At 60.2% G+C, this 47,827-nt stretch carries 41 protein-coding genes; 11 read left to right on the forward strand and 30 right to left on the reverse strand.

The window, feature by feature from the left end; translation table 11 throughout:
• Window positions 1-234: 234 nt before the first annotated feature.
• From EPN93_05615 to EPN93_05625, 3 genes are all read right to left on the reverse strand, one after another.
• Window positions 235-2,994, reverse strand: coding sequence for a response regulator (locus EPN93_05615; GenBank protein ID TAL37468.1), 2,760 nt, complete (start codon window positions 2,992-2,994; stop codon window positions 235-237).
• 6 nt (window positions 2,995-3,000) lie between these two features.
• The gene (locus EPN93_05620; protein ID TAL37469.1) at window positions 3,001-4,086 is read right to left on the reverse strand and encodes a hypothetical protein; all 1,086 of its coding nucleotides are present in this window, start codon (window positions 4,084-4,086) and stop codon (window positions 3,001-3,003) included.
• A 133-nt stretch (window positions 4,087-4,219) separates the two neighbouring features.
• The gene (locus EPN93_05625; protein TAL37470.1) at window positions 4,220-5,005 is read right to left on the reverse strand and encodes a TatD family deoxyribonuclease; all 786 of its coding nucleotides are present in this window, start codon (window positions 5,003-5,005) and stop codon (window positions 4,220-4,222) included.
• Window positions 5,006-5,100: 95 nt separating this feature from the next.
• Here EPN93_05625 and EPN93_05630 point away from each other — a divergent pair, with 95 nt between their 5' ends.
• Window positions 5,101-5,775, forward strand: coding sequence for a hypothetical protein (locus EPN93_05630; protein ID TAL37471.1), 675 nt, complete (start codon window positions 5,101-5,103; stop codon window positions 5,773-5,775).
• Here EPN93_05630 and EPN93_05635 read toward each other — a convergent pair.
• On the reverse strand, window positions 5,764-6,183 hold the full coding sequence (locus EPN93_05635; protein TAL37506.1) for a DUF1499 domain-containing protein: 420 nt from the start codon (window positions 6,181-6,183) through the stop codon (window positions 5,764-5,766). The two genes, EPN93_05630 and EPN93_05635, sit on opposite strands and share 12 nt — an antisense overlap.
• A 220-nt stretch (window positions 6,184-6,403) precedes the next feature.
• Entirely contained in the window at window positions 6,404-10,546 is a 4,143-nt protein-coding gene (locus tag EPN93_05640; GenBank protein ID TAL37472.1) for a PAS domain S-box protein, read from the reverse strand.
• A gap of 373 nt (window positions 10,547-10,919) precedes the next feature.
• Here EPN93_05640 and EPN93_05645 point away from each other — a divergent pair, with 373 nt between their 5' ends.
• On the forward strand, window positions 10,920-13,613 hold the full coding sequence (locus EPN93_05645) for a PAS domain S-box protein (GenBank protein TAL37473.1): 2,694 nt from the start codon (window positions 10,920-10,922) through the stop codon (window positions 13,611-13,613).
• Between the two features lie 12 nt (window positions 13,614-13,625).
• Here the strand turns inward: EPN93_05645 and blaOXA are convergent, their stop codons facing one another.
• The 8 genes from blaOXA to EPN93_05685 form a co-directional block, all read right to left on the reverse strand.
• Window positions 13,626-14,402, reverse strand: coding sequence for a class D beta-lactamase (gene blaOXA, locus EPN93_05650; GenBank protein TAL37474.1), 777 nt, complete (start codon window positions 14,400-14,402; stop codon window positions 13,626-13,628).
• A 67-nt stretch (window positions 14,403-14,469) separates the two neighbouring features.
• Window positions 14,470-15,099: a LysE family translocator gene (locus tag EPN93_05655; GenBank protein TAL37475.1), complete on the reverse strand. Its 630-nt coding sequence runs from the start codon at window positions 15,097-15,099 to the stop codon at window positions 14,470-14,472.
• A gap of 39 nt (window positions 15,100-15,138) precedes the next feature.
• Entirely contained in the window at window positions 15,139-15,741 is a 603-nt protein-coding gene (locus tag EPN93_05660; protein ID TAL37507.1) for a YiiX family permuted papain-like enzyme, read from the reverse strand.
• A gap of 200 nt (window positions 15,742-15,941) precedes the next feature.
• Window positions 15,942-16,373 (reverse strand): PIN domain-containing protein, encoded by a 432-nt coding sequence (locus tag EPN93_05665; protein TAL37476.1) that lies wholly within the window; start codon window positions 16,371-16,373, stop codon window positions 15,942-15,944.
• Window positions 16,370-16,594: a type II toxin-antitoxin system prevent-host-death family antitoxin gene (locus tag EPN93_05670; GenBank protein TAL37477.1), complete on the reverse strand. Its 225-nt coding sequence runs from the start codon at window positions 16,592-16,594 to the stop codon at window positions 16,370-16,372. The genes EPN93_05665 and EPN93_05670 overlap by 4 nt, the downstream gene beginning before the upstream one ends.
• A gap of 105 nt (window positions 16,595-16,699) precedes the next feature.
• Window positions 16,700-17,146 carry a hypothetical protein gene (locus EPN93_05675; GenBank protein TAL37478.1) on the reverse strand — a complete coding sequence of 149 codons (447 nt, stop codon included), beginning with the start codon at window positions 17,144-17,146 and terminating at the stop codon, window positions 16,700-16,702.
• 668 nt (window positions 17,147-17,814) lie between these two features.
• Window positions 17,815-18,564 carry an SDR family NAD(P)-dependent oxidoreductase gene (locus tag EPN93_05680; GenBank protein ID TAL37479.1) on the reverse strand — a complete coding sequence of 250 codons (750 nt, stop codon included), beginning with the start codon at window positions 18,562-18,564 and terminating at the stop codon, window positions 17,815-17,817.
• A 526-nt stretch (window positions 18,565-19,090) separates the two neighbouring features.
• Window positions 19,091-20,119: a HEAT repeat domain-containing protein gene (locus EPN93_05685; protein TAL37480.1), complete on the reverse strand. Its 1,029-nt coding sequence runs from the start codon at window positions 20,117-20,119 to the stop codon at window positions 19,091-19,093.
• Window positions 20,120-20,562: 443 nt separating this feature from the next.
• Here EPN93_05685 and EPN93_05690 point away from each other — a divergent pair, with 443 nt between their 5' ends.
• The 5 genes from EPN93_05690 (at window position 20,563) to EPN93_05710 (ending at window position 27,099) form a co-directional block, all read left to right on the forward strand.
• A complete protein-coding gene (locus EPN93_05690; GenBank protein ID TAL37481.1) occupies window positions 20,563-23,247 on the forward strand; it encodes a methyl-accepting chemotaxis protein in 2,685 nt (894 codons plus the stop codon).
• A gap of 129 nt (window positions 23,248-23,376) precedes the next feature.
• Complete coding sequence (locus EPN93_05695; protein ID TAL37482.1) at window positions 23,377-23,970, forward strand: TetR/AcrR family transcriptional regulator; 594 nt, start codon at window positions 23,377-23,379, stop codon at window positions 23,968-23,970.
• Between the two features lie 49 nt (window positions 23,971-24,019).
• Complete coding sequence (locus EPN93_05700) at window positions 24,020-24,490, forward strand: thioesterase (protein TAL37483.1); 471 nt, start codon at window positions 24,020-24,022, stop codon at window positions 24,488-24,490.
• Window positions 24,491-24,692: 202 nt separating this feature from the next.
• Window positions 24,693-25,991, forward strand: a complete 1,299-nt coding sequence (locus EPN93_05705; GenBank protein ID TAL37484.1) for an MFS transporter — start codon at window positions 24,693-24,695, stop codon at window positions 25,989-25,991.
• A gap of 1 nt (window position 25,992) precedes the next feature.
• Entirely contained in the window at window positions 25,993-27,099 is a 1,107-nt protein-coding gene (locus EPN93_05710; protein TAL37485.1) for a hypothetical protein, read from the forward strand.
• On the opposite strand, the gene EPN93_05715 is transcribed toward EPN93_05710, so the two are convergent.
• From EPN93_05715 to recA, 4 genes are all read right to left on the reverse strand, one after another.
• Window positions 27,092-27,625: a GNAT family N-acetyltransferase gene (locus EPN93_05715; GenBank protein ID TAL37486.1), complete on the reverse strand. Its 534-nt coding sequence runs from the start codon at window positions 27,623-27,625 to the stop codon at window positions 27,092-27,094. The genes EPN93_05710 and EPN93_05715 overlap by 8 nt on opposite strands.
• Before the next feature lie 105 nt (window positions 27,626-27,730).
• A complete protein-coding gene (locus tag EPN93_05720) occupies window positions 27,731-28,414 on the reverse strand; it encodes a hypothetical protein (protein ID TAL37487.1) in 684 nt (227 codons plus the stop codon).
• A 174-nt stretch (window positions 28,415-28,588) separates the two neighbouring features.
• Entirely contained in the window at window positions 28,589-29,341 is a 753-nt protein-coding gene (map, locus tag EPN93_05725; protein TAL37488.1) for a type I methionyl aminopeptidase, read from the reverse strand.
• A gap of 32 nt (window positions 29,342-29,373) precedes the next feature.
• Complete coding sequence (recA, locus tag EPN93_05730) at window positions 29,374-30,420, reverse strand: recombinase RecA (GenBank protein TAL37508.1); 1,047 nt, start codon at window positions 30,418-30,420, stop codon at window positions 29,374-29,376.
• 335 nt (window positions 30,421-30,755) lie between these two features.
• Between recA and EPN93_05735 the strand changes: the two genes are divergently transcribed.
• Window positions 30,756-31,235: a hypothetical protein gene (locus EPN93_05735; GenBank protein TAL37489.1), complete on the forward strand. Its 480-nt coding sequence runs from the start codon at window positions 30,756-30,758 to the stop codon at window positions 31,233-31,235.
• Between the two features lie 177 nt (window positions 31,236-31,412).
• Complete coding sequence (locus EPN93_05740; protein TAL37490.1) at window positions 31,413-31,811, forward strand: transcriptional repressor; 399 nt, start codon at window positions 31,413-31,415, stop codon at window positions 31,809-31,811.
• A 239-nt stretch (window positions 31,812-32,050) separates the two neighbouring features.
• Here the strand turns inward: EPN93_05740 and EPN93_05745 are convergent, their stop codons facing one another.
• From EPN93_05745 to EPN93_05760, 4 genes are all read right to left on the reverse strand, one after another.
• Window positions 32,051-32,383, reverse strand: coding sequence for a type II toxin-antitoxin system RelE/ParE family toxin (locus EPN93_05745; protein ID TAL37491.1), 333 nt, complete (start codon window positions 32,381-32,383; stop codon window positions 32,051-32,053).
• A gap of 2 nt (window positions 32,384-32,385) precedes the next feature.
• Entirely contained in the window at window positions 32,386-32,658 is a 273-nt protein-coding gene (locus tag EPN93_05750; GenBank protein ID TAL37492.1) for a type II toxin-antitoxin system Phd/YefM family antitoxin, read from the reverse strand.
• A 177-nt stretch (window positions 32,659-32,835) separates the two neighbouring features.
• Window positions 32,836-33,477 (reverse strand): hypothetical protein, encoded by a 642-nt coding sequence (locus EPN93_05755; protein ID TAL37493.1) that lies wholly within the window; start codon window positions 33,475-33,477, stop codon window positions 32,836-32,838.
• A 34-nt stretch (window positions 33,478-33,511) separates the two neighbouring features.
• The gene (locus EPN93_05760) at window positions 33,512-35,539 is read right to left on the reverse strand and encodes a serine protease (protein TAL37494.1); all 2,028 of its coding nucleotides are present in this window, start codon (window positions 35,537-35,539) and stop codon (window positions 33,512-33,514) included.
• Window positions 35,540-35,716: 177 nt separating this feature from the next.
• Here EPN93_05760 and rlmD point away from each other — a divergent pair, with 177 nt between their 5' ends.
• On the forward strand, window positions 35,717-36,856 hold the full coding sequence (gene rlmD / locus EPN93_05765) for a 23S rRNA (uracil(1939)-C(5))-methyltransferase RlmD (GenBank protein TAL37495.1): 1,140 nt from the start codon (window positions 35,717-35,719) through the stop codon (window positions 36,854-36,856).
• A gap of 32 nt (window positions 36,857-36,888) precedes the next feature.
• Here rlmD and EPN93_05770 read toward each other — a convergent pair whose 3' ends face one another.
• Window positions 36,889-37,410, reverse strand: a complete 522-nt coding sequence (locus EPN93_05770) for a hypothetical protein (protein TAL37496.1) — start codon at window positions 37,408-37,410, stop codon at window positions 36,889-36,891.
• 253 nt (window positions 37,411-37,663) lie between these two features.
• On the opposite strand from EPN93_05770, the gene EPN93_05775 reads away from it, so the two are divergent.
• Window positions 37,664-38,326: a hypothetical protein gene (locus EPN93_05775; protein TAL37497.1), complete on the forward strand. Its 663-nt coding sequence runs from the start codon at window positions 37,664-37,666 to the stop codon at window positions 38,324-38,326.
• 12 nt (window positions 38,327-38,338) lie between these two features.
• Here EPN93_05775 and EPN93_05780 read toward each other — a convergent pair whose 3' ends face one another.
• The 8 genes from EPN93_05780 to EPN93_05815 form a co-directional block, all read right to left on the reverse strand.
• A complete protein-coding gene (locus EPN93_05780; protein ID TAL37498.1) occupies window positions 38,339-39,376 on the reverse strand; it encodes a M48 family metallopeptidase in 1,038 nt (345 codons plus the stop codon).
• Window positions 39,377-39,666: 290 nt separating this feature from the next.
• Window positions 39,667-40,485, reverse strand: a complete 819-nt coding sequence (locus tag EPN93_05785; protein ID TAL37499.1) for a ferridoxin — start codon at window positions 40,483-40,485, stop codon at window positions 39,667-39,669.
• Window positions 40,486-40,488: 3 nt separating this feature from the next.
• Window positions 40,489-41,169: a TVP38/TMEM64 family protein gene (locus tag EPN93_05790; GenBank protein TAL37500.1), complete on the reverse strand. Its 681-nt coding sequence runs from the start codon at window positions 41,167-41,169 to the stop codon at window positions 40,489-40,491.
• 4 nt (window positions 41,170-41,173) lie between these two features.
• On the reverse strand, window positions 41,174-42,619 hold the full coding sequence (locus EPN93_05795; protein ID TAL37501.1) for an NAD(P)/FAD-dependent oxidoreductase: 1,446 nt from the start codon (window positions 42,617-42,619) through the stop codon (window positions 41,174-41,176).
• An 18-nt stretch (window positions 42,620-42,637) separates the two neighbouring features.
• Complete coding sequence (locus EPN93_05800) at window positions 42,638-43,414, reverse strand: sterol desaturase family protein (protein TAL37502.1); 777 nt, start codon at window positions 43,412-43,414, stop codon at window positions 42,638-42,640.
• Window positions 43,411-44,148, reverse strand: coding sequence for a glycosyltransferase (locus EPN93_05805; GenBank protein ID TAL37503.1), 738 nt, complete (start codon window positions 44,146-44,148; stop codon window positions 43,411-43,413). The genes EPN93_05800 and EPN93_05805 overlap by 4 nt, the downstream gene beginning before the upstream one ends.
• A 207-nt stretch (window positions 44,149-44,355) precedes the next feature.
• Window positions 44,356-45,078, reverse strand: a complete 723-nt coding sequence (locus tag EPN93_05810) for a glycosyltransferase (protein TAL37504.1) — start codon at window positions 45,076-45,078, stop codon at window positions 44,356-44,358.
• 370 nt (window positions 45,079-45,448) lie between these two features.
• A complete protein-coding gene (locus EPN93_05815; protein TAL37505.1) occupies window positions 45,449-47,206 on the reverse strand; it encodes a DUF4070 domain-containing protein in 1,758 nt (585 codons plus the stop codon).
• Window positions 47,207-47,827 lie beyond the last annotated feature (621 nt).

Here is a 47,827-nt window from a genome sequence, read left to right on the forward strand (position 1 = left end):
CTGGTGGCGATCGCCACGGACCGATATCTGGACGAAATATTGCAAGGCAAGAAAAACAGGCATAACTATGCAAAGTTTTCTCACTATGCCATCGGCCAGAGGATCGAAAATGGCATCATTTGTTGGGAATTGTACTGGGGAGACCCCGGCGACACGCCGAAGGAGAAAATACACCGCTGTACATAATGCTCATTTTTTCCCAAAAATTAATCCTCGCATCGGCCCCCGCCCCGCTTACTCGTTGCCCGAGATGTCGATGACGACGAGCGTAACGTCGTCCTGCATCCAGTCCTCCTCGGCCGTTGCTGCCCAGGCGCGAACCCTCGCGAGCAGGAAGTCGGCGACCCCGTCCGCGTCCATGCCGGCGCTCGCGCGCAGCGCCTCATGGAAGCGGTCTTCCCCGAACATGGGCCGCCCGGGCCCCGGGGCCCGGGTCTCGATAATCCCGTCCGTATAGAAGACGATCCGGTCGCCCGGGAGAATATCGGCCTCCAGGGTCTCGTATGCCTGCTCCTGCCGCCAGCCGATGGGTATGCTCTCGACGGTTTCGACGACGACAAGGTCCGGCTCGCGACGCCAGATCACGAATGGCCAGTGCCCGGCGCTCGCATAGCGGATCTTCATGGACGCGAGATCGATCTCGGCGTGACAGGCGGTGATAAACTGGCGCCCCATGTAGTCCTTCATGCTCCCGTTCACGAGGCCCAGCATGTCCCCCGGCGAGCCGGCGTGCGCGCGGGAGAAGGCATAGACCACCTTGAGCATGGCGCTCAGGAACGCCGCGGCGACCCCGTGCCCCGATACGTCCGCGATGAGGACGGCGATTCCCCGCGCACCCTCCGCGCGCACCTCGTAGAAATCTCCACCGAGCTCCTTCATGGGCCTGTAGCGGACGGCGATGGATGCCCCCGGCACGCGCGGCAGCTCGTGGTAGAGGACCCCGTGCTGTATCTCGTGTGCGATGTTCAGGTCGCGTTTGAGCAGGGAGAGCTCGTTCGAGGAGCGGACCGCGTTCTTGAGGGAAATGAGACCGTGCACGCGCGCGAGGAGCTCGGCGCGGTCCACGGGCTTGGCGATGTAATCGTTGGCGCCCGCCTCGAACCCGGTCACGATGTCGCCCGGCCTGTTGCGCGCCGTGAGCATGATCACCGGAAGCTCGTGCGCCGAGTGCCGCGCGCGGATAGACCGGCATACCTCGTAACCGGAAATGCGGGGAAGCATCACGTCGAGGAGGACCAGGTCGAACGGCCCCTCGCGCTCGAGCGTTTCGAGAGCGCCCGTACCGTGCGCGGCGGTCCGCACCCGGTAGCCCTGGGTGGCAAGCTGCCGTTCCAGCACCTGGAGGTTCACCGGTTCGTCGTCAATGACAAGGACGCTCCCGGGGGATTTGCCGTTATGCGGTTTTATTTCCGCCGGCCGGTACGATTCGCGGACGGGCAGGAGCGCCGCGGGGGCTTCCGGCGGCACCCGCGACTCCTTTCTTTCCACGCGCCCCGGCTCCGCTTCCCCCGCCCAGAGCGGAAGGGTGAATCGGAACACGGAGCCTTCCCCCTCGCGCGATTCCGCGCCGATCGTTCCGCCGTGCAGCTCGACCAGCCTCTTCGTCACGGCAAGCCCCAGGCCCGTTCCGCCGAAGCGCCGGGAGATCGAGGGGTCGGCCTGTTCGAAGGATTCGAATATCCTGCCGATCCGATCCCGGGGAATGCCGATTCCCGTATCGCTCACGGAGACCGCGACCATTCCCGGACCCTCCGGCGAATCGGCGACCGCGATGGAGATAACGCCCGCCTCCGTGAACTTGACCGCATTCCCCAGCAGGTTCAGGAATACCTGCTGCAGGCGATTCTCGTCACCCCGGACGAACGCGCTCTCGGGCGGAATTTCGTTGCGGACCTCGATCGATTTGCTTTCGATGAGGTACTGCATGAGCGAGATCGCGACCGCCGCCACCGCGTGCAGGTCGACACGGGAAATCTGGAGATTGATGTCACGGTGCTTGAGCCGGGAAAAATCCAGGATATCATTGACCATGTGCGAAAGCCGCGTCCCGCTGCTGCTGATGAGGGACAGGACCCCCACGGTCTCCTCTCTCAGAACGGCCGCGGGATCCTGGATGAGCGAATCGGCGAGCCCGATTATTCCGTAAAGCGGCGTCCGCAGTTCGTGCGAAACGGTGGCTATGAACTCGTCCTTGATGCCGTCCAGACGCCGGAGATCCTCGTTGGCGCCCCTGAGCGCCTCGATCTCCAGCTTGATGACCTCGGCGAGATGGTTAAAGGTGACTGCAAGCCGCGCGATCTCATCGTGCCCCCGCACCGCGACGCGCATACCGAAATCCCCGCCCCCCAGGCGCTCCACGCCGTCGATGAGCTCGTCGATGGGCCGCGACACGAGCCTGCCGAGATACAACCCGATCAGGGTGACCGCGGCGAGCGCGGCCGCCATCGCGGAGTAGACGAGCCTGCGGAGCTTGCGGACCGGTTCGAGGGCGGCAGCCTTCGAGAAGACGAGCCTTCCCACGCAGCGTATCGCACCTCCCGGGAGTTCCTCGCGCCCGGTGAACTGCAGGTACGATTCCCCGTCGCCGGTGATATCTCCCGGGGATTCGAGCATGCGCAGCAGGTCACGCGTAACGCGACCGCCGGAACGCTCCGGGCCCGCCTCGCCCTCGTAGCGCGCGAGCTCCTGCCCGTTTAAACGCTCCTGGGTCGAGAGGAGCACGGTATCGGCATACACCAGCCCCGCGGCCTCGAGCGGGCGCAGCACCTTCAGCATCTCGCGCGCGTCGACCCGCGCGTTCGCCAGGTCTCCCCCGTTCTGAAGCAGAATGTTGAGCGCGTAACGGGCGATGATCGCGCTTTGCATTTCGCCGTTGCGCGCGAGCTGGTCCGTGATTTCGGATTCCTGCTTATTCAGGATGAAAAGGGTAAGGGGAAGCGAAGATGCGATGATGAGGAGCGCGAAGATGAGGATGAGCTTGTATTTAAGCCTCATATGCGGTCATCTGAGCTTCTGAAGCCCCTCGTAACGCTTCTGGGCGCGCGGCAGGTAAATCACCATCACGCGGTTATCGGGGTCTACCGCCTGGATTTTCTTCATGATAGCGATGCACAGCTCGTACTCGCCGCGCTCGTACGCCGCGACGCCCATCTGTTCGAGCGCGGGAATCTCCGCGGCGAGGCGCTCGCGGGCGTTCTTCAGCAATGTGCGCGCTTCGCCGCTGTATTTCGCCGCCTCGGACAGGGGCGTTATGGCCTCGTAATACCGCGCCTCGTCCAGGAAGCGCTTCCCCTGGGCGAGCGACGATTCGGCCGCGGCGATGAGCGCGAGGAACCGGTCGGCGTCGCGGTAATGCGCGGCCTGACGGTCAAGCCCGGTGAAACCCTCCTTCGCGGCGGCGATATCCCCCTCCTCAAAACGCTTCACCGAATCCGCGTAAAGCGACTCGATCGCGGCCGCGCGCGGATCGTCCCTTCGCGCGGCGATCCCCTCCTCGGTGACCGCGCGCTCGAAGGCGTTGTAATTGAATGATGCTCCCGCGACGAAGTTTATCCCGGTGAAGGCCTTCCCCGAGAGCGGCGCGGAGGTGAGCTCGGCGCCAACGCGCAGGCCCAGGCTCTGCCGGACCGGGATGAAGACGCCCGCCTTGAGCATGCCCCCCGGCTTGAAGGCGTAATCCCGCTTCCCGTATGTATCGCTGTCGAAGGCGAAGAATACCCCCTGGAGCGAGAGCCCGGCGTACAACCGGGCCCACGGTGCGAGCGGGTAATGCCAGAGCGGCCCCGCGGCGAACGCCAGCGAATGGATTTTCGAGGTACCGCTGTTTTCGAGCGGGTAGGACGCGTAGGAGATGTCGGTTTCGGCCATCACGCGGTCGCGGATGAGGAAATCCTGGTAAAGTCCAAAGTACGGCGCATCGGTGAGCTCCCGCTGCCAGTAGCCGGAGAGGTGCGAATACCCAGCGCGCGCGCCCCACACGACATCCCCGCTTTTCAGCTCCTGCGCCCCCGCGCTCCCGGGGAAGGCCGGCAGGAGGAACGCCGCGCAAAGCGCGAGGAGTACGGCCGGGATCTGCGGGATTTTCATGGAGCCGTGCCTGTAATGATCTATTCGGTGATCGTCGCGTGTTCCGCGCGATGGCGACGAGCACGCCCGTCAAATATAGCGAAATTTTCGGTGAGGATCGAACGCAATGCAAGAAAAAAATTTTCCCCGCGGTCTATCGCCCAAGGAGCGAGAAAAAATTCGCCTCCACGGATTCCGCGATCATTTCCACGGGTTCTCCGCGCAGGGAGGCGAAGTACGCGTAGGTGTGGGCGACATGCTCCGGGCGGTTCTTCCTGCCGCGCAGGGGTACGGGGGTGAGAAAGGGCGCGTCCGTTTCGAGGAGAACGCGGTCGAGCGGGACGAAACACGCGGCATCTTGAAGGTCGAGCGCGGCTTTGTAGGTTAGGTTGCCCGCGAAGGATATCATGAAGCCCAGGTCCAGCACGCGGCGCGCGGCGCGGGAGTCCCCGGAAAAACAATGCATGACCCCCTTCGCGGGCCGCACCCGCGCGAGGAGTGCCAGCGTGTCATCGAGCGCGTCGCGCGAGTGTACTATGAGCGGGAGCCCCAGCCGGGTGGCGAGCGCGGCCTGGAATTCGAAGGCGCGCGCCTGTTCCTCCCGGGGCCTGCGCAACCGGTAATAATCGAGTCCCGCCTCCCCTATGCCGAAGAGCAGGGGGGCATCGTCCGACCCCATGACCGATACCACCTCTCCCTCGAGCATGCCCAGCGCCCCTTCGTCCGCAGCGGTCGAAGGATGGATGCCCAGCGTGAAGTACGCACCCCGCTCCCTGTTGCGCCGCGCGAACTCGCGCGAGAACGCGAAACCCGCGGGGTCGATCGAGACCTGTACCGCATAACGCACCCCGGCCGCCTCCATGCCGGAAAGGAGCGCGTCCTCGGGCATCCCCTCCTCGACGCAGAGATCGAAGTGCGCGTGTGAATCGATGCAGGTCATGGCGTCCCCCGATAATGGTTTGACTTTTTCTTACGCGCGCCCACCATACGGGGCTGTGGCCGTTTGTCAATTGCGATTGCCGCCGGGAGGGCCCCATGAAGATACTGCTGCTCGCCGACATACACGGCGCCGCGGACATGCTCCGCCGCGCGGAGGAACCGGCGCGCGCCGCCGACGTCGTAGTGCTCGCGGGGGATATCACGAAGGGCGGTTCGGCGGACGAGGCGCGCGCGCTCCTCGATATCATGCAACCCTTCGCGGCGAAGCTTCTCGCGGTCCACGGGAACTGGGACTCGGAGGACGTGCGCGCGCTCTTCGAGGAGAGGGGCATATCGCTGCACGCGGACGCGCGCGTCATGGGAGACACGGGGTTCTTCGGCGTGGGGGGGTCCACCACCACCCCGATGCACACGAGGGTCGAATACGCGGAGGAGGAGATCGCGGGCTTCCTCGCCCACGGGTACGCTAAGCTTGCGGGGGTCCGGCACATCGTACTGGTCTCGCACACGCCCCCCCACCGGACGCGCGACCGCACCTTCCTGGGCATACGCGCGGGAAGCCGCGCGGTACGCGCCTTCATCGAACAGAACCGTGTGGACCTCTGCCTGTGCGGGCACATCCACGAGGCGGGGGGCGTCGAATCCCTGGGGACCGCGACGATCGCGAATCCCGGCAGCTTCAAAAAGGGAAAATATATCTACGCGGAAACCGGCAGTGACGTGCGGGTTTCAAGGGGCCGTATAAGGATGGGGTTCCGATTATTCAGGTAGGCGAATCGGCGCCTGTTCCCCGAACCGCGTGCGCACCTCTTTCATGCGCTTCCTGTTGACCCCCATGTCCCCATTCCCCAGCCGCGAGGCCGAGCGGAAGTGAATGATCTTCCGCGCGTCGTCGAACAGGAACTCGACGTCGTCCACGAAGCGGAACAGCGCCGAGGTGAACTCCACGTGCAGGTATGCGTCCTCCGCCGTCACGATCCTGGTCCTCTTCATGGAACCGATCACGCCGATGAGCTTTTCACGCGCCGCTTTCAGCTCTCCATCATATGAAATCGGTTTCATTCTGTGACGCGGGTCCTCGCTTATCGTCGATACGCAGTTGGGCTTGTCCGGGCAGGGTGAGAGCCTGCCGTCGTGCACCCCCAGGTTGTGCGGCGGAGTCCCCGAGCATCCGAACATGATGATCACCCCCAGCGTCCCCAGGCCGCGTGCCGCCCGGGACTGCGCAATTTTAATCATGCTTCATCTCCCCTATCCGTCATGGCCGCCCCGCCGACCAAAAGAGGCACGAAAAGCGCAGGGCGCGCCGCTCATGCATTAATACTACAAAAAGCAGGCGGGCGCGACGAGTTTCGGCGTCTATTATCCGTGAATTCCCGACCGCAGCGGTCCCCGCCCCTTACTCCACGCAGCCCGGGATGTGCACCGTACACACGGTCTTCTCGCCGCGCGCGAAGGTGAAGGTGCCGCCCAGTTGTTCCGCGAGCATGCTGACGAGATGGAGGCCGGAACCCATGGGCGGTTTCACGTCGAATCCCGATGGCGGGCCCGCGCCGTCGTCTTCAACGACCAGGTCCATCCCGTCGCCGGCGCAGTATAGGCGTATGCTTAGCGTCCCCTTCCTGTCCCCGGGAAACGCGTACTTGATCGCATTGGTGACGAGCTCGTTCAGGATAAGGCCCACGGGCGCGGCCTGCTTGACGTCCAGGTATATCGGGTCGCACTCGATGCTGAGCGCGACCTTGTTCATGCGGGTGATGTAAGTTTCCGAGAGCGAATGCGCGACCCTGGCCACGTATTCGTCCAGCCTCAGGGTGCGTAGCGCGCCGCTCTGGTAGAGGAGCTCGTACAGCTTCGCGATGGAGTCCACCCTGTTCCGGAGGCTCATCAACACGGAACGCGCCCCCTGGTCCTCGATCCGGCCCGCCTCGATCCCGATAAGGCCCGCAATCATGACCAGGCTGTTTTTCACGCGGTGCTGCAATTCGCGCAGGAGCGCGTTTTTTTCCTCGAGGGATTTTTCGAGGGCTTCTTCGCTCCGCTTGAGCGCGTCGGCCGCGCGCTTGCGTCCGGTGATATCGTGGGAAACGCCGTACATTCCGGATATGGCGCCCGTCTCATCCCGCATCGACTTCACGCTGTTTTCCATCCACACCGTGGAGCCGTCCTTGCGGTAATATTCGACCTCGATTACGGTCACCCTGTCCGGATCCGCACCGGGCTCGCGGTCGCGCGCGAGTTCCGCGGCCACCTTGGCCGTGCAGCGCGCGAGCGAATCGGGCGTCATTATCTGCTCCAGCGGCTGCGTTTTCCTTTCCTCGGGGGTGAATCCCAGAATCTGCTCCACGGACGGGCTCACGTAGGTCGTGTGCATTTCCAGGTCCAGTATCCAGATGATGTCGGTGATGTTACGGGCCAGGAATTCGAATACCTCTTCCCGTTCCCGAAGCGAGGCCTCCATGCGTTTTTTCTCGGTAATGTCGCGTCCCACGGCCAGGAAGCCGGACGGCGCGCCCCGTTCGTCGCGCAGCAGGGTCACCACCGATTCGGTCCATTTTGTGCCGCCATCCTTGTGGATAAATTCAAGTTCCGCCGTGATGGTGATTTCCCGGACAGGGTCCGCAAGCGTTTCCGAGGTGAGGTACCGCCCCATGAGGGATTTAATGCGCTCCAGCGAAGCGGGTGTCATGTGCCGCTCCAGGGGCATCGCGATCAGCTCCTCCATCGTGAATCCGCGCGACTTCACCACGGACGGCGATAGCCATGTGATCTGTAGGTTCATATCCATGAGCCAGATGGTATCCCGCATGTTTTCCGTAATGAGACGAAGCTCCTCTTCACTTTTGCGCAGGGCCTCCACTACCTCGCGCATGCGCGATTCAGCTTCTTTCCGGCGCGTGATGTCGGTCATGACGCCGGTGATTCCGGAGGCTACGCCGTCCTTAACGATGAGCCTGCTGGACGTTCGAATATGGTGCACCGTCCCGTCCTTGTCGAATATGCGATACTCGTACGGGTCGAACCCCCCGCTCATCGTTTTTTCATAGCTGGACAGCAGCCCCGGCAGGTCCTCCGGATGAATGAAGTCCGTGAAGTTTTTCCCGATGATTTCTTCGCTTTTAAACCCGCTCAGCCGCTCCACCACCGGGCTCACGTAGGTGAAGTAGCCCTCCCTGTCAAGCGTGTAGATCACCTCGTTGACGTTTTCCACGAGCGCGCGGTACTTTTCCTCGCTTTCGGCGAGTTGGGCGAGGGCGCGCTCACGCTCCTCCTCTGCGCGTTTCATGGGGGTTACATCGCGCGAAACGCCCAGGATTCCGGACGGGCGGCCCTCCGTATCGCGAAGGAACGTGAGGGTGTTGTCGAGCCAGTGGAGCGTGCCGTCCTTGTGGTATTCCTCAAGGACGAGCCTGTGGAATCGCCCGGGGGGCGCCGCACCGGTCTGTTCGAGCTCCAGCTCCTGGGCGAGCACCTGCATCGCCTTCTCCGCGGAATGCGGCGGCATCACCTGGTCTATGGTATGCGCCATCGCCTCCTCCACGGTGAAGCCGCGCACGTTGATGATCGACGGGCTCACGTAGGTGAAGCGCAAATCCATGTCCATGATCCAGATATTGTCACCCGTGTTGTCGGTGATCAGGCGAGAAAGCCGTTCGTTTTCCCGAAGCCTTTCCAGCGCGGATTCACGCTCTTCCTCCGCCCGCTTGCGCTCCGTGATAACATCGAACACCGCGACGAAGTATTCGCGCGCGGGAGAATAGACCGATACGGAAAACCACATTTTAAGCGCTTCGACCCAGGTTTCGAAATACTCGGGCGTTCCCGTGAGCGCGACCCTGCCGTATATTTCGAAGATCCCCGGGTCGGACTCGCGTATTCCGGGGATGACCTCGGAAACCTTCTTCCCCTCGACATCGGACAGGCCCGTTTGTTTCGCAAAAGCCTTGTTGACCGCGAGGTAGGTGAAATCGACGGGCCGGCCGTCCAGGAATTCCATTTTGCAATAGGCGAAGCCGTTCAGCATGTTCTCGAAGAGCGAGCGGAAGCGCTCCTCGCTTTCCCGCACGGCGGTATCCGCGCGCGCCCGGGCCAGCGCGACGGCGAGATACCCGGCCAGGCGCGTCCACATGCCGATAAGCTCGGACGTGAAACGCCCCTTCCTCCGGTCATTGAGCTGCAGGAGGCCCAGGCGATCCTCTCCGGCCTTAAGCGGAATGAGCGCCACCGATTCGTAGCCCTCGCCGTTGCACCGGTTGCGCGTGCGCGTCTGGCGGTCCTTGTCGGTGGTGGTGGCGAGAAGGTCGGTCGTGCAATTGCTCCAGAAGCTCCCGTCCGTGGTGAAGAATGACTTGGACGGATCGGTACGGCCGCAGATTATATTGCCGCACATGCATTCGATAACGGGATTGCCAATCTCGTCGCGCAGCATCTGCCCTTTCAGGTCGCGGGCGCACAGGCTGTTTTCCGCGCGCAGGAATTCCGCGGGAAAGCCCCGGGCCTCGTAATAGGGGAAATCCTCCCCCCGGCGCAAACGGATCCCCACCGCCTCGCAGCCGGACTGTTCCTGGAAAAAGCTCACGGAATTGCGGACCAGGTCATCTATCCCCGCGCTCCCATTGATGAGGCCAAGGAAGCGCACCGCGATCTCGCGCTCCCTTCCCGCGATCCTGCGTTCCGTGATATCGCGGTTGGAGGCGCGCACCCCCAGGTACTCGCCGTCCCCGGCAAAAATGGGCCGGCACACGTGCGCGATCCAGCGCTCTGAGCCGCCGCGCGTGACGATGCGAAAATCCATTTGGAAGATGTTTCCATTTGTCCCGGGGCGCGTGGTGATTTCAAAATGCCGCGCCATCATGTCGCGATCGTCCGGGTGCACGATGGCGATGAATAAACCGGGGTCCCGTATGAAGTCGGCGGCGGGATAGCCGGTGATGCGCTCGCAGGAGGGCGAAATGTACACGACCGTGCCGTCGGGGGCGATCCAGTACTCCCAATCATAGGTATAATCGGCGACCGTTTGAAAACGGCGCTCGCTCAGCATTATCTCCGATTGCGCGGCGATAAGCTCCTCGTTGGCCGCCTCGAGCGCCTCGATCGTGGCCGAGAGCTCCTCGTTGGCCGCGGTGAGCTCGTTTTCATTGTTCTGGACGATACGTTTGGCCTCGTGGAGCTTGAAGGCCATTTTTATGGAGGCGATGAGGACCGTCTCGCCGGTGTTTTTTACGACATAGCCGTAGTTGGTGATCTCTTCGGTCTTCTCGACGACCTCGCGCTCGGTGTGGCTCGAGAGGAAGACGAGCGGCACGTCGCGCATCGAAAGGACGATCCGGGCCGCCCGGGTCCCGTCCATGCCGCTTCCCAGGTTTATGTCCATGAGCACGAGGTCGACCGCGGCCCCGCCCCGGACCAGCGCGACCGCCTTCTCCCCGGTTGACGCGGTAATGACGTCGAACCCGTAATCGCGGAGCGTCATGGATTCGGCCATGGCGAGTATTGCCTCGTCCTCGACGAGAAGGACTGTTTTGCGCGTAGTGTCCGGCATCGTTTAAAATCCCGCCGCGTGTGCGGCCGCCCGTGCTTGAAATATAGCCCGCCCGATATAAATTCACAAGTTAATTATTGAGGGGGGGGGCGCCGGCCCCTCGGGCGGTCCGCCGGCCTGTCAAATCGCCGCCAACCGCCCGGGTCCGCGTACGAGGATTTGATTTCTGGCGATCACGCGCATATATTCAGATACGGCAATCAGGCGCCGGCTGGAATTGCCGCGAATCCCGACGTTCGATGCGAGGGCAGGGTCGGGTCCGATGCGTTTGAATTTTACAGCGCAGCCCTTTGTACCATAGGGGCGGCGGACGTGTTGCTTTCTTCCGTGCGTGGAAACCTGCGAATCTTACAATCGGGACACCGCATGAAGAATGCGGCCTGAGTACAGGGGGTATGACATGGAATACTCCGCGTTGTCAAAAGCCGAGCTTATCCGGAAGGTGGAGCGCCTGGAGCGCATACTCGCCGGGCAAAAACGCGAAACGGGCGGTTCGACCGGGAAGAAACGTAACTATATCCCTCAGCTTGAGGTTTTCCGGGATACCGTCGACAGCATCCCCTACCCGATTTTCTCGGTCGATTCTAAATATCGCTATACCGGTTTCAACGCCGCCCATAAAGCCGCCATGAAGGCCCTTTACGGGACCGATATCGCCCCGGGCATGAGCCTGCTCGAGTGCCAGACGGTCGACGCCGATCGCGAGGCGGCGCGGAGAAACCTGGACCGGGCGCTCAAGGGCGAAACCGTGATCAAGGAGGAGTATTCGGGACATAGCGATCTTTCTCGGCGTTATTTCGAGATATCCCATACGCCGATACGCGACCCCGGGGGCGCGATCACGGGCGTATCGGTTCTGGCGCGCGACATTACCGTCGAAAAGCACGCAGGGGATGCGCGGCGCCGGAGCGCGGAACAGTACCGGTACCTTTTCAACAACATGCTGAACGGCATGGCCTACTGCAAGATGATCTTCGAAGACGGCGCGCCGGCGGATTTCATCTACCTGGAGGTGAACGCCGCCTTCGAATCGCTCACGGGGCTCAAAGACGCGGCCGGGAAAAAGGTGTCCCAGGTGATCCCGGGATTTCGCGAATCGGACCCCGGGCTCTTCGAAATTTACGATCGGGTCGCGCGTACGGGCATCCCCGAGGTTTTCGAAATGCACGTAAAGTCCCTCGACATGTGGTTCGCCATATCGGTGTACAGCCCGGAAAGGGAATTTTTCGTCGCCGTCTTCGACGTGATTACCCTGCGCAAGCAGATCGAGGCCGCCCGGGAAAGGGCGCTCGAGGCGCTGCGCGAAAGCGAATACCGATACGGCCTCCTGGTGCGGTCCCTGCCCGGCATGTCCCTCCACCTGTTCGACAGGGACCACCGGTTCCTCATCGCCGACGGCGAGGAGATACGGAAAGCCGGCTTCACGCGCGAGTCGATCGAGGGGCATACCCTGGAAGAGGCGTACCCGCCGGACGTGGCGCGGCTGTTCGCGCCGCTCTACGACAAGGCACTCCAGGGAGAATCGACCGAGCTCGAGATGGAGTTTGGCGGCATGCATTACCGGCAGAACGTCGTTCCGGTGCGCGACAGCAGGGGCAGGGTCTATGCGGGTATGGTTATCTCGCAGAACGTCACCGAGCTGGCACAGGCGGAGGCGCAAAGAATAGCGGTCCAGGAGGCCCTGCGCGACAGCGAGGAGCGCTTCAGGAGGGCGTTCGAGATGGCGTCCATTGGGGCGCTTCTTGCCTCGCCGGATAAAATGTTCAAGAATATCAACGACGCGTTCTGCGCAATGATGGGATATTCGCGGGAGGAGCTCATGCAAAAAAACTTCCTCGAGGTGACGCATCCCGACGACATGGCGGCAACCCTGGAATGTTCCAGGGCGTTGCTCTCCGGCGAAGTACGCAGTTGCCGTATTGAAAAGCGCTACATCCGGAAAGACGGCGGATTGCTCTGGGCGGACGTAAACGCAATGCTGTTCCGTGAAAAGGACGGAACGCCGCTTCATTTTCTCGCCTATATCATCGACATCACGGCGCGCAAAAAGGCCGAGGAAATGCTCGGGATGACGTATGCGCGCCTGGAGCGGATCGCCTCGTCGAACGTGGTGGGGGTCGTCCTGGGCGATGCGCGGGGCGGGATTCACGAGGCGAACGACTACTACCTGAACCTGCTGGGACGCACCAGGGATGAATTAGACGCCGGACTGGTTCGGTGGGACGAGATGACACCCCCCGATCACCTGCCCTCCGACGCCCGGGCACTCACGGAGCTCCGCGAACGCGGCATATGCACCCCCTACGAAAAGGAATATATCAGGAAGGACGGCTCCCGGGTATGGGTGCTTATCGCGGACGCGCTGGTACCGGGGCCGGAGGAGAGAATTCTCGCCATCGTCGTGGATATCGACGACCGCAAGCGCGCCGAGGCGAGGATCCACGAGGCGCTCGACGAAAAGGTGATGCTTCTGAAAGAGATTCACCACCGCGTGAAGAACAACCTGCAGGTGATAACGAGCCTCGTGAGCCTGGAGCTCCTGGGGATATCGGACGCGCACGCGATCGCGGCCTTCCAGGACATCCAGAACAGGATCAAGGCCATGGCAATCCTTCACGAGAGGCTTTACCGGTCGGATAATGTCGCGAACATCCTGCTGCGCGACTACGTGGAAGAAATGGCCGAAAACCTCATACGGTCCCTGGCCGTCGATCACGCGAAAATTTCCCTGCGCTGCGAGATGGGGGATCTCAGGCTGGGGCTGGACCAGGCGGTCCCCCTGGGGCTGATACTCAACGAGCTGATCACCAACGCATTGAAGCATGCCTTCCCGGACGGCACGCACGGCGCGATCGTAATCTCCATGACGCGCGACGGCGGGGGAACGAATCGCCTTTCGATAAGGGACGATGGGGCGGGCATGCCGGAGACAGTGGACCCGGAAACCGCCAATTCGCTGGGATTAAGGCTGGTCCGCATGATCACCCAGCAGATTCACGGCACGCTGAAAATCGTCAGGGACGGGGGCACGGAGATCGTGATCCGGTTTAAAAACGGCGAGGCCTGAGGGGGACACACGCTATCGCCGAATCGCCCCCAGCGTCCGCAGCGCCTCGTACACTGACTCCTTTCGGTACGAGGCGTCGTCCCCGGTTTTTATCTCGAGATTGCACGCGAACAGCCATGTGTCGTCGGGCGTTTCCGCGTACCCGACGTACCAGCCCACCGGGGGACGCGCATCGGTCGCGAGCCCGGTCTTGGCGTAGATGCGGCACTCCCCGGCTTTTTCCACGAACATCGCTTCTTTCAGGATCGCGTAATTCTTTTTATCGAACGGGAACTTCTGTGCGATGACGCCCTTCATGAATTCCACCTGCCCGCGCGCCGAAATCCGGAGCGCCCCGTCCAGCCAGAAGCCGTCCGCGGCTCCTCCCGCATCCCCGTTCCCGTAATCCAGGAGCGCGAGGTAGCGGGTGAATTTCTCCCTTCCCACCCGGCGCACGAGCTCCCTGTAGCACCACACGCAGCTCGACCGAAACGCGCTCATGACGGTATGATCGCGGTTCCATTCCGGGCGCCCGCGGTCGGTGCCGTCCCAGCGGAGCACCTCGTTCCCGTCGCGAAGCGCGCCCTCTTCGAGCGAAATGAGCATGTTGGGGATTTTAAAGGTCGATGCGGGAAGAAAGCCCGTGCGCGCGCGTTCCTCGTTATACGTGTATTCCCTCCCGGTGCCCAGCGACTGCACGACAATCGTCGCGTTCAGCCCGCGCTCCTGGAAATATTTTTCCATGAATCCGCCGCGGGCGCAGGCGGTAAGCAGCGAAAGGCACAGAACACACGCATACACAATTTTCATTCCAGTCCTCCTTTACTATGCCGATCCCGGGCAGAACGGTGCGGCCGCGCACGAAGGCGTATCGGCCCTAATCCCTTTCCGTGAGAATGAGTTTCACCGCGAGCGAGACGAATACCGCGCCCGCGATACGATTCAGGATTTTTTCGCCGCGCCCGGAACGCGCGATCCATCGGCCCGCCGTGCCCGCGAGCATGGACAGGAACCCGAACACGACGAGCGTCACGGCGATGAATACCGCGCCCAGCGCGACCAGCTGCAGCGTGATGGACCCGCCGGCCGGGCCCGCGAACTGCGGGAGGAACGCGAGGAAGAATATCGAGACCTTGGGGTTGGTCACGTTCATGATGATCCCGCGCCGATACAGCTTCCACCCGGAGAGGCGCTCCTGTCCGCCCGTATCGATCCCGCCCGCGGAGGCGCGGAAAGACTTCCACGCGAGAAAGAGCAGGTAGGCGGCGCCCGCGTACTTGAGCGCGTTGAACGCGATCACCGATGTCCTGAAAATCGCGGCGACGCCCAGCGCGACCACCGCGGTGTGTACGAGAAGCCCGGTGCACAGTCCCAGGGTGACCCTGAGCCCCGCGCCCCTTCCGTACACCATCGACTGGGCAACCACGAAGATGTTGTCGGGACCCGGCGCGAACGCGAGGAGCGTGGAGGCGGTGACGAACATGGCGAGCGCGTCGGCTTCTATCATGGGAGGCTCCTTGCCGAATTCTGAATTTTCCTCATTGCCTCATCGTTCATACACCGTCTCGAGAAGCGGGGAATCGAAAATATCGCCGGGTGAAACCGCGGGCTCGTCCAGCGGGACCGCGTTCCCATAACGCTCGAAGAGCGTCCCCTTCACTACGGGATGTGACAGGTCGAAGTCACGGATTCTCCTGAGCGGGCAGAGCTCGATTCCCGGCCCGTACCGGTACACCTTCCATACGAGCTCCGAGCAATAGAGCCGGTCGTCGGCCCAGCCGAAATAAATGTCATAGGGCCTGCCAATATAGCCTGCCCCGGCCTCGCGCATTTTCACGAGCGCCGCGTCCGTGAGTGTTCCCGCGGCGCCCCTGAGCCGCTTCACCGTGTAATGCCCGCCCGCGCCGCGCGCCGCCCAGGATTCGAGCGGCGTCATGGTGACGGGCTGGATCGCCTCGAACACGAACCACGCGCCGTTCACGCGGAACACCATGCCCATGTGGCTGAAGCGCGAATGGGTCGCGCGCTGGATCGCCTCCGTCTGGGGAGATCGCGCCTCCTGGAACACGATGTCCCCGTCAAGAAGCGCGAAGGGCGCGGCCCCCGCGGCCGGTATTGCGATCGAGAGTACGAGCGCCGCTCTTGCGATAGTTGAAATTATTGTGCGTGCCAAAATTTTCTCCCTGGAATTCCGCCCGCGATGAACCCATCCAGGCTCATGGCTATAAACAAAACAATATGGTTGGCCGTTGTCCACCCCCGTAGAATTTCACGCGCGCCCACCGTCACTTGGTTAGAAGGGCGCTCGGCAGTGGAACGTACTGTGCATCCCCCGCCGATCTTCGCAATTTACATTCTTTTAAGCGGGTTGAGAACTTTCAGGTTTTCCCTTTCACCGCTTTTCAACAGTCTGTCGTTGCATGAGACGAAGTAATCGATTTCACCGTTGACATATACCGCGGTTCCCAATTGTAGCGAATCCAGGCTTTTTAGCTGGTATTTTTCAATCAATTCAATCGCATGCTTTTTTATCTGGTCGTCGATATCGATCACATTGAAATAACGCATATCGGACTGGATTTCGGATTTCAGGTACCTGAAATCCTCGTCATTGATAACGGAATCCTTAACGAGCCTTCTCAATGTGGAGAGCGCTTCGATTTCCGCGATTGTCGAGACATATATCGCCTGGGCATCTTCGAAAAGCCGGTCTACGTTCCCGGAACCTTTTTCATCTATATATTTTTTAATCATGGCGGAGGTATCGAAATAGAGGTTCATCCCTCATCGCGCTCCCGCTTGATGTATTCCAGGGTGTCCGCGTTTTTCCTCAGCCTGATTTTTTTAATTTCCCTTTTCCAACCCGTCGTTTTTTCGGCAAAAGGAACTATTCGTGCAATCGGCTTTCCCTTTCGTATGATAATATAGGTGCTGCCCTTTTCCACATTATCGAAGTATTCTTTCGAGTGATTTCTGAAATCCGTGAATTTAAGGTAATCCATCACGCCCCCAAAGTGCCATTATAATGACATAATAATATCATGTCCGTACCTCGTCAACTATTTCATGCCGTCGTTTCGCCGGGATCGAAGAGGCCGGGCGCGCCGTTACCTGGAAAAATATTTCCTCATGGGCTTGAAGTAAAACTCGGTCCACCCCTTCCGGTAATCCTCGCCCTGGCCGTCGGGAATGCCGGAATGGTTCAGGACCAGCCGGGTTCCCTTCCCCGATTTCTCGAAGCGGATCTCGAGGAGCGAGTATCTCGCGCGTTCGGGAAACTCGGTCGTCTTCCATCTCTGCACGATTCGTTTCCCCGGTTCGAGCGCGACCGTGGTCCCGAAAATGTATCCGTCCCACGCGGTGAATTTCCCGTTCGCGCGCGCGGATATCCGCGCCCCGCTTCCAGTCATCGCGGAATGCGTCGCGCCGTCCATCCACGCGTCATACAGCGTGCGCGGCGCCACGGGAAAAAATTCGCTCATTTCGAACGATTCCATGGACATCCTCCCGGAGCCCTTTCCGGCGGGGCGACGTCCGCCCGCCGTTTCGTGCATGAAATTTAGGGCATGTGCGTATTAGTTTCAATTAATATTTATAGCTCCGCCGGCATATTCGGGTGCGGGCTGGCCCCGGGCGGAACTCCAAGATTACTGCCGGGATGGATCAATGGAATCGGGAATTCCAATACCGTGCAGACTAACGAGCCCGGGTCCCCGTTGAAGGGTCCGCAGGCGGAAGCGTGATCATGGGGGTTCCGGCATTCTTCCAACTGGCGATCCGAACGTCTTTATGCGCGTTCGTAACGCGCAAAGCCGGGAAAGGCAGATTGCGGATCAGACAGCACTATTCCAGAAACCGGCGGTCGGTCCTGCTAGCGCGGCGGCACCATCTGGTCGTGCTTCGTCTGTTTTTCCTGGTTTTTCTTTGTTGCCTGGTGCTTGGCTTCTTTCTTGTCGTGCATCTGCCGGTCGTGCTTCGCCTTGTCTCTCTTGCCCTTGTCTCCCATACCGTCTGCCCCTCGCCTTGAATTATTTAAACATCCGCGACTCCCGGGGGTGCCGCAACTTCCAGTTTCTCGAGGGGTTTCCCGGACGCATTATCCCCCCTGTGACCATTATAGTACACGTTAAAAGGGGAGATTGCAAATGCAGGACGTAAATAAGACGATGCAGCGGCGGAAATACAGGCTATTTATGGCTTTAATTGCGCGAAACCGGACGGGTCAGCCGTTCATTCCCTTGAAAACACGGTCCGGATCGGACCGTGAACCGGCCACGAGGTTTTTCGCGATGCCCACCGCGCATTCGAATTCGTCGTTCGCAAGGGCCGCGATCGCGGCCGCCGCAACCTCTTCCGGGGAAATTCCCCTGTCCGCCAGGCCCCGGCGCTCCCTGGTGCCGCGGTGAAGGTCCGTATCGACGATGGGCGGGATGATCTCGAAAACCTTTATGGCGGTGTCCCTGAGCTGGCGCCGCATCGACAGCGAGAACGAGTGGACGGCCGCCTTCGTCGCGCAGTATACGGGAACCGCCGCGAGCGGGACGAACGCGAGCCCGGAGGAAACATTGACGATCGCCGCCGCGCCGCGCTTCATGAACCGCGGGATGAAATACGCGGAGAGGCCCACCACCGCCGAGAAATTTATTTCTATCTCGCTCTCCTTTCCCGCGATATCCCGGCCGCCCTTTTTCAGATCGACCGTCTTCTGAATCCCCGCGTTGTTGACGAGCATGTTAATTTTCGGATACTTCGCCACGACCCATTCGCACAGGCGCTCCCGGTCGGCGGGATCGGCGATGTCGCAGGTCTTCACGTCGACGCCCGGCAGCTTTTTTCGCGCCGCGTCCAGCTTCGATTTTCTGCGGCCGCAGAGAATCACCTCGTTGCCCGAGTGGACCATGGCCTTCGCCAGCGCGAACCCGATTCCCGTTGCCCCGCCCGTGATGAGCACCGTGTTGCCGGAAGTTTTCATATGGTTTCTCCTTGAGCGGGGCGCGCACCGCCGCGTGTGCCGATTCCTGCGTATCGATGCGCATTACGCGTCCGGGGATCGTCTGCGAAATTCCATGCCCATCCCGCGCGGCGATCTCGCCCTGGAAGCGGGATGTATCGGACCTCTCCGGATTTCCGGCGCTGTGCGCTGAACGATACCATTACTTCACGGGGGTCCGATATTCTTCCCGGTGCATCGCTCCCCGCGATTCCATCGATCCGGATCCCGCGTCATGCGCTCCCGGGGTGTGCGCCCGGCCGCATCATCGTCTGCTTCAACACGCATCGTGCACTCGGGATCCCGCGGGTTCCGATTCTCCTTCCAGCGCGGGGACAGCCTGTTTGCGCATCGGCCCCCCTGCCCCCGCCGCGAAAACAGGGTACGACAAAAATCGCGCGACTGCAAGAACTATTCGTTCCCCTTCGCGCGCGGGAGCGTGGAGCGGGCCGCCCGGCCCGTGTCCGCCGGACGGGCGGACATGCGGAAACGGGGCCTTTGCCGCGGATCAGGCGATGTACTTCGACCGCACGGCGATTCTCGATTTCAGGTCGTTCGCCGCGGCGATGGCCTCCGCCCTCACGAACCGGTTCCTGTCCCGGGACGCCTTCTCCAGGCCGTCAAGCGCGTTATGGTCGTAAATCAGCCTGAGCGCGCGCACCGCCTCCAGGCGCACGTCGTAGAACTTGTCATCGAGCAGCTTCACGAGCGCTTCTATCCCTCCCCGCTCCCGAAGCTGGCCCAGGGATTTCGCGGCCGCCAGGCGCACCTCCTTATACCGGTCCGATGCGGCCTTCACCACGAGCTGCAGCCCCTCGGCGAGGCGCAGCGCGCCCACCTGCTCCGCGGCCTCCCGGCGAATACGCTCGCCGCCGTCCATTTTTTTCAAGAGCACCGAGTAGCGCGAATCCTCCAGGGCCTTCCTTTCAGCGGCACCCCCCTTGCGCGCGAGCGCCTCCCGCGCGGCCGCGCGTATTTCCGAATCGTTGTCCATGAGCGCGCGGAAGAGCGGTTCGAGCGTGCTGTCGTCGTCGATCATGCCCAGCGCGCGAATCGCCTCGAGGCGGATATGAATGTGCTCGCTGTCGACAAAGCGTCCCAGCCTCTCCACCGCGTGGGGGTCCCCCAGCTTTCCCGCGGCCCTGATCGCCGCCCTGCGCACCGAGAAATTCCTGTCGTCCATCGCCGCGAACGCGATCGCCTCGAGATCAAGGTCGCCCGCGCCGCGTTCCGCGAGCAGGTCGAGCGCCTCGATCCTGTCCCGCGGGGAGCCCGACCGGATGACCTGTCCCAGGTTCGCGACCGTGTCCTCCCTGCGCACACCGCCAAACCGGAGCGCCGCGACCGTCCGCACGCGCGGGTCCGGGTCTTTCAGGAGCGACTTCATCCGCTCGACCGCCGAGTCGGCCGTGCTCTTCGAGAGCGCGAGGAACGCGCTCATCCGCGTGTCCGCGTTCCTGTCGTCCAGAAGCGACACGAGACGATGTATGTCATGCCTCGCGGCAAGTTTCCTGATATTCGGCCTGAAAAGTCCCATTGTTTCCCCCTCCTTAAAATTAGTACAAAGCCCGTTGTAGTATCGCCCTATCCCTTCCCCCGCGGCCGGGTTTCGGCATAAAAACCCCCGGGGAAACGAAAGTGCAATGGAGTAATGTAATAAAGGATTGGGAGGGAATCAAGGGGCGGGTGCCCGGGTTGGCAGATGCATCAAAAGTCAGGCGGCGTCTGCTTTTAACCGTCGATCGCCCGAGCCGGCTGAGATTTTCGGGCAGCGTCATACCGCTTTGATCCCGGATGCACGGCAATTCGGCGGCCCCCTGAAAATGAATTGCAAAAGTGCTGCTGCCGGAACATACTATTAATCAATAGAGGTAAAAATAAATTAGATTTAATCCCAAATCCTGATAATTGTATAGTATGGGCGAATCGGTGGGACGGGAAAAGATGAATTAAATCGTTAACGCGGAGAACTGAAAGAACATGGATATACTATATCTGAATTCATTTAGCATCGGTTCACTCATCGGTGTCGTGTTTTTCGCGGTTATCGCGACTTTCCTCTTAACGGTCAAGAACAAGTCGAAGGCGACGCTGCACCTGGGGATAGGCTATGCGGCGATGTCGGTTTTCAACTTCGGGTATGTCATCGCTTCGAGCATATACCATCCCGTTGCGGCGTACCACCGATGGATCACGGTTCTCACCATTCTGATCGGGCTCAGCCATATCAATATATTTTACTTCTATTTTCCTACCGAGCGAAACCCGCGCGCCGCCAGAATATTCATACGGGCCATTTACGCGGTTACTATTTTCGTCACCCTTGCCTTCGTAATCGTATCCGCGGGCACGGAAAGGCTTTATTTATTTCGCGGGCACTATTGGGATTTCGATGCCGACGCCGTCAGCAAGCGTGTCGCCCTGGTGATCGTGCTCTATACTCTCATAAACATCGTTCTGTGCGCCTGGCGCGTTTTCACGGGAGAGAAAAAGGATCGAAGGCTGCTGTTGTTGATGCTGCTCACATTCCTGTTCGCCTCGCTGGTTCCCACGATCACCAATACGCTGAGCCGGGAGGGGACGATAAGCCGCGAAACCTTTCACAACACGTGGGTTATTTTCAATGTCTTCGGATTTTTCCTGTACGCGATCGTCTATCTCAACAATACGCGCGAGACCATATCCTTCATGGGGAAGCTTATCGGCATAAGCGGGGTCACCATGCTCGTACTCCTTCAGTTCGAGAGCTTTTATTTCCTCCGTGAGCGGGACGCATCCTACGACGAACTGCACTACAGGATCGCCGAGCTTACCGTGCTGGACGGAAGCCTTCATGGCGAAGCCGTCTACTGTGCCGCCTACGATCAAGCCGCCGGTTCAATCAAACTGAAAGCGGGCGAAAAGCTGGTGGATTTCAGCACCCTCAAGGATACGTATATAAACGGCCTGGTGCGCGCGCGCCTGCGCGAAGTCGAAGCCGGGGATTTCCGCACCGGCCTTGCCAGGATACTTCGCGACTCCCCCGCCGGGTTTACCGGCTATGCGAGAGCCGTGGCGCGTTTCGCCGAAACCCTCGCCCCGGGCGAGCCCGACCCTTCGGGCAAGATCATCGCATACCTGGATTCACTCCATGAGCCAGTTTTAATTCTGGCGAACATGTTGCGCCGGATTCCCGGCGAGAATTTCCGGGAATCCGCGCTGAATTACCTCGCGAAAACGGACGAGAAGCTGGAGCCTTTCCTCGATTTGATGCGTACACGCTTGAAGAATGAAACTGACAGGTCCCGGGACTTGAAGAAAGAGCTTCTTGGGTATCTTGCCCCGGTTGAAAAACCGGGAACAAGGCTTTACCGCCAAAATGCCGACGGTACGGGACATATAGTCGCGTTTCTGGTTTACAACGCGGGAACGGGGCTCCTCAATGAAGTCGGATTCCCCTATACGAATTACCGCGCATATATGCACCCTTCCGTATTGCGCATGGTGATCATGCTGGGCGTGATCATGCTCGTCGTGCGCTTTGGATTCCTGTTCTTCTTCTCGGGCATTCTCATCAATCCCCTGCGCGCGCTTTCCCGCGGGGTTCGCGAGGTGAATAAGGGCAACCTGAACGTGGAGGTGCCGGTCAAGATCGAAGACGAGATCGGCTATATCACCCGCACCTTCAATCACATGGTGGCGTCGATCCGCGGAATGGTTGAAAATATCTCGGCCAATTCCAGCGAGGTAAAAACCCTGAGCGGCGACCTGAACGACTCCTCGTCGCAGCTTTCGGAAATCGCGCAGGAGCTGGCGTCCATCGTCGAGGAAGCGGCCGCCGCTTATGAGGAAATGTCGGCGTCGTTTGAATCGAGCCTCACCGATATCAAGGCCCAGATGGACGGATCGGAGCTCATCAAGGACGGCATCGCGAAGATCAATGCCAGCAGCGGACAGCTGTCCCAGCGAATCGGCAGGCTCACCGACAGCATACAGGGCGCCGTGGGACTCGTCGAGACGGGTGAAAAGACCATGACTAAATCCGTGAAGGCCATAGGCGAAATGGCCGATTACCTGCGTGAACTCGAAGGCACCATTAACCTAATCGACGAGGTCGCCGACAAGATCAATCTGCTCGCCCTCAACGCGGCCATCGAGGCATCGCGCGCCGGCGATGCCGGCAAGGGGTTTTCGGTGGTAGCGGACGAAGTGAACAAGCTCGCGGACCAGACTGCCGACCTGGTGAAGGGGATACGGACCACCATAACACAGCATACCAAACGCATCACCACGGAGCTGAGCTTTATAAGCGATACCGCGAGCATCTTTAGCGAGGTGCGCGAGAAAATCAGGGAGACGAGCGGCGTGCTCGCGGGCACCATGGAATTCACCGGCGAGCTCGGCGCGATGAACAGCGACATCAAGGCGAAGATCGACCAGCTCAGCAAAATTTCGGCGGGGGTGTTTTCGTTTTCCATTGAACAGAAAAAGACCGTCGAGGAGCTTACGAAAACCATAAATTCCGTAAACGAGATTTCGCAAAAAACGCTGGCAAGTTCCGAGCTGGTGCGCGGTTACGCGAAGATAATCGGCCTGAGCTCGCAAAGCCTTTCCGGGAATCTTGAGACATTCACGCTGAAAGGCGATGCAGAAACAGAAGACGATTCCGGGAAAGGGCGGGGGTGAAGGGAGCTCCTGTTTAAAGCCTGGGTTTGACCAGTATTGTTTATGCGGGAGCCTAAAAAAATGCATAAATCCGAAACTTATTCTTGACAAATATATACCATACGGTATATTTTATCAGGGAAGCACACCATGGGAAAAGCTGAGCTGACACGCAAGAATATCATCGAGGAATCGGCGCCCATATTCAACAGGAAGGGATACGCGGGCACCTCGATTTCCGATTTGACTGAGGTGCTGGGTCTTACCAAGGGCGCCCTCTACGGGAATTTCGCGAACAAGGACGAGATCGCCGTCGAGGCCCTGGCATTCAATTTCAGCCGGATTAGAAAGGGCATCGAGGAGGCGCTGGCGCCGATAGACGGCAGTTGCGACAAGCTCATCGCCTTCGCACGGTACTACACGGAACACTACCGGGAGCTTGCCGCCGGCGGAGGCTGCCCCGTGCTGAACGCGTCCATCGACTCCGACGACGGGAACCCGATCATCCGGAAAAAGGTGCGCGCCTACATCGAATACTGGAGGCAGAACCTCGAGCGCATTGTCGCGCGTGGTGTGAGAAGGGGGGAGATGCGGGAAGGGGTTGCGCCGGCGGAATTCGCGTCGCTCTTCATCACCCTGATCGAGGGCGGTATCATGCTCTCGAAAATTACCGGCGACCGCGCGCACCTGGACGCGGCGGCGCGCCACATCGAGGAACACGTCAACGGCGCGCTGCGTGCGTGACATTTTTTTCTATATAAATATACCGTTCGGTATAAACTAGGAGGGGGAAATGGGAAACGAGTACAATGCGACATTCCAGGCCCGCTGGGCCGATATGGACTTCAACGGGCACATGAAAAACACGTCGTACCTGGACTATGCCGCCGACACGCGGATGCTGTTCTTCAAATCCCACGGCTTCGATATTGCCGAATTCAAGAGGCTGAACATAGGCCCGGTGGTGTTCGCGGACAACTTGAGCTACCACACCGAGCTCTTCATGTACCAGGATTTCACGGTGTCCCTTGTATTAAAGGGCCTGAGCCCGGACGGTGCGCGGTTCTGCTTCGTGAATGAGTTCCGCCGCACGGACGGCAGGCTCGTCGCCCGGCTGCAAAGCGACGCCTGCTGGCTGGATCTCGCTAAAAGGAAAATCACCCCTCCCCCGGGGGAAATAATGTCCATACTCGAAAACCTTAAGAGAACCCCCGATTTCACGTGCATCGGCTCCGCATGCGAGGAAAAAACAGCGGTGGCCTGAGGGATTATCGGACTTTTCCAACCCGGCCCCATTTTTGCCCGGCCGCCCTCCCCCATTAAACGGCCGGCTGCGGGGTGCGCTTGATGGACCGCGGGTTAATTCACGGAAAATTCATCCGGGGGCTCGCTGAAAACCTTGACGCGCGGCTGTTCATCCGGGAGAATCAGCGCCACGCCTGATAATTTATCGGGAGGGTTCGCATATGGACGACCGCCCCATGGCATCGAATCGAAACGCGTCGCTGCGCTCGTGGCAGCTTCGCATATTCTGGCTCCTGTGGGCGGGGTACGCGTCCTATTATTTATGCCGCGTGAATTTCGCCGTGGCCCAGCCCCTGATCCTGAAAGAATTTCCCGACTGGACGGCGGCGCAGGTGGGCATGATACCGTCGGTGTACGCCATGTTCTACGCGGTGGGCCAGATTATCAACGGCACCCTGGGCGCCCGCCTGGGCACGCGGCGCATGATGACCATGGCGATCTCCTTCGCCGCGGTGACGAACGTGCTTTTTTCGATGACCCACTCGTTCACGGGGATGCTCGTGCTCTGGGCGATCAACGGCTTCGCGCAGTCCGCGGGCTGGTCGCTTCTCATCCAGACGATCTCCAACTGGAACACCTCGAAGCGCCGCGGCGTACTTATCGGCCTCATCTCTACCTGCTACCAGGTGGGCAACGTCGTCTCGTGGATACTGGCCGGCTACCTGTGCGACTCGCTCGGGTGGCGCGCGGCCTTCATGGTGCCCGGCCTCATCCTGGTGCCCATGGCGATCGTCTTCGCCGCCGGCCTCCGGAACACGCCCGAGGACGCAGGCTTCGCACCGGTGCGGGACGATATCGGGCACGGCGAGGCACACGGTGCGCACGAGCAGGGGGCGCATCTGTCCATCTCGAAAATTCTTTCCATAACGCTCGCGAATAAAACGCTGTGGGTCCTGGGCATAGGCTATTTCTGCATGAACTCGGTGCGCTACACCTTCATGAACTGGACGGTGCAATACATGGCCGACTTCCAGGGACGGAGCATCAAGGGAAGCGCCTTCACCGCGATCGCGATACCGCTCATAGGCTCGGCCGGGGCGATCGCGGCGGGATGGGCGTCCGATAAAATTTTCGGCCACCGGAGGGCGCCGGTGTGCGCCATCATGCTCTTCGGGCTCGCGGCGGTGTGCGCATCGTTCGCGGAGATACCGGCGGGGTCCTGGGTGCTCGCGACCGCGATGCTGGGTGTCGCGGGATTTCTCATCTACGGGCCCGACATGCTCATGAGCGGCGCCGCGACCATCGACGTGAGCCACCCGCGCGCGGCCTCCATCGCGACGGGCCTCACAATGAGCCTGGGGGCGACCGGCTCGATTTTTTCCGGCGCGGGGATTGGATACCTGCGCGACATCGCGCAGGGGGACTGGTCCCTCGTGTTCAACGTGCTCGCGGGGCTTTCGGTCGTATCGGCGCTGCTCATGGTCTCCATCTGGAACGCGCGGCCCCGGGGGGCGTCATAGCATGAAGCTCCTGGAACCGGGCTGGACGCCCCGCGCGAGGGACGCGCTCGAGCGGCTCATCGAAAAGGGCGCCGGGAAAAACCTTCCCGTGACCTTCGACTTCGACAATACGATCGCGTGCGGCGATATCGGCGAGGCGACCCTCGCGCTGCTCACTAAAAACGGTACCATCCGCAAAGACGAAATTCCTCCCGTGCTCGCGCCCGATTTTCTCGCGGCCGGCGGGAAAAAAATTTCCCTCCGCGAATCCGCCGATATCACCGTCTACTACGAGGAGCTCCTGGGTGCGACGGCGCAGGACGGGGACGATCCCGCGCCCCTTTCCAGCGGGTATCTCTGGGCCGTGGAGATCATGCAGGGACTCACGGTGCTCGACGTGGTGCGCGCAACGGCCGCGGTCCACGCGATGAGCGAATCGATGGCCGAGAAGTATATCGAGGTGACCCCGGGCGTGTCGGCCTACCCGGTCCCCTTTATATTCCCCGAGATGATGGAGCTCCTCGCCGCGCTCCTGGACCGCGGGTACGACGCGTGGATCGTCTCGGCGAGCAACGCCTGGACAATCCGGTGGATGGCGCACAACGTGATCAATCCGGGGCTTGCGCGCCGCGACTGCGCGCGGCGGATCGAGCCCGACCGTGTGATTGGCGTCTCCACGCTCATGCGCGACCGGGAGGGGCGTCTCCGGAAGGACCGGCTCCTGGTGCGCGGGGACCGGCGCTACGCCGCGATGGAGGAGGAGCGCCTGGCAGGCCTCGCCATCACGTCGAAGGCCTGCCTGCCGGCGTCGATATACTCGGGGAAGGTGACGAACATAATGGACGTCATCGGGGCGCGGCCCTACCTCGCCGCGGGGGACAGCCCGGGCGATCTCCCCATGCTCGCGTACGCGGAGAACCGCCTGTGGCTCGCGCGTCTCGAGAAGCCCGAGTACCAGCGCGAGCTTGCCGCGACAGCGGCGCGATCGGGCGGGCCGTGGATGGTTCAACCGGTATTGTGCAAGAAGGCGCCGGGCTTCGTAAGGGATGCGGGTATGTTGAATACCATATTCGGCGGCAACCCGGAGAAAATCGCCGGGTCGCTGGAGGCAATCAGGAAATTCATGTAACGGCGCGGGGCGCAACCTCGAGCGTCAGCGCCGCTTCTTCCTGTTCCGCGAATCCCGCCTTACGATAGAGCGGTTCCCCCATCTTCGTCGCGTTAAGAAAGAGCCTGTCGATCCCCCGCGCCACCGCTGTGTCGATTGTGAACCTGAGCAGGGAGGCGCCCGCGCCGGCGCGCCTGGATTCGGGGACCGTGTAGAAATTCAACACATGGCCGATTTTACGGCCGGCGCTGGAATTCAGGGGCGGAAGGTCGTACAGGAGGAGCCCCGCACAGCACACGATTTTTTCATCGATTAACCCGAGGATCCCGATATAGGAGCCGGCCCGGAGATGCCGTGCAAAATATTCCGTGGTTGCGCGGCGGAATTCCAGGGGCGGTTCAGGGTCTTCAAGCCGCTTCAGTTCACGCACGAACCGCCATCGCAGATCGACAAGCGTTTCCAGCGCGGATTCGTCCACAGTTTTGAAAATGATGTGCGCACTATCCGTCATAAGATTTCTTTCCTGCACAAGCGCCACGACCCGCATGGAACGGGAAGGAGACCCGCTGAATCCCGCAAACGCGAATCGGCGCCCGAAATCTTTTCGGCCGTGAACCCGGCTCTGCGATCAGAAGTGCCGGGAGAGGCGCGCCTAAAGCGTGAACGAGTACACGGCCGACAGCGTCACGCCGTAGAAGGTGTGGGTGAGCCGGGCGGAACCCGAAGACTCCTGGGGCCTCGTCACGAACCGCTGCGCGCGTACTCCAAGTGCAATCACGGTCGAGGAAATATTATACGCAAGCGACACGCCGCCGTTCGCCCCCGGCTCGGTGTAATCGTAGTCGCCTCCTTGGTCATCGTGATGTCCCCAGATGTAGAGCCCCGAGACGTTACCCAGAAGGAACAGGTTGTCGGCCAGGGGCGCCGTGAAGCTCAATCCGAGCCCGGGCCCGTAGCCCGCGTGTTCGCCTTCGGAAAAATCGTATCCCATATACTTGAAGCCCAGGAACAGGCTCACGTAGCGGGCAATGGAATAGTTAAGCGTGGTATCCGAATCGTAGCGGGTTATTTTTCCGGGACCGTTGCCCTTATCGGACTGGTCGAATTTGCCGTAGAGGAACACGCCCGAAAGGCTCCACTCTCGGGAAAAACCCAGGCTGATGACCGGACCATAGAGCGGCGCCGCGTCGAAGTTGGTGTTTCCCTCCGAGGACTCGAAACGCCAGTCCGCGTACCATCCCGTCGCGCCGATACCGATATTCAGGGCCATCGAGGGCGAGGACATCCCGATAATGACCGCGAATCCCATGATGAGAAGAAGCGGTAATTTTTTCACTGTATTCCTCCTGTCCACGGTCCTCCTCCAAGGGTGACCGGAACTAAATAAGTCCATCCCAATGCGATTTGCAACTATGCACTACCGCAGCAGGTTGCGCTTGTCAATGACAAACCATAATGACGGCCAGGATGCATGTGCAGTATATGCCGGCCGGGGAAACCCGGGGAAGTCCTACAGCGTGAGGACCTCCGGTCCGTGCTCGGTCACCGCGATGGTATGCTCGAACTGCGCCGAAAGCATGCCGTCGCCGGTCACGACCGTCCACCCGTCATCGCAGGTCTCAACCTCGTAGGTGCCCTGGTTGATCATGGGTTCCACCGCGAGCACCATGCCCGATTCCAGGAACCTGCCAGTGTTACGTTTTCCGTAGTGCGGGACATTGGGCTGCTCGTGCACGGCAAAGCCCACGCCGTGGCCCGTGAAGTCGCGCACCACGGTGAAGCCGTTCGCATGGGCGTGTTCCTGAATGGTCGCGCCGATATCCCCCAGGCGCCGTCCGGGGTACAGGACCTCGATCCCCTTCGCTAGGCACTCATGGGCCGTCTTCACGAGTTTTCGCGCGGGCGCCGATATTTTCCCCACCGGGAAGGTATCGCACCGGTCCGAAAAATACCCGTTCCTGACGACGCCTATATCCACCTTCACGATGTCGCCCTTGCGCATGATCTTTTTTTTGGAGGGAAGCCCGTGCACGACCTCGTCGTTCACCGATATGCAGCTTGCATATGAATAATTCTTAACGGTCTGGAAGGAGGGCCGCGCCTTGCGCTTGATGATCGCGTCCTCGATGATACGGTCGAGTTCCCACGTGGAGAGGGAATCCAGGGCGAGGATGGAAATCTGGGTGAACACCTGGGCGAGTATGGCGCCGGATTCGCGTATGCGCATGACATCGTCGCGGGTTTTAAGCCTCATCTGTTTCATGCACACACGCCGGCCGGGATAACGCGCCCCGGTTACTTGGCCGCCGCGGCCGGTGCGGTTTCGTCGTTTTCTACGATAAGCCCCGCGGCGATCTTGATCTTGCGTTCGATGTCGCCAGAGATGTCGGGATGGTCTTTCAAAAACTGTTTCGCGTTCTCGCGTCCCTGGCCGATGCGCTCCTCGCCGTACGAGTACCAGGTGCCCGCCTTCTTGACGATACCCAGGCTCGTGCCCATATCGATCATGCCGCCCTCGCGCGAGATGCCGGAATCGTACATGACGTCGAACTCGGCCTGGCGGAAGGGGGGCGACACCTTGTTCTTGACGACCTTCACGCGCACCCGGTTGCCCACGGCCTCCTCGCCGTTCTTGAGCGTTTCGATGCGCCGGATGTCGAGCCGGATGGACGCATAGAACTTGAGCGCGTTTCCGCCTGTGGTCGTCTCGGGGCTCCCGAACATGACGCCTATCTTGTGGCGGATCTGGTTGATGAACACCACCGAGGTCTTCGACTTCGCGATCACGCCGGTGAGCTTCCTGAGCGCCTGGCTCATGAGGCGCGCCTGCAGGCCCATGTGGGAATCGCCCATCTCGCCCTCGATCTCGGCCTTGGGAACGAGCGCGGCCACCGAGTCGATGACCACGATGTCCACCGCCCCCGAGCGCACGAGCGCCTCGGTGATCTCGAGCGCCTCCTCGCCGGTGTCGGGCTGGGATACCAGGAGCTCGTCCGTGTTGACGCCGAGCTTTTTCGAATAGCCGGGATCCAGGGCGTGTTCCGCGTCCACGAAGGCCGCGACGCCGCCCAGCTTCTGGGCCTGGGCGACCACGTGGAGCATGAGCGTGGTCTTGCCGGAGCTTTCCGGGCCGAATATCTCGGTGATGCGCCCGCGCGGTATGCCGCCTATGCCGAGCGCGATATCGAGCTCAAGCGCCCCCGTGGAGATGGACTCCACCTTGATCTTCGCGGAATCGTCGCCGAGCCGCATGATGGCTCCCTTGCCGAACTGCTTCTCGATCTGCAGAATCGCCGATTCGAGCGCCTGTGATTTCTGGTTAAGTTCCTTCTGGTCCGCCATCTCCCTCTCCTTGACCGGTGCTGCGCTGCTCATGGGGCATCTCCTTCACTGCCTTGGTTTATCGTGATATATATAGTACGATTTATTGCAAGAAAATATAAACGACATAATCGAAAAAACCTTTATGTGCGCATCCTTCATCCAATGTATCGGACTGTCAAGCGAAATACTATACAAAAATATGGCATACGGGCGAATGTGTTAAAAAATTGGGGGCCGATGCGCTTGCCCGACGCGCGGGGAAGCGTATGGGCACTTTTATTGCCTGGAAAACGTTCATATTTTTCATTCTCCATTCGTATCCACTTTGGGCGCTCTTGTCCCGGAGGATACAAATGCTTCGCACATCCATCAATATGAGTTATGCTGTCTTCGAGAAGATCGCTCTTGCCGCAGCCAGGCGCGGAATATGCCGCAGGGAGCTCGTCATCATGCTCCTCAGGCGTGTTTTACGCGATATCGACCGGTTTCAGGGAGGATTCACCCTGGTGAGGTATCAGCCCCGCGATCCCCTAAAGCAATGGAAGCATTTTCCGATCTGCTTCAGGAAGAACGAAAACGAGTTCTCCCAGGACTTCCGTAAGCTGAGCAGGTTCTCACTCTCGTATCTGGTAGCCATCGCGACCAGGCGCTACCTGGACGAGTTGCTGCGCGAACGGGATGCCATGTGTAACTATTCACAATTTCCACAGTATGCCATCGGCCGGAGGACCATAAAGCACGTTACCTGCTGGGAATTCTACTGGGGGAACACCGAAAACCTCCCGAAAAGGGCCTCCCCAGCACGAATACTCCGCCGAACCACTGCACAATAGGCATTTCATCTGCATACGCGCGCCAGGCCTGGGGCGAGCCATGCCCATTCACCTTTGCTTGCCCTGGAAAATAATTCACACTCCTTCACGTAAAATAAACATTCCGGCATATTGAGATTGACTGGGCATAGTGAGTTGCTTATTTTAGGAACGGTTCCTATTATTTACGAGAAGCCATTGAAAATACTCTCTTCGAAATACAAACGCAGCAAACAGCGGGAGCGGATACTCGAGCTGCTCCGGGGCACGCATACGCACCCGTCCGCGGACTGGATTTACGAGAAGCTGAAAAAGGAGTTCTCGAACCTGAGTATGGGCACCGTCTACCGGAACCTGACCGTGCTCATGGAACAGGGCCTTATCCGCAAGATCGATTTCGGCAGCACATTCGACCGCTTCGACGCCAATACCGCGAACCATTACCATTTTATCTGCGAATCGTGCGGAGAGATATCGGACGTTGATATGCCGTTTAACACAACGCTGAACGAGACAGCGAACCGCACGGGACAATTCAGCGTCCGCCACCACCGCATAGAATTTTACGGCACGTGCGGAAAATGCGGACGGGCATGATAAATTTTCCGGACCGCCTGGTATCGGAACCCCTTTAACCGGCTCACCGGGTCATTACCCATATCACAAAAACTGTCTCAGGAGGCCCCCTAAATCCCCCGGAGGGGGACTTCAGTAATCGGCAGAATATGCATTTTCTACCATTGGCCGATGTAGTTGCCCCCCGCAGGGGGGTATGGGGGCGTTTTTACTTGTGGGTAATGGGTAGCTTTTGCACCGGGATGTACTGGCGCGCGTAATTATTCCCTGATCAGCCGGGCAAGCAGCAGGTCTTCGATATTTCTTTTTCCATCGATTACCGACATGACGTAGACCGTATCATGTTCGACGCGGTAGATGATCCTCCACGGGGCGGCGATGAGCTCGCGATATGTAATTATGTTATAGAACTTAAGCTCGGGAACTATGCGCCCCCGATGCGGCAGGTTTATGAGGGTTGCGGATTTTGTCCTGATGCGCGTAAAAATTTCACGCGCCGTGTTCGGGGAATCAAGGGATATATAATCGATAATGTCTTCAATATCCTGGTAGGCAGTTCGGGTCCAGAAAACTTTAAAAGAGTCGCCGGCCATGGTTATCGCATGAATTTCTTCGCAATCCGGCCGAACGCCTCTTCCTGGGAGAGCAGGTTGTTGTCGATGACGTCCTTTTCCCCCTGCGAGACCATTTTAAGAATGCCGAGCGCTTTCTGCATATTTTCAAAGCTTTCGGGATCAAGAAGGACCGCCTTCGCCTCGCCGTTCTGGGTGACGAATACCGGCCTCCTCGTTTCATTTACCTGTTCGAGCATGTCGGCAGCGTGCGCCTTGACGTAGGATATGGGACGAATGTCTTCTTTTATGTTCATGGGAGCTCCCCGGGGAAAGTGATCCTTATATAGTACCAAATAAGGTCTTACCTGTCAAGGGCAATAACTTATAAGGGACATCCGGATGAGCTTCTAGGGAGGTGTTCCGAAACTCGAAGGGTGAAGATCGCCTGTCGCCGGGCAGATGCGCCCCGGAGGGGCGCATCCGTTGTACTACTATTTCCCGAACGGGTACTTCACGCCCAGGCGGAACAGGTAGCCGCCCATGTCTATCTCGATGCTCCCGCTCTTGAGCGCCCCCCCGCGGTACCCGACCTCGCCGATAAACTCTATCTTGGAGCCCTCGGGCTGGAAGCCCGCGCCCGCGAGGAACTGCCAGGTGAATCCGTAGAAGAACTTGTTGATCGACTCTGCATTGTAGTGTTTGCTCTCCGGGGCCGGCGTGGTGAAGTCGGGCTGTGAATAGGTAAGGAGCATGAATGAATACCCCAGGCCGATGGTTGCGTACGGTGTTACATAGATATACTTTTTAAGTACGGGAAGCCTGAGTTGTGCGTCCGCCATCACGGGAATATCATAGGCGTTAGTGTCCGCTTTAACGTCCACGGTTGCCGCGCCAGAGGTTTTCGTTCCGATCTTCCGGCTCCAGTTTATCCAGTAAAAACCCGCGTCGAATCCCAGCGCGAAGTAGGGATCCAGCACCCAGTTGAACTGGCCCGACACATCCAGGCCGAACTTGTCGGGATCGGTGGCGTAGGCGGTGCCCAGCCTTCCCTGTATCTCGTTGGGAACCGCGAACGCACCCGCCGCCGTCGCGCAGATAATAATAATGATTGCACAGATTCTGATGATTTTCATCGTGTCCACCCTTGACTGATATTTTATCGGCCGGTTACTCGTACAAGGTAATCACGGCCATGGCGCCATTCAATTTCTTTTCGATCTTCGCCGCCTCGACATTTCCCTCCATACCCACGCGTACCGTATAGAGGTAATTTCCGGACGGCGTTCCTTTGCCGTACCCCGGACAGGGGGCGTGGATGTAGGTGCTTCCCTCGTAGGTGTATGATACACCGTTAAAAGGGTGCTCCCGGGCCGCGATCTTCCCCCATCGGATCTGGAACGATTCCTTGAGCGCGGGATCGGGCTTAAGCTCCCTGAACATGGCGACGTGATTGTTGTTGCCCTTGTTCTCACCCATGGTGACGCCGCAGATATCCCAGACCACCGCGTTCTTGTCCGGGTAGAACGCGAATTTGAGCGACATGTCGCTCTGGTCGGCGATGGGGAAGAGTTCCGGGGTGTACTCCATCGAGAATCGCGCCGTCTTGAGCAGGGCCTTCGCCCCGGGCTTGTAGGAAAATTGAATCCCCGAGAACGCGCCGGGGAGGTACGGGCCGCACTTGAGAAACTCCTCCCATTGCCGGAAGGTTCCGTAATAAGGATAAATGACAAAGTCCGCGAGCGTCTTGAGGTCGGTGACGAACTCGTTCACAACGCCCGTCTGTCCCGATTTCATGATGACGACCGCGCCGCCGGGGACCAGCAGCGTGAAGGTGAGCACGCGGGAATCGTTGTACTCAAGCTGCCAGACGTGGACCATCCAGACACGTTTGTACCCGTCCACGTGCGTGAAATTCTCGACCGGGTCGCCCAGCGAGGTGATCCGGATCTTTTCGTTCATCACCGAGCGATTGTAGGTGCTCCCCTTCAGGACAAGGTCCATATAACGGCGCGGGTTCGCGTACACGTCCGAAAGCGGCATGTCGTCGGGCTTCTGGAAGTAGATGAATATGAATCCTCCCAGCTCGCCGTACTGGAAAAATCCGTTCGCGTCCAGGTTGGACCGGCTCACGCTCTTGGGTTTGAAGGGCGTCCATTCGCCGTCCTCGTCTTCCGCGATGACGCTGGGGAATCCCGGGGTGTAGTTAGAGTACAACAGGTTCTGCGAGCCCTTGCCGCGGGGAAAGAAGCTCTCCCTGTTTTCGGAAAGGAAAGAGACATGGGTGGCGCCGATAAAGCCTTTCAGGGATCGGGTCATCTCGGCGTTGAATTCGGAGAACTTTTTGGGGAGCTTTGCCTGGTAATCGTATTCCACGAATTTTTTCTTCCGTGTGTTGACGAGGGAATACTTCACGCGCTTATGCGAAACCGCGAGGCCGCGCGCGGCGCCGAGCGCCTTCGAGACCGGGAGCGCGTAATTCAGATTTTCGTTTTCGGATTTGCGCGTGATGACGCCGATCACCTTCCCTTCCCGGTCGAGGAGCGGTCCGCCGCTGTTGCCCGGGGACGCCGCCGCCGAGAAGCGCAGCCATTCCCACCTGCCCTTCTCCTCCTCGGGCGTGGTGGAGGTGAGCACGCCGTCGCGCACGATCACCCCCTGCCCCAGGGCGTTTCCCACGGCGTATACCTGTTCGTTGAGCGTATACGACTCGCGGGCGGGCAGGGTATTCTTCACGGATTTGCCCTTCGCGGTGAAGATGATGAAGTCCTGCTCGTCCGAAAACTTGAATATCTCGTCGATCTCGAAAACGTTGCCCTTCCGGTCGCGGATATAATAATCCCGGAACTGGGACTCGATCCCGATATCGAACAGGTGGGACGCCGAGAGGAATTCCGTGGGCGATATCGCGAACGCGGTGCCGATAGAATAGTACTTGTCGTTGCGGATGGCGAAGGGAATGAGGTCGAGCGGGAGGGGCTTTTCGTAGCTGAGCGAATCCTTCACCGGCTTGGAGGTCACGACCTCGAACACGGATTCCTCGATGACCGAAAGCACCGATTTGGATAAGAACTGCATTCCCGGCTCGTGGACGGGGGTCTCGATTTTCGCGTCCGTCACCGCGGCGGGCGCCTGGTACGCGGCCAGCGCGATGATCAACGCACAGGGTATTGATATAAGCGAACCGAGTCTCTTCATTTTTGGGTCCTTATAAAAGCGATACGCGCCGACCGGAACGCATGGGGGGTCACCCGGCCGTCTCTCCACTTTTGTATCATCCCCCGAAAACGGCCGATGTCAATCAGTTTTGAACGAAGGCGTGTAAAATTTGCTTGAGCCGGACAAGGGTCGTGCGAGAGTGTCCGCGGAGACGCGATGAAAAGAAAGAAACGTGACATGTTCGACGAACTGGCCGAACGCTTCAGGGGAGAGGGCGTATCGGCGCCGTGCGCGCACTTCGGGGAATGCGGGGGTTGCCTCTTCCAGGATATACGATACGGGGACCAGCTGCTGTTGAAGCGGGAATGGCTGCGCGGCGTGCTGAGCGGGGTGTGCGACGTGGGGGACGTGGGCGCATCGGACCCCCTCTCCTATAGAAACCGCATGGACATGGTGAGCGCGTTCGGTGCGTCGGGACTGCGCGTACGCGGGTCGTTCCGGCGCGTGGTGGACGTCCGTTCGTGTGAAATCATGCAGGAGCGGTCGCGCAGGGCGTTCATGGACATGAAGCCGCTCCTGGCCGCGACGCCGGGTTACGATTACCTGCGGCACGAGGGCTTTTTGCGATACACGGTCCTGCGCCAGGCGCGCTTCACGAACGAGCTCATGATCAATTTCGTGACCGCGTCCCGCGAGGACAGGCTGGGCGCGCTCGCGGAGGCGGCGTGCGGCATGGCCGACTCGGTTTCGCTCATCCTGAACGAAGGCCTGGCGGACCTGAACACAGGGGAGGTGTACGCGGTTCTGAAGCGCGGTCGCATCGAGGAGGATTTCGACGGCGTGCGCTACGAGATTTCGCCTAACTCGTTTTTCCAGTCGAACTCGGAAATCGCGCGGGTAATGTACCGTGAAATCCGCGACCAGGTAAAGGGACGGGTCCTTGATTTATATTCGGGCGTGGGCAGCATCTCACTCTTCGCGGCGTGCGCGGCCGAACACGTGACGGGCGTGGAGATGAGCGCCGAGGGCGTCGATACTGCGCGCGCCAACGCGGAGCTGAACGGTATAGCGAACGCGGAATTCGTGTGCGCCGATGCGCTCGATTTTCTCCGCGAGCGCGCGGCCGGCTTCGACACACTGGTGCTCGACCCGCCGCGCGGGGGCGTGCACCCGAAGGCCGTCAAGCGCGTCAATGAATGCGCCCCCGAAAAAATCGTGTACATGAGCTGCAACCCGGTGACGTTCCGCGACGACGTGAAGCTCCTCGAGAATTATCGCGTGGAAAGCTTCCGCGCCTGGGACATGTTTCCGCAGACGCCGCATGTGGAGACGCTGGCGGTTCTGAAGAGGAAGTGAGTCGGACAGCAATGAGTGAGGGACGAATCCCGTTACCAGTGCGAAATGACGGGCCGGCCGCGGGGGCGAGAGGGATTATCGGCGGTTGTGCGGAGCTTTTTGGCACGGGGATGGGTTTTTTTGGGGTTTTTTGGGTTTCCCCAGTAATATATCCAGCACCGAAGGCCTTCGACCTGTTCTTGGCTGATAAAATAATTAATATAGTTTAAATAGTTATTTAATTCATCATGAGGCATCCGCAGCAATTCATCCAAATAGAGCCTCACCGCAATAGCAAGAAGATGAGAAACAGTAATTTTGCAAAGCTTGCGCATATCCGTAAAAAACTCATTCTCATCCTCCCTGATCTGGAGGCAGAAGCAATGCCACCGTTTCTCCGGGTCGGCCGGCTGATACTTCACCAGGGTAAACCCGCCCTGCAGCCGGTCGATATCGCGCATGATACGCTTCAACAAAAGCACCACGATATCGCGCTGTTTGGATTCCTTCAAGCCTGCGGCGCGGATGATCCTTTCTCTTGTGGTACAATGCATATTGATCGTGGTAGTCAGCATCGGTCATCTCACTGGTTTTATTGATGGCACTATACTGAATCTACGAAATCGATGTCGGAATCGTGAATGAAAAAACGTCGATGTTGAAAGAAATAGAGGACCTCTCGGTGCGCGCTGTCGGCACCGGCACGGCTTGTTCATCCGTCACGCCCTGTTATGTTCAGAATTTGGAAAAGAACAGTACTAAATTGCCAACTCACAAGCTTGACTTATCGAATACACAGGATTATTATTTCGTCTTCCAATGAACTTTATGAATCCGAAATTCGATTATATGCGCAATTCTTCTTCCGGCAGGCGGATCGACAGAATCGTAGATCTCGGGGATGCCGGTGTTTTCGGTGAAATTATCGTCCGAAACACTATTCCCCCGGAGGAGATATATATCGGGGGCCTTGGATTCAAGAGCATTCATATAATCGACAACCTGCTCGGCCTCAGGGTATTTACCGCGTACCGATGCGACCTGCGGCCGGAGATACTGCTTATCGTATGGAAGGGATTTCCGTTCAATGCGCAGATCGAGGAAGGGGGCGATTTCATGCTCCAGGCGATGCTCGGGGATCCAAGGATTAAGCACCTGGTGATCGATAACACCTATGTGCAATCAGGATGGATGAACACGGGCATTATGGATTACCTGACCAGGGGATGGATACCCGGTCTTGTATGGTGTGGCGTACGCACGTTCTGCCATCTTCAGGCCGAAAGCTATCTGGGCAGTTCCTCTTTCCAACAATTCGGTCGGATGCTCATGGAGCGCTCAGCGGATATAGGATGCGCCATGAAGAAGGAGACGTTCAAATATTTCCCGATACATTCATCCGGGAACAAGGATGCCGAAGCGATCGACGAAAGAATGAGAGAGTCCGCGTTCAGGAAGGCGTTTGAGATACTGGAATCCCCGGAATCGTAAACCGAAGAAACTTCACTTCGTCCCTGCACCCCCCTTGAATATCTCCTCCCGCTCCTCGTATGAGGGATGCGTGGAAAGCAGGCTCGGTCCGCCGGTCGATCCCGCTTTCTCCGTCATGCGCTTCAGGATCGCGCTCATGCGCGCGGGATCGATTTTCTGCGAACGCATGTAGTCCAGCGCATAACGGTCCGCCTCGCGCTCGAAGTCTCGGGAATAGCCGCTCTTGAGGAGCACGGCGGGGAGCGCCACCGCGAGCGATGATGCCGAGAAGAGATCCCCGGCGAGCACGACGACCGCCAGCGTGATGATCGAATCCTGCACCACCATGCGCATGCCGTGCCGGTTTACGACGTGGCCCGCCTCGTGCGCGAGCACTGCGGCGATCTCGTCATAATTCTCCGCGAGCTCCACGAGCTCGTCGGTGACGACAATGGACCCGTCGGGAAGGGCGAACGCGTTCGCCCCCACCGTGTTTCCGTGCCGGAAAACGAGCGTAAATTTTCGAGCGTCCCCCGCATACGCCGCGATTTTTTCGAAGCGCTTTTGGACCGCGCCCCGGCGCGCGGCGTCCAGGTTCGAACCGGTAAACACACCCTGGTCCAGCGAGCGCAGCGTCTCCTCGCCCACCGTGCGCGCCACCGTATCGGGCATGAGCTCGGCGGCCTTGCGCGCGGCGAAGGGGAGGAGCATCGTCACGGCAAGCCATGCGCCCGCGGCGACGAGCGCGACGGCGGCGACGGCATAATGCATCTTCGCATCGACCAGTCCGCCCCAGAGAGAGGTTCCCTGCACGGTCCGCCTGCGGATTATTTCGTCCACGGCGGCGGCGTCGGCGGTTTCGAATACCGAGCCGTCGGGGAGGAGCAGTGGCCGCATCCCCCCGGCACCGGCGCCCGGCACCCGGAGGCTCCGAACGTGGAAGCGGGAAATATCGGCCCCCCCGGACCTTACCGTTACTTTTCCCTTTTCATCGAGCGTCATCTCGGCGTGCCCGCCCCGGGCGGAATCGGGTGCGCGCAGGATTCCTGCTACGCTGATGGGATTGAACACTTTTCTTCACCTCCGGTCGGGGTCCGATACTGCTTGTTTAAATATGGGACAGGATTCGATTGCAGTCAATCTTTAACAGGGAGATACGCGGCGTGAGGCTCGCCGAACACGCCGCGTCCCGGAGCGAAATTCCCGGGACGCCGATACCCCTTCCGCAGGCAACGACAGCATCCCGCGGATGATGCCGCTTTTTATCTTGTGCCACGCGGGGAATAAAACACACGCTGCTGCGTGCGGCGGTCCGGGAAACCGGCGTGCGCGGATTACTTTCCCGGCCGCCCGTGTGCGCGTCAGCGCCAGTCGACTTGCGCTTCTTTTCTCACCGGAATCCTATGGTAGCGGTACTTCGGCCTGCCCAGGATCATCGCGCCCAGGGTCACATGCCCGTCCGGAAACGCGAGCGATTCCCTGAGGGGCGCGTAGGTCGCCGCGGCCCTGTGCACGAATCCTGCCCAGCACGCGCCCACGCCCGAGGCGTGCGCGGTAAGCTCCAGGTAGGAGAGCGCGACCGTCGCCGCGGAGGGCGCCATCGGGTTCGCCTGGTCCGCGTGGCAGAGCACCAGGTGCGGCGCGTCGCGGCAGATGGCGTCAATCCCCGCCTTCCAGCCGGCGGTTATCCGGTCCATGTGCACCGCCTTCCCTATCTCCGGGCTCGCGGCGAGAACCGTATCCATCCACTCCGCGGTGAGCCCGGCCACGCGGTGTACGCCCTCGCGCCCGTTGATTACCGTCCACGAGAGCGGCTGGCTGTTGTGTCCCGACGGCGCGTAACGCGCGGTATCCAGGAGGCGTGCGAGCTCTTCCCTGTCGATCGAGGATTTTTTAAATGAGCGAATCGATCTCCTGGAGCGGAGGAACGCCGCCGCCTTCGCGGGATCGATCGCGGCGCGCGCGGGGACCGCGACGCACTGTGAGGGCGACATGGAGCGGTGGGACAGCGCGGCGTGCTGGCAGACGGCCACGCAGTGCCCGCAGTCGATGCACAGCTCGTTCGCACCCGGAACGGGAACCGGGAACCTGCCGTCCATCGCGATTATCCTCGCGGGGCATTCTTCAACGCATGCGAGGCATGCGGTACACTTGGTCTGGTCAACTGCGAAGAGGCTCATGGGTCACTTCCTTTTCCTTAATTTTTCGACTATGGCCGGCAGCGCCGCGAGGAGACCGAGCAGCGCGAGCGCCAGCAGTATGCCGGGCGAAACAATGTCGCCGGGCGATTCGAGCGTGACAAGACGGCTTCCCGCGTAGGCGTACACGAAAGAGCCGGGGATGATTCCGATCGAGGTGGTCCACACGAATGTGCCCAAAGGCACACGCGTAAGGCCCACCAGGAAATTCACGAGAAAGAACGGGAACACCGGGATGAGCCTGAGGGTGAACAGGTACGAAATCCCGTTGCGCGCAATTTCCTCGTTGAACGCCGCGAGTTTCTCCCCCCATCGCCCCTGCATCCATCCGCCCAGCACATAGCGGGCCGTGAGAAAGGCGCCCGTGGCTCCCGCGGTCGCGCCCGCGTTCACGAGCACCGTGCCCCCGAACGCGCCGAAAAGAAACCCTCCCGCGATGGTGAGGAGCCATGCCCCCGGCACCGAGAGGGTCACCGACGCGGCATAGACACCGATAAACACCGCTGCCATCGAAACAAGGTGCGCGTCCACGTAGGCCTTGAGCGCGCCGCGGTTCGCTTTAAGCGCCTCGAAGCTCAAGTATTCGTCCAGCCCCGCCAGCCTCACCGCAACAGCGGCGGCGACAAGCACGGCCAGGAGGGCGAGCTTTTTCCAGTGGCGTTTCAACGGATCATTTCCCTTTCACGAGCGACGCGAGGGCGCCGATAAGTCTCACCGCCGGGTGGCGCCGGAGCTCGTCCACGTACGCCTGCTTGGACGGGCGGCTGATTACGTCCGAATACGACGGGTACGCGTGCACCATGCCCGCCATCCGACTGAACTTCATCCCCGCCGACTTCGCGAGGAGCGCCTGATGCAGGATTTCCCCCGCGTGCGGCCCGAGAATATGAATACCGAGCATACGGCCGCTTTTGTCCAGTATAAATTTCGCCATACCGGAAACGCCGTCGGTTTTACCGCGGTCGGTATCCTCGAACCGGTGGCGGTACACGCGGATGGAGGGCCCGTGCACAGCGCGGGCCTCATCCTCGGTGAGCCCGGAGCGGGCGAGCTCCGGGTCGCAGAAGGTGATCCACGGCACGTGGGAATAGTCCATTTTCGTCCGGAACACCGGGATCAGGGCGTTCCGCGCCGCGACGACCGCCTGCGCACCCGCCATGTGGCTGAAATAATAGGGCCCCGCGGCATCGCCGCACGCGTATATGTGGGAAACGCTTGTCTGCATACGGGCGTCCACCTGAATCCCGCGCGGTCCGGCCTTCACGCCGGCATGCTCCAGCCCCAGGCCATCGGTTACGGGAACACGGCCCACTGCTACGAGGAGCGTATCGGCGCGCAGCGCGACTGCCTTTGCCGCTCCTGTTGCACGTACTTCCACCATGACACCATTCCCAGCCTTATGCGCGCCCGTCGCCGCGACGCTCGTCATTATCCCGACACCCTCCGCCCGGAGGAACGAGCCGACCAGGTCCGCGAGCTCGGGCTCCTCGCGCGGAAGCAGGCGCGCGGCCATTTCGACTACCGTGACCTTCACGCCCAGGCGTCCGAGGGCCTGCGCCAGCTCCACGCCGATGGGCCCGCCCCCGAGCACGATCATTGAGCGGGGAAGCTTCTTGAGCGCGAACACGGTCTCGTTGGTGAGAAAGGGCGTATCCGCGAGTCCCGGAACGGGGGGGACGAGCGGCCGGGAGCCGGTTGCGATGATGAACTTTTTGGCGGTAAAGCGCGCGGCATCGACGGCTATCTCGTGCGGGCCGGTGAACGAGGCCGCGCCCTGGATCACCCGGATGCCTTCCGCTTCGAATACCGCGGGCTTCTCTCCCTCGTAGACGCGCTCGACGACCGCGCGCACGTAACGCAGGGCCCCTGAGGCGTCGATGCGCGCAGGGATTTTCCACGCCGGCCCGAATTCCCCCGACCTTCCCGCCTCGCGCGCCGCGCGCGCGGCGCGGATGAGCGCCTTGCTGGGCACGCAGCCCGACCAGGTGCATTCCCCGCCGATCCTCGATTTTTCGACGAGCGCGACGCGCCGCCCCAGCCCCCGCGCGAGCCTGGCCGCGGTGATCCCCGCCGACCCCGCGCCGATCACGATCACGTCGAAGCGTTCACCGTCCATGATCCCCTCCCTTGCACGTTATGCGAAAGGCGTGCGGAGCACGCCCGCCGCCCCCTGCCACTCCTCCTCGCGGAGGAACCTGAGACCCAGCGGCATCCCGCGCGTGTCCCCGCGCGCCCGGTAGCTCCCGAAGAGCCGGTCCCAGATCGAGAATACGGACGCGTAGTTCGAATTGGTCTCCCCCCATTCCACCGAGTGGTGCACGCGGTGCATGTCCGGACTCACGACGAGCGCGCGCATCACCCTGTCGGCCCGCGCGGGAAGCGCCGTGTTGCTATGGTGAAACTGCACGATGGTCTGCATGCAGGTTTCGTAGACCAGGAGATCGGCGGCGTCCATACCGAGCGCCAGCATGACCGGAATGCGCAGGAGCGCGGAGAGCATTATCTCGAACGGGTGAAAGCGGAGCGCCGTGCTCGCGTCCATCGCGGTATCCGAGTGGTGCGCACGATGCAATCTCCACAGCAGCTTTATGCGGTGGTTCATGCGATGCCATGCGTACATCCAGAGATCGAACAGCACGAAACAGAGCGCGCCGCGCGCGAGCGTCCCCTGCGCGACGGGATCGATCAGGCGCGCGAGGCCCAGGCCGCGCGCCTCCGCCATCGGCAGTATCTGCGCGTACAGGAAGGAGGCCGGGGCCCCGATGAGCAGGCCGTTTATAATCCCGACCGCAATGTTGCCCAGCGCGTGGGGAATGCGCCGGACCCGTCCGCCAAAATGCGGGAAAAGCGTTTCGAGTCCGATGAAGAGCGCGAGCGTCGCCGCGCTTATCAATGCGCGCGCGTTCATCATGCCCCGTTCCCCGCGAGGTCCGGAAGGTTTTCCGCGCACCAGGCGCGGGTGCGCGGCGCGGCTCCGTTTCCCGAGGAGATACGCGCCAGCAGGCGCTCAAGGTCTCCCCACGAATCGACGTCGTGCCAGGCGGGAAGCAGGTGGAACGATTTTCCGTACTGCCGCAGCCGGTTCGTGGTGTAGGCGAGGACCGTCTCCGTGCTCCAGGGGATATCCGCGAATATCCGCGGCTCGAACGAACGCGCGTTGAAGCCGACAAGAAAATAGCCGCCGTCGGAGGCCGGTCCTATCACGGCGTCATGGGAGTCGAGCGCCGATAATGTCTGGGCGATCATGGGGCCGGGAAGATCGGGGATATCGCTTCCCACGAGAAGCGCGCGCCCGTAACCCATCCCGAAGGCGCGCGCAAGGGCCGCGCTCATGCGCTCCCCCAGGTCCCCGGCACCCTGCTCGGCGTATGCGAACGCGCCACCCAGCCACAATTCGGCGCCGGGAATACCACCGGGTGGATCGCATGCGACGATGATATCGGCGCCGGAAGCCGCGAGTATTTCCATTTCATCCTCGACGAACCGGCGATACAGCGCGGCCGCGCGGTCGTTCCCGATCTCCGTGCCAAGCCTCGTTTTCACCGGGACCGCGCCGGGCAGTTTGATGAACACGATTATCGCGTCCCCCCGATTTGGCGCGGACGACGTAGGCGCAGACGCGCCGATATTCTCATTCGAACTCATAGGTATAAGAATTCACAAAGCCGGCGATTTCCCCATGGCGATCACACCGTCCCCTCCACCGCGAACGGGCGGGACATTACTATTAGTTATTTCCTGTATCGGGCAAATCGAACTAAACGACGCCGTGGGCGCGCCGCTTCCCGTCCATTTAATATACCGCACACAGACGCCTGTTTCAAGCACAAAACACAACGGCAGTCAGCGCGCCTATCCCCGACCCGGGTAATACCAGCGCACCAGGCGCTCGGGGGAAACGCCCGCGAGGTAGAGAAGCTGGATGGCGTAATTCCTGAACGTGGTCCGCAGCATCCCGTGGCGCCGCCACATGCGCGAGGAGGTGAGCACCCTTTTTTTGAAAATTAATATTTTCCATCCCCGCCGCTTGATCCTCCGCATGATCTCGACGTCTTCCATCAGGGGAATGGGGGCATATCCCCCGAGCTCTCTGAAGAGGGCCGCGCGGATGAATATCGCCTGGTCTCCAAAGGGAATGGCCGTGGCGCGGCTGCGCATAGACGAAGAGCGCTCGACGATGCGAAAGTAGGGGCCGGGGTCATCCACGCCCAGGTCGAACGCGCCCCCGGCGAGTGCCGGGTCCGCGAGCGCGTCGGCGATATCGTTGAGCGCGCCGGGGGGGAGGATCGTATCGGCGTGAAGGAAGAGGAGGATGCGTCCGCGCGCCCGGGCGGCGGCGGCGTTCATCTGCAGGGAGCGCCCGCGCGGCGCGATGAGCGTGGTGACGCCGCGACTCTTCAAGGCCCCGATCGTGGAGCCCGCAGGGTCCCCGTCGGCGATGAGTATATCGGCGCCCCCGTCGTATTCGCGGATACGCTCATCCAGCGAATCGAGCGTGCGGACGATGGTGCCCGCCTCGCGCAGGACCGGGATGATGACGGATATTCCCGTTTCCTTTTTCGCATAACGCGTCATACGCGATCGCCTGAACGGCGTTTTTTTCCGGATGCGTCCCGGCGCAGGGGCACGGGCGTATTTCCGCCGGACGACGCATGATCTCCGGAATGGTTTCGGGTATTCATAGATGCGTATCGGCCCCCGAAAAATGCTACCATGGTGATGGCGGAAATGTCAACCATCGCGCGCTGAGGTCGAAGCAGGGAAACACGGAGATTTTCAACGGTGCGTTGCCGGGCTCGGGGCACGATCCATACGTCATCTTCCGCCCGTACGGTTCACAGCAGGAGGAGCGCGGTGCCGTCACGTGCGTATTATAAGAGGTGGTGTCCGATATTGACCCGCGGGTGCCGCACGCGCCTTCACCCGCGATTTCACTCGCCGCGCGTCAGTACGGGCTGTTCTTTTTCAGGCTCGAAATGGATCCGCTGAAAAACGCCTGCGCTTCCCTGAACTGCGCGGCGTAAAAAATCCTCATCTCCCCGTTGAGCCGCCGATACTTCCTCCCGAGCGTCTTTACCAGGAGCGCGAGCCTTTTCTCAATCTTCTCGACCTCGAGCGCATGGACGCTCTCCGAAATCGCGCCCAGCCGTGCGATGCTCTCGCGCACGAAGCCCTGCACGCGGCCGAGATACGTGGAATACTCGTCCGCCTTCAGGATGTCCCTGGTCATGATGAACAGGTGATAGCCCTTGATGGCGAAGCGGACCGCAAGCGCGAACGCCGACGGATTTCTAAGGGCGACGCGGGCGAGGAAGCGCAGGTAGCTCAGCCCGTAACGCGAGAAGGTCTGCTTCACGAGCGAGAGAAAAAACGCGCGGATATCGGTCATGGTGAGCGGCGGATCGGTCCTCACGGAGGCCGCCGGAAGGCGGTCGATGAACACGCGGCATCGCTCGAAGTAGCGGCGCGGCGAGTAGATCGTGGCGATTATTTTTTTGTATCCCTCGACGAGCCGCGCTTCCGGCATGCGGGGAACGAATGTCAGCTGGAGATCGTTGGTATTGCTGCCCTGCCAGTTGTTATCGGCCTTGAGGCGTCCCTCCTTTTCGAGGCGCCGGTAGAGCTGCGTTCCGGTGATGGCGCTCAAAAGGCCCACCATGGCCATGGGAATTCCCGCCCGCTGGATGAAATCGATCTGCCGATCGAAAATATCGTCCCCGTCGCTGTCGAAGCCCACGATGAATCCCGCCGTGACCTCGATCCCCGCGCGCTGGATCTTTTCCACGGACTCGAAGAGCCCCGATCTCAGGTTCTGGCCCTTGCTGCATTCCGCGAGCGCCGCGGCGTCCGGGGTTTCGATACCCACGAACACCATGTCAAAACCCGCCTCGACCATGAGCGCGAGCAGCTCGTCGTCGGCCGCGAGATCGACGCTCGCCTCGGTGAAGAGCGCGAAGGGATACGCGTGCTCCCGCTGCCATTCGATTATTTTCCTGAGCAGCTCCTTCACCTTGCGCTTGTTCCCGATAAAATTATCGTCCACGATGAAGATGGAGCCGCGCGCCCCGTTCCTATACGCCAGGTCCATCTCGCGCACGAACTGGTCCGGGTCCTTGAACCGCGGGTTTCGTCCGAACAATTCAATGATGTCGCAGAACTCGCAATTATAGGGACAGCCCCGCGAGTTCTGGATCGCCGCGTTCTGGTATTTTGAAAAATCGACCAGGTCGAAGCGCGGGGCGGGCGTTTTCGTGATATCGGGCCTCTCCTGGCTTTCGTAAAGATGTTTCGCGTTCCCGGCCTCGTAATCCCGTATGAAGCCGGGGAGCGTCGTCTCCGCCTCGTTCAGCACGAAGTGATCGACTCCGCTGATTTCGCCGTGAAGCGCAGTGGGAAAAGGTCCGCCCGCGACCACGGGCGTGCCGCACTCGTTGCAGAGCCGCACCACCTCGTCGAACGAGCGCCGCTGCACGATCATCGCGGAGAGGAACACCATGTCGGCATCCTCGACATCCTCGCGGCGCAGCGGTTCCACGTTCATATCGACGAGTTTCGATTCCCAGTCTTCGGGAAGTAACGAGGCTACGGTGATGAGGCCGAGCGGAATTATGGATGACTTCTTGTTCACAAACGCGAGCGAGTGCTTGAAGCTCCAGTAGGTGGTGGGAAACTCCGGGTATATCATAAGTATTTTTCTATGCATGGTTGTATCCGTCACATGTTTTATTTCGGGAAATAGTATTTCCAGGTTCGATTATGCTTACAAGGACAGGGTGGGAAGCGCAAAGGTTGCGATATTTTTATTACAAAATGGTTTTCCTTAAGGTACTGCTTTTTACAACTCCATGTATTCATTTCGTCGAATCGTGGAGGCACAGAAATGTTTTTAAAATAGTCTGAATATCCCTGACTCTCCGGGCTGCTGCGGAAATCACCTTGTTATAATAATTCAGAATTAATTGGGGTGTGAATTATTTTCCAGGTGTTTAAAAGGAGAATCCGGGAAAAGTGTTACAATTTTCTGCCACTCCTTCGTATTCACTTTAGACGCTCCACTCTTTCTTCGGAGAATACGGAATGCTGCGAACGAGCATCAATATGAGAATCGCCATCTTCATTAAGATAGGTCTCGCCGCCGCCAAGCTTGGAATATCCCGCCGCGAGGTCGTGATTATGATTCTTATGCGTATACGACACAACATTGATCACTTCCAGGGGGGCTTTACGCTGGTGAAGTACCAGCCGCGTGATCCACGGAAACTTTGGCATTGCTTTCCGATTACCTTCAGGAAGAATGAGAATGAGCTTGTTTCGGATTTCCGCA

This window comes from Spirochaetota bacterium (assembly GCA_004297825.1).
Lineage (GTDB): Bacteria > Spirochaetota > UBA4802 > UBA4802 > UBA5368 > FW300-bin19.

Excerpts from the sequence above, each read along its gene's own strand:
- EPN93_05615 (TAL37468.1), bottom strand. The coding sequence starts at position 2,994 with ATGAGGCTTAAATACAAGCTCATCCTCATCTTCGCGCTCCTCATCATC.
- EPN93_05695 (TAL37482.1), top strand. The coding sequence starts at position 23,377 with ATGGGAAAAGCTGAGCTGACACGCAAGAATATCATCGAGGAATCGGCG.
- EPN93_05645 (TAL37473.1), top strand. The coding sequence starts at position 10,920 with ATGCGGCCTGAGTACAGGGGGTATGACATGGAATACTCCGCGTTGTCA.
- EPN93_05690 (TAL37481.1), top strand. The coding sequence starts at position 20,563 with ATGGATATACTATATCTGAATTCATTTAGCATCGGTTCACTCATCGGT.
- EPN93_05700 (TAL37483.1), top strand. The coding sequence starts at position 24,020 with ATGGGAAACGAGTACAATGCGACATTCCAGGCCCGCTGGGCCGATATG.
- EPN93_05710 (TAL37485.1), top strand. The coding sequence starts at position 25,993 with ATGAAGCTCCTGGAACCGGGCTGGACGCCCCGCGCGAGGGACGCGCTC.
- EPN93_05810 (TAL37504.1), bottom strand. The coding sequence starts at position 45,078 with ATGACGCGTTATGCGAAAAAGGAAACGGGAATATCCGTCATCATCCCG.
- EPN93_05705 (TAL37484.1), top strand. The coding sequence starts at position 24,693 with ATGGACGACCGCCCCATGGCATCGAATCGAAACGCGTCGCTGCGCTCG.
- blaOXA (TAL37474.1), bottom strand. The coding sequence starts at position 14,402 with ATGAAAATTGTGTATGCGTGTGTTCTGTGCCTTTCGCTGCTTACCGCC.
- EPN93_05815 (TAL37505.1), bottom strand. The coding sequence starts at position 47,206 with ATGCATAGAAAAATACTTATGATATACCCGGAGTTTCCCACCACCTAC.
- EPN93_05750 (TAL37492.1), bottom strand. The coding sequence starts at position 32,658 with ATGAACATAAAAGAAGACATTCGTCCCATATCCTACGTCAAGGCGCAC.
- recA (TAL37508.1), bottom strand. The coding sequence starts at position 30,420 with ATGGCGGACCAGAAGGAACTTAACCAGAAATCACAGGCGCTCGAATCG.
- EPN93_05655 (TAL37475.1), bottom strand. The coding sequence starts at position 15,099 with ATGATAGAAGCCGACGCGCTCGCCATGTTCGTCACCGCCTCCACGCTC.
- rlmD (TAL37495.1), top strand. The coding sequence starts at position 35,717 with ATGAAAAGAAAGAAACGTGACATGTTCGACGAACTGGCCGAACGCTTC.
- EPN93_05625 (TAL37470.1), bottom strand. The coding sequence starts at position 5,005 with ATGACCTGCATCGATTCACACGCGCACTTCGATCTCTGCGTCGAGGAG.
- EPN93_05680 (TAL37479.1), bottom strand. The coding sequence starts at position 18,564 with ATGAAAACTTCCGGCAACACGGTGCTCATCACGGGCGGGGCAACGGGA.
- EPN93_05805 (TAL37503.1), bottom strand. The coding sequence starts at position 44,148 with ATGAGTTCGAATGAGAATATCGGCGCGTCTGCGCCTACGTCGTCCGCG.
- EPN93_05770 (TAL37496.1), bottom strand. The coding sequence starts at position 37,410 with ATGCTGACTACCACGATCAATATGCATTGTACCACAAGAGAAAGGATC.
- EPN93_05755 (TAL37493.1), bottom strand. The coding sequence starts at position 33,477 with ATGAAAATCATCAGAATCTGTGCAATCATTATTATTATCTGCGCGACG.
- EPN93_05775 (TAL37497.1), top strand. The coding sequence starts at position 37,664 with ATGAATCCGAAATTCGATTATATGCGCAATTCTTCTTCCGGCAGGCGG.
- EPN93_05785 (TAL37499.1), bottom strand. The coding sequence starts at position 40,485 with ATGAGCCTCTTCGCAGTTGACCAGACCAAGTGTACCGCATGCCTCGCA.
- EPN93_05620 (TAL37469.1), bottom strand. The coding sequence starts at position 4,086 with ATGAAAATCCCGCAGATCCCGGCCGTACTCCTCGCGCTTTGCGCGGCG.
- EPN93_05735 (TAL37489.1), top strand. The coding sequence starts at position 30,756 with ATGCTTCGCACATCCATCAATATGAGTTATGCTGTCTTCGAGAAGATC.
- EPN93_05670 (TAL37477.1), bottom strand. The coding sequence starts at position 16,594 with ATGGATTACCTTAAATTCACGGATTTCAGAAATCACTCGAAAGAATAC.
- EPN93_05630 (TAL37471.1), top strand. The coding sequence starts at position 5,101 with ATGAAGATACTGCTGCTCGCCGACATACACGGCGCCGCGGACATGCTC.
- EPN93_05685 (TAL37480.1), bottom strand. The coding sequence starts at position 20,119 with ATGGGACTTTTCAGGCCGAATATCAGGAAACTTGCCGCGAGGCATGAC.
- EPN93_05665 (TAL37476.1), bottom strand. The coding sequence starts at position 16,373 with ATGAACCTCTATTTCGATACCTCCGCCATGATTAAAAAATATATAGAT.
- EPN93_05675 (TAL37478.1), bottom strand. The coding sequence starts at position 17,146 with ATGCACGAAACGGCGGGCGGACGTCGCCCCGCCGGAAAGGGCTCCGGG.
- EPN93_05800 (TAL37502.1), bottom strand. The coding sequence starts at position 43,414 with ATGATGAACGCGCGCGCATTGATAAGCGCGGCGACGCTCGCGCTCTTC.
- EPN93_05745 (TAL37491.1), bottom strand. The coding sequence starts at position 32,383 with ATGGCCGGCGACTCTTTTAAAGTTTTCTGGACCCGAACTGCCTACCAG.
- EPN93_05795 (TAL37501.1), bottom strand. The coding sequence starts at position 42,619 with ATGGACGGTGAACGCTTCGACGTGATCGTGATCGGCGCGGGGTCGGCG.
- EPN93_05640 (TAL37472.1), bottom strand. The coding sequence starts at position 10,546 with ATGCCGGACACTACGCGCAAAACAGTCCTTCTCGTCGAGGACGAGGCA.
- EPN93_05715 (TAL37486.1), bottom strand. The coding sequence starts at position 27,625 with ATGCGGGTCGTGGCGCTTGTGCAGGAAAGAAATCTTATGACGGATAGT.
- EPN93_05635 (TAL37506.1), bottom strand. The coding sequence starts at position 6,183 with ATGTTCGGATGCTCGGGGACTCCGCCGCACAACCTGGGGGTGCACGAC.
- map (TAL37488.1), bottom strand. The coding sequence starts at position 29,341 with ATGAAACAGATGAGGCTTAAAACCCGCGACGATGTCATGCGCATACGC.
- EPN93_05760 (TAL37494.1), bottom strand. The coding sequence starts at position 35,539 with ATGAAGAGACTCGGTTCGCTTATATCAATACCCTGTGCGTTGATCATC.